At 72.3% G+C, this 56,513-nt stretch carries 54 protein-coding genes (1 of these 54 only partly in view); 26 read left to right on the top strand and 28 right to left on the bottom strand.

Annotated features, from left to right (window positions below):
• Positions 1–224 precede the first annotated feature (224 nt).
• Positions 225–872 (bottom strand): DUF998 domain-containing protein, encoded by a 648-nt coding sequence (locus tag BJ971_RS30675; RefSeq protein ID WP_184996636.1) that lies wholly within the window; start codon positions 870–872, stop codon positions 225–227.
• A 136-nt stretch (positions 873–1,008) separates the two neighbouring features.
• Here BJ971_RS30675 and BJ971_RS30670 point away from each other — a divergent pair, with 136 nt between their 5' ends.
• The 3 genes from BJ971_RS30670 to BJ971_RS30660 all read left to right on the top strand — a co-directional run bounded on the left by BJ971_RS30670 (position 1,009) and on the right by BJ971_RS30660 (position 5,006).
• Positions 1,009–1,332, top strand: a complete 324-nt coding sequence (locus BJ971_RS30670; RefSeq protein ID WP_184996635.1) for a YciI family protein — start codon at positions 1,009–1,011, stop codon at positions 1,330–1,332.
• A gap of 40 nt (positions 1,333–1,372) precedes the next feature.
• Positions 1,373–3,325, top strand: coding sequence for an RNA polymerase sigma factor (locus tag BJ971_RS42350; RefSeq protein WP_307837377.1), 1,953 nt, complete (start codon positions 1,373–1,375; stop codon positions 3,323–3,325).
• 655 nt (positions 3,326–3,980) lie between these two features.
• Positions 3,981–5,006, top strand: coding sequence for an IS110 family RNA-guided transposase (locus tag BJ971_RS30660; protein ID WP_203709251.1), 1,026 nt, complete (start codon positions 3,981–3,983; stop codon positions 5,004–5,006).
• A gap of 387 nt (positions 5,007–5,393) precedes the next feature.
• On the opposite strand, the gene lipA is transcribed toward BJ971_RS30660, so the two are convergent.
• Positions 5,394–6,317, bottom strand: coding sequence for a lipoyl synthase (lipA, locus tag BJ971_RS30655; protein WP_184996634.1), 924 nt, complete (start codon positions 6,315–6,317; stop codon positions 5,394–5,396).
• Positions 6,318–6,671: 354 nt separating this feature from the next.
• Here lipA and aspS point away from each other — a divergent pair, with 354 nt between their 5' ends.
• Positions 6,672–7,937, top strand: a complete 1,266-nt coding sequence (gene aspS, locus BJ971_RS30650; protein WP_184996633.1) for an aspartate--tRNA(Asn) ligase — start codon at positions 6,672–6,674, stop codon at positions 7,935–7,937.
• Between the two features lie 4 nt (positions 7,938–7,941).
• On the opposite strand, the gene BJ971_RS30645 is transcribed toward aspS, so the two are convergent.
• The 6 genes from BJ971_RS30645 to lpdA form a co-directional block, all read right to left on the bottom strand.
• The gene (locus tag BJ971_RS30645; RefSeq protein WP_184996632.1) at positions 7,942–8,106 is read right to left on the bottom strand and encodes a peptide ABC transporter substrate-binding protein; all 165 of its coding nucleotides are present in this window, start codon (positions 8,104–8,106) and stop codon (positions 7,942–7,944) included.
• The gene (lipB, locus tag BJ971_RS30640) at positions 8,103–8,732 is read right to left on the bottom strand and encodes a lipoyl(octanoyl) transferase LipB (protein ID WP_184996631.1); all 630 of its coding nucleotides are present in this window, start codon (positions 8,730–8,732) and stop codon (positions 8,103–8,105) included. Before lipB ends, BJ971_RS30645 begins: the two co-directional genes overlap by 4 nt.
• A complete protein-coding gene (locus tag BJ971_RS30635; RefSeq protein WP_377885450.1) occupies positions 8,729–10,603 on the bottom strand; it encodes a DUF6311 domain-containing protein in 1,875 nt (624 codons plus the stop codon). Before BJ971_RS30635 ends, lipB begins: the two co-directional genes overlap by 4 nt.
• Before the next feature lie 32 nt (positions 10,604–10,635).
• Entirely contained in the window at positions 10,636–11,553 is a 918-nt protein-coding gene (locus BJ971_RS30630; RefSeq protein ID WP_184996630.1) for a TIGR01777 family oxidoreductase, read from the bottom strand.
• Positions 11,554–11,637: 84 nt separating this feature from the next.
• A complete protein-coding gene (sucB, locus tag BJ971_RS30625) occupies positions 11,638–13,413 on the bottom strand; it encodes a 2-oxoglutarate dehydrogenase, E2 component, dihydrolipoamide succinyltransferase (protein ID WP_184996629.1) in 1,776 nt (591 codons plus the stop codon).
• Between the two features lie 47 nt (positions 13,414–13,460).
• The gene (lpdA, locus tag BJ971_RS30620; RefSeq protein WP_184996628.1) at positions 13,461–14,846 is read right to left on the bottom strand and encodes a dihydrolipoyl dehydrogenase; all 1,386 of its coding nucleotides are present in this window, start codon (positions 14,844–14,846) and stop codon (positions 13,461–13,463) included.
• A 103-nt stretch (positions 14,847–14,949) separates the two neighbouring features.
• Here lpdA and BJ971_RS30615 point away from each other — a divergent pair, with 103 nt between their 5' ends.
• Positions 14,950–15,333: a hypothetical protein gene (locus tag BJ971_RS30615; RefSeq protein WP_377885451.1), complete on the top strand. Its 384-nt coding sequence runs from the start codon at positions 14,950–14,952 to the stop codon at positions 15,331–15,333.
• Positions 15,334–15,358: 25 nt separating this feature from the next.
• Here BJ971_RS30615 and BJ971_RS30610 read toward each other — a convergent pair whose 3' ends face one another.
• Positions 15,359–16,909: a leucyl aminopeptidase gene (locus BJ971_RS30610; RefSeq protein WP_184996626.1), complete on the bottom strand. Its 1,551-nt coding sequence runs from the start codon at positions 16,907–16,909 to the stop codon at positions 15,359–15,361.
• A gap of 266 nt (positions 16,910–17,175) precedes the next feature.
• Between BJ971_RS30610 and BJ971_RS30605 the strand changes: the two genes are divergently transcribed.
• Genes BJ971_RS30605 through BJ971_RS30595 form a run of 3 tightly spaced genes read left to right on the top strand, consistent with a single transcriptional unit; the run spans position 17,176 to position 19,336 of the window.
• The gene (locus BJ971_RS30605; RefSeq protein WP_184996625.1) at positions 17,176–17,808 is read left to right on the top strand and encodes a hypothetical protein; all 633 of its coding nucleotides are present in this window, start codon (positions 17,176–17,178) and stop codon (positions 17,806–17,808) included.
• 56 nt (positions 17,809–17,864) lie between these two features.
• Complete coding sequence (gcvT, locus tag BJ971_RS30600) at positions 17,865–18,968, top strand: glycine cleavage system aminomethyltransferase GcvT (protein WP_184996624.1); 1,104 nt, start codon at positions 17,865–17,867, stop codon at positions 18,966–18,968.
• Complete coding sequence (locus BJ971_RS30595; RefSeq protein WP_184996623.1) at positions 18,968–19,336, top strand: MmcQ/YjbR family DNA-binding protein; 369 nt, start codon at positions 18,968–18,970, stop codon at positions 19,334–19,336. The genes gcvT and BJ971_RS30595 overlap by 1 nt, the downstream gene beginning before the upstream one ends.
• Here the strand turns inward: BJ971_RS30595 and cobS are convergent.
• Together cobS and BJ971_RS30585 are read right to left on the bottom strand one after the other, a co-directional pair.
• Positions 19,307–20,029, bottom strand: a complete 723-nt coding sequence (gene cobS, locus BJ971_RS30590; RefSeq protein ID WP_184996622.1) for an adenosylcobinamide-GDP ribazoletransferase — start codon at positions 20,027–20,029, stop codon at positions 19,307–19,309. The two genes, BJ971_RS30595 and cobS, sit on opposite strands and share 30 nt — an antisense overlap.
• Positions 20,022–21,824, bottom strand: coding sequence for a bifunctional adenosylcobinamide kinase/adenosylcobinamide-phosphate guanylyltransferase (locus BJ971_RS30585; RefSeq protein ID WP_184996621.1), 1,803 nt, complete (start codon positions 21,822–21,824; stop codon positions 20,022–20,024). Before BJ971_RS30585 ends, cobS begins: the two co-directional genes overlap by 8 nt.
• Positions 21,825–21,962: 138 nt before the next feature.
• Here BJ971_RS30585 and BJ971_RS30580 point away from each other — a divergent pair, with 138 nt between their 5' ends.
• The gene (locus BJ971_RS30580) at positions 21,963–22,160 is read left to right on the top strand and encodes a hypothetical protein (RefSeq protein ID WP_184996620.1); all 198 of its coding nucleotides are present in this window, start codon (positions 21,963–21,965) and stop codon (positions 22,158–22,160) included.
• Positions 22,161–22,198: 38 nt separating this feature from the next.
• Positions 22,199–22,996, top strand: a complete 798-nt coding sequence (locus BJ971_RS30575) for a site-2 protease family protein (protein ID WP_239087394.1) — start codon at positions 22,199–22,201, stop codon at positions 22,994–22,996.
• Positions 22,997–23,032: 36 nt separating this feature from the next.
• Here the strand turns inward: BJ971_RS30575 and BJ971_RS30570 are convergent, their stop codons facing one another.
• Both BJ971_RS30570 and BJ971_RS42345 read right to left on the bottom strand, forming a co-directional pair.
• Positions 23,033–24,031 carry an aldo/keto reductase family protein gene (locus BJ971_RS30570; protein ID WP_184996618.1) on the bottom strand — a complete coding sequence of 333 codons (999 nt, stop codon included), beginning with the start codon at positions 24,029–24,031 and terminating at the stop codon, positions 23,033–23,035.
• 21 nt (positions 24,032–24,052) lie between these two features.
• Complete coding sequence (locus BJ971_RS42345) at positions 24,053–28,396, bottom strand: WG repeat-containing protein (RefSeq protein WP_184999376.1); 4,344 nt, start codon at positions 28,394–28,396, stop codon at positions 24,053–24,055.
• A 174-nt stretch (positions 28,397–28,570) separates the two neighbouring features.
• Between BJ971_RS42345 and BJ971_RS30560 the strand changes: the two genes are divergently transcribed.
• The 3 genes from BJ971_RS30560 to BJ971_RS30550 are packed head-to-tail and all read left to right on the top strand — an operon-like array spanning position 28,571 to position 31,156.
• A complete protein-coding gene (locus tag BJ971_RS30560) occupies positions 28,571–29,401 on the top strand; it encodes an ABC transporter permease (RefSeq protein WP_377885480.1) in 831 nt (276 codons plus the stop codon).
• Entirely contained in the window at positions 29,394–30,194 is an 801-nt protein-coding gene (locus BJ971_RS30555; protein ID WP_184996616.1) for an ABC transporter permease, read from the top strand. The genes BJ971_RS30560 and BJ971_RS30555 overlap by 8 nt, the downstream gene beginning before the upstream one ends.
• 8 nt (positions 30,195–30,202) lie before the next feature.
• The gene (locus BJ971_RS30550; protein ID WP_184996615.1) at positions 30,203–31,156 is read left to right on the top strand and encodes an ABC transporter ATP-binding protein; all 954 of its coding nucleotides are present in this window, start codon (positions 30,203–30,205) and stop codon (positions 31,154–31,156) included.
• On the opposite strand, the gene BJ971_RS30545 is transcribed toward BJ971_RS30550, so the two are convergent.
• Positions 31,153–31,710 (bottom strand): helix-turn-helix domain-containing protein, encoded by a 558-nt coding sequence (locus BJ971_RS30545; protein WP_184996614.1) that lies wholly within the window; start codon positions 31,708–31,710, stop codon positions 31,153–31,155. The two genes, BJ971_RS30550 and BJ971_RS30545, sit on opposite strands and share 4 nt — an antisense overlap.
• Before the next feature lie 66 nt (positions 31,711–31,776).
• Between BJ971_RS30545 and BJ971_RS30540 the strand changes: the two genes are divergently transcribed.
• Positions 31,777–32,580, top strand: coding sequence for an AzlC family ABC transporter permease (locus BJ971_RS30540; protein ID WP_184996613.1), 804 nt, complete (start codon positions 31,777–31,779; stop codon positions 32,578–32,580).
• On the top strand, positions 32,574–32,882 hold the full coding sequence (locus BJ971_RS30535) for an AzlD domain-containing protein (protein WP_184996612.1): 309 nt from the start codon (positions 32,574–32,576) through the stop codon (positions 32,880–32,882). The genes BJ971_RS30540 and BJ971_RS30535 overlap by 7 nt, the downstream gene beginning before the upstream one ends.
• Positions 32,883–32,896: 14 nt before the next feature.
• On the opposite strand, the gene BJ971_RS30530 is transcribed toward BJ971_RS30535, so the two are convergent.
• The 3 genes from BJ971_RS30530 to nadA form a co-directional block, all read right to left on the bottom strand.
• Entirely contained in the window at positions 32,897–33,532 is a 636-nt protein-coding gene (locus BJ971_RS30530; protein ID WP_184996611.1) for a DUF3043 domain-containing protein, read from the bottom strand.
• An 86-nt stretch (positions 33,533–33,618) separates the two neighbouring features.
• On the bottom strand, positions 33,619–34,974 hold the full coding sequence (gene murA, locus BJ971_RS30525; RefSeq protein ID WP_184996610.1) for a UDP-N-acetylglucosamine 1-carboxyvinyltransferase: 1,356 nt from the start codon (positions 34,972–34,974) through the stop codon (positions 33,619–33,621).
• Positions 34,975–35,189: 215 nt separating this feature from the next.
• Positions 35,190–36,359: a quinolinate synthase NadA gene (nadA, locus tag BJ971_RS30520; protein ID WP_377885453.1), complete on the bottom strand. Its 1,170-nt coding sequence runs from the start codon at positions 36,357–36,359 to the stop codon at positions 35,190–35,192.
• A gap of 54 nt (positions 36,360–36,413) precedes the next feature.
• Between nadA and BJ971_RS30515 the strand changes: the two genes are divergently transcribed.
• From BJ971_RS30515 to BJ971_RS30500, 4 genes are all read left to right on the top strand, one after another.
• A complete protein-coding gene (locus BJ971_RS30515) occupies positions 36,414–37,562 on the top strand; it encodes a glycerate kinase family protein (protein WP_184996608.1) in 1,149 nt (382 codons plus the stop codon).
• Positions 37,563–37,664: 102 nt separating this feature from the next.
• A complete protein-coding gene (gene erpA, locus BJ971_RS30510; protein WP_184996607.1) occupies positions 37,665–38,039 on the top strand; it encodes an iron-sulfur cluster insertion protein ErpA in 375 nt (124 codons plus the stop codon).
• Positions 38,040–38,170: 131 nt separating this feature from the next.
• Entirely contained in the window at positions 38,171–39,154 is a 984-nt protein-coding gene (locus tag BJ971_RS30505) for a carbohydrate kinase family protein (RefSeq protein ID WP_184996606.1), read from the top strand.
• A 6-nt stretch (positions 39,155–39,160) separates the two neighbouring features.
• Positions 39,161–39,673: a P-loop nucleotide/nucleoside kinase family protein gene (locus BJ971_RS30500; protein ID WP_184996605.1), complete on the top strand. Its 513-nt coding sequence runs from the start codon at positions 39,161–39,163 to the stop codon at positions 39,671–39,673.
• On the opposite strand, the gene BJ971_RS30495 is transcribed toward BJ971_RS30500, so the two are convergent.
• Positions 39,649–39,861, bottom strand: a complete 213-nt coding sequence (locus BJ971_RS30495) for a sulfurtransferase TusA family protein (RefSeq protein ID WP_184996604.1) — start codon at positions 39,859–39,861, stop codon at positions 39,649–39,651. The genes BJ971_RS30500 and BJ971_RS30495 overlap by 25 nt on opposite strands.
• On the bottom strand, positions 39,858–41,003 hold the full coding sequence (locus BJ971_RS30490) for a cysteine desulfurase family protein (protein ID WP_184996603.1): 1,146 nt from the start codon (positions 41,001–41,003) through the stop codon (positions 39,858–39,860). The genes BJ971_RS30495 and BJ971_RS30490 overlap by 4 nt, the downstream gene beginning before the upstream one ends.
• A 238-nt stretch (positions 41,004–41,241) precedes the next feature.
• On the opposite strand from BJ971_RS30490, the gene ctaC reads away from it, so the two are divergent.
• Together ctaC and BJ971_RS30480 are read left to right on the top strand one after the other, a co-directional pair.
• On the top strand, positions 41,242–42,108 hold the full coding sequence (gene ctaC, locus BJ971_RS30485; protein ID WP_184996602.1) for an aa3-type cytochrome oxidase subunit II: 867 nt from the start codon (positions 41,242–41,244) through the stop codon (positions 42,106–42,108).
• Positions 42,109–42,117: 9 nt separating this feature from the next.
• Complete coding sequence (locus tag BJ971_RS30480) at positions 42,118–42,549, top strand: cytochrome c oxidase subunit 4 (RefSeq protein ID WP_184996601.1); 432 nt, start codon at positions 42,118–42,120, stop codon at positions 42,547–42,549.
• A gap of 92 nt (positions 42,550–42,641) precedes the next feature.
• Here BJ971_RS30480 and BJ971_RS30475 read toward each other — a convergent pair whose 3' ends face one another.
• The 4 genes from BJ971_RS30475 to BJ971_RS30460 form a co-directional block, all read right to left on the bottom strand.
• A complete protein-coding gene (locus BJ971_RS30475) occupies positions 42,642–42,848 on the bottom strand; it encodes a hypothetical protein (protein WP_184996600.1) in 207 nt (68 codons plus the stop codon).
• 111 nt (positions 42,849–42,959) lie between these two features.
• Positions 42,960–44,024 carry an anthranilate phosphoribosyltransferase gene (trpD, locus tag BJ971_RS30470; RefSeq protein WP_184996599.1) on the bottom strand — a complete coding sequence of 355 codons (1,065 nt, stop codon included), beginning with the start codon at positions 44,022–44,024 and terminating at the stop codon, positions 42,960–42,962.
• 32 nt (positions 44,025–44,056) lie between these two features.
• On the bottom strand, positions 44,057–44,503 hold the full coding sequence (locus BJ971_RS30465; protein ID WP_184996598.1) for a hypothetical protein: 447 nt from the start codon (positions 44,501–44,503) through the stop codon (positions 44,057–44,059).
• 51 nt (positions 44,504–44,554) lie between these two features.
• Positions 44,555–45,520: a cytochrome c oxidase assembly protein gene (locus BJ971_RS30460; protein ID WP_184999192.1), complete on the bottom strand. Its 966-nt coding sequence runs from the start codon at positions 45,518–45,520 to the stop codon at positions 44,555–44,557.
• A 124-nt stretch (positions 45,521–45,644) separates the two neighbouring features.
• Here BJ971_RS30460 and ctaE point away from each other — a divergent pair, with 124 nt between their 5' ends.
• The 4 genes from ctaE to qcrB are packed head-to-tail and all read left to right on the top strand — an operon-like array spanning position 45,645 to position 49,861.
• A complete protein-coding gene (gene ctaE, locus BJ971_RS30455; protein WP_184996597.1) occupies positions 45,645–46,241 on the top strand; it encodes an aa3-type cytochrome oxidase subunit III in 597 nt (198 codons plus the stop codon).
• A gap of 49 nt (positions 46,242–46,290) precedes the next feature.
• Complete coding sequence (gene qcrC, locus BJ971_RS30450) at positions 46,291–47,139, top strand: cytochrome bc1 complex diheme cytochrome c subunit (RefSeq protein WP_184996596.1); 849 nt, start codon at positions 46,291–46,293, stop codon at positions 47,137–47,139.
• Positions 47,136–48,239: a cytochrome bc1 complex Rieske iron-sulfur subunit gene (gene qcrA / locus BJ971_RS30445; RefSeq protein WP_184996595.1), complete on the top strand. Its 1,104-nt coding sequence runs from the start codon at positions 47,136–47,138 to the stop codon at positions 48,237–48,239. The genes qcrC and qcrA overlap by 4 nt, the downstream gene beginning before the upstream one ends.
• A complete protein-coding gene (gene qcrB, locus BJ971_RS30440; protein WP_184996594.1) occupies positions 48,236–49,861 on the top strand; it encodes a cytochrome bc1 complex cytochrome b subunit in 1,626 nt (541 codons plus the stop codon). Before qcrA ends, qcrB begins: the two co-directional genes overlap by 4 nt.
• Positions 49,862–49,923: 62 nt before the next feature.
• Here qcrB and BJ971_RS30435 read toward each other — a convergent pair whose 3' ends face one another.
• From BJ971_RS30435 to BJ971_RS30415, 5 genes are all read right to left on the bottom strand, one after another.
• Positions 49,924–50,211: an Lrp/AsnC family transcriptional regulator gene (locus tag BJ971_RS30435; RefSeq protein WP_106126821.1), complete on the bottom strand. Its 288-nt coding sequence runs from the start codon at positions 50,209–50,211 to the stop codon at positions 49,924–49,926.
• Between the two features lie 69 nt (positions 50,212–50,280).
• The gene (locus BJ971_RS30430; RefSeq protein ID WP_184996593.1) at positions 50,281–51,105 is read right to left on the bottom strand and encodes a nucleotidyltransferase family protein; all 825 of its coding nucleotides are present in this window, start codon (positions 51,103–51,105) and stop codon (positions 50,281–50,283) included.
• Positions 51,102–51,617, bottom strand: a complete 516-nt coding sequence (locus BJ971_RS30425) for an NUDIX domain-containing protein (protein ID WP_184996592.1) — start codon at positions 51,615–51,617, stop codon at positions 51,102–51,104. The genes BJ971_RS30430 and BJ971_RS30425 overlap by 4 nt, the downstream gene beginning before the upstream one ends.
• Positions 51,618–51,648: 31 nt before the next feature.
• Positions 51,649–53,442 (bottom strand): RelA/SpoT family protein, encoded by a 1,794-nt coding sequence (locus tag BJ971_RS30420; protein WP_184996591.1) that lies wholly within the window; start codon positions 53,440–53,442, stop codon positions 51,649–51,651.
• Positions 53,443–53,516: 74 nt separating this feature from the next.
• Entirely contained in the window at positions 53,517–55,316 is a 1,800-nt protein-coding gene (locus tag BJ971_RS30415; protein ID WP_184996590.1) for a DEDD exonuclease domain-containing protein, read from the bottom strand.
• A 104-nt stretch (positions 55,317–55,420) separates the two neighbouring features.
• On the opposite strand from BJ971_RS30415, the gene BJ971_RS30410 reads away from it, so the two are divergent.
• Positions 55,421–56,513, top strand: partial view of an NYN domain-containing protein gene (locus BJ971_RS30410; protein ID WP_184996589.1) — the 5' portion only. It continues 518 nt past the right edge of the window; the window shows 1,093 of its 1,611 coding nt (coding positions 1–1,093); its start codon is at positions 55,421–55,423; the stop codon falls past the right edge of the window.

Genomic DNA, 56,513 nt, shown 5'->3' with positions numbered 1-56,513 from the left:
GTCGAGAGGGTCTGGGGTTGGCGGTGGGCGTGAGTGCGGCAGAAAGGGTTCCGATCGCCGGGGGCGCTGCCGGTGCTCGGCCTGGACCCTCGCGCAGCGTGGGCAGGGGTTCGGCCGTGAGCGGGGCGAGGACGTCGCTGCTGCGGTTGTTGACCCCGCCCCGCGTAAGGGAAAAGGGTTGGGAAGTCGAGGGGTCCTTTTTGATCTGACAGGGGGCGAGGCGGTCACCTGCTGTTTATTGCGAGGGTGGCGGCGACTGCGGAGATCCAGAGGGACGCTGTGATTGCGCCGACGGCCAGCGTGAGGGTGCCGGCTGTTCCGCCGCTCATCGCCCACAGGTTTCCGGCCAGCAGGGCTGTCCCGGCGATGATCGAGGCTGTCGCGGCTCGGGGGTTTCCCGCGCGAGTGAATCGGTGGGCCAGGACGTAGCAGGCCGCGATCGCGGCGGTGAAGGCGAGCGTGCCCGCGGCCATGTGGCCGTAGCTGTGCCAGCTCATGGACGAGGGCATTCCGTATGGCGTGCCGATCGGGAAGCCGTCGGCGGGGTCCATGACGAGTAGGCCGGCGGCGAGCATTCCCACCCCGTATGCGGCGACCAGTCTCGGCAGCCAGCCTCGGGCCAGGGCGCGGTGCAGGCCGACGGCGCCGGCCAGGGTCAGCGCTCCGGCGATCATGAAGTTGGCGATCTGTAGCCAGCCGAGCGTGCCGTTGCTCAGTGCGCTGAGCGGGTGCCGGGTGAGGTCGAAGCCCGCGCGGGTGGCCGCCTGGGCGAGTGCGACGGCCGCCCAGAGCGGGCCGGCGACGGCGAGGCAGGCGAGCAGGGTGCGGGTGCCGGTGGTGGAGGACGCGGTGCGGGTGGCGAGCGTGGTCATTGCGGGCCCTTCTCGAGTTCGTATCCTGCGGTTCTGCCCCTGCGTCGGATTCGGGATGTGACAGGGAATGATGTGATTACCTGTCACATGAGTCGTTCGACGTTGGGGCATGGCAAACACCGAGAACGGAGCACCCATGCGCTTCCTGATGATGTCCAAGCCCACCGACGAGCCCGCCGACGAGAAGCTGTATGCCGAGATGGGCAAGTTCGTCGAGGAGCTGACCGCGGCGGGCATCCTGCTCGCGACCGGCGGTCTTGAGCCCGGCGGCGTTCGGGTCACCTCCGCCGGCGACGAGATCACGGTCATCGACGGGCCGTTCACCGAGGCGAAGGAGGCCGTGGCCGGCTTCGCCCTGGTCGAGGTTCGCTCGCGGGAGGAGGCGATCGAGCTGACCCGGCGCTTCCGGCGGATCGTCGGCGACGGCGAGAGCGTGATCCAGCAGGTCTTCGGGCCATGATCCGGACGACCCGAACCCCCGGCCCGGGAACGGGCCGGGGGTGACGGACATCCACCGCACGATCGACGCGGTCTGGAAGCTCGAGTCGGCCCGGATCATCGCCGGGCTGATGCGGATCGTGCGGGACGTCGGCCTGGCCGAGGAGCTGGCGCAGGACGCGCTGGTCGCCGCCCTTGAGCAGTGGCCGGCCGAGGGTGTTCCGGACAATCCCGGTGCCTGGCTGACGGCGATCGCCAAGCGCCGGGCCGTCGACCACGTCCGCCGCGCCCGGCTGCACGAGCGCAAGGCCGAGGCGTACGCCCGGGAGCACGACCAGCCGCCGGAGCCGGAGCGGGACGACGTCCTGCGCCTGATGTTCATCTCCTGCCACCCGGTGCTGTCCACCGAGTCCCGGGTCGCGCTGACCCTTCGGGTGGTCGGCGGGCTCACCACCAGGGAGATCGCGCGCGCGTTCCTGGTGACCGAGCCGGTCGTCGCCGGGCGGATCGCGGCGGCGAAGCGCGCGCTGGCCGAGGCGGGGGTGCCGTTCGCCCTGCCGGAGGCGGGTGAGCTGGCCGGCCGGCTCTCCTCGGTGCTCGAGGTCGTCTACCTGATCTTCAACGAGGGCTACTCGGCGACCTCCGGCGACGACCTGATCCGCCCCGCGCTCTGCCTCGAGGCGCTCCGGCTCGGCCGGATGCTCGCCGAGCTGGCGCCGGGCCAGGCCGAGGTGCACGGCCTGGTCGCGCTCATGGAGATCCAGTCGTCGCGCGCGGCCGCGCGGACCGGGCCGGACGGCGAGCCGATCCAGCTCCACGACCAGAACCGCGGCCGCTGGGACCAGCTGCTCATCCGGCGCGGCTTCACGGCGCTGCTCCGGGCCCGCGAGATCGGCGGTACGCCGGGACCGTACGTGTTGCAGGCGGCGATCGCGGTGTGTCACGCACAGGCCCGTACGGCCGAGGAGACGGACTGGGTCCAGATCGCCGCCCTCTACGACGCGCTGGCCAGGCTGATGCCGACGCCGATCGTGCGGCTCAACCGGGCGGTGGCGGTCGGCCAGGCCCGCGGCCCGCAGGCAGGCCTTGATCTGGTCGACGCCCTGCGCGGGGACCCGGCGCTGCGGGACTACCACCTGCTGCCGGGTGTGCGGGGTGATCTGCTGCTGCGGCTGGGCCGGGAACCTGAGGCGCGCGCCGAGTTCGAGCGGGCCGCGGCGCTGACCGGCAACGCCGCGGAGAGCGCGTTCCTGCGCCGCCGAGCGGAGCGGATCGCCGTTCCCGAGGCGGTCGCCGTCACGCTGGGTGAGTCGGTTCGCGCCTTCCTGGGCCGCGAGGACCTGGGCGCCGAGACGTTGCGCTCCTACGGGCAGACCCTCGGGCGGCTGAGCCTCGCCCTGGGCGAGCGAGTGCCGCTGGCGTCGGTGACCGGGGAGCAGGTGGCCCTGGCCTGCACGACGCAGTGGGGCGGCACGGCCGCCGGGACCTGGAACCGTCATCTGTCCGCGATCCGCTCGTTCGCCGCCTGGGCTTCGGCGGACGACCTCACGGCGGGCCTGGCCCGGCGCGCCGAGGCCCGCACCCGCGCCGCCGAGCCGATCGGCGCGGGGGAGCTGGACCGGCTCTGGGCGCGCGCGGACCTGCCGCTGCGCGAACGAACCCTGTGGCGCCTGCTGCACGAGTCGGCGGCGGGTATCCGGGCGGTGCTGTCGCTAAACATCGAGGACCTGGACCTCGATGACCGCCGGGCCCGTTCGGGGTCCGCCTGGGTGACCTGGCGGGCCGCAACGGCCGGCCTGCTGGAGACCCTGGTGGCCGGCCGGTCCCAGGGCCCGGTCTTCCTCACCGACCGTCGACCAGGCCCGGCCCGGATGCCCGCCGCCGCCGATCGCTGCCCGGACACCGGCCGCGGCCGCCTCTCGTACGAGCGCGCCGAGTACCTCTTCAAACAGGCCACCACCGACCTGGACCCCACCGGCCGCGGCTACACGCTGCACCGCCTAAAGCCCCGCTAACCCAACCCAGCCCAACCCGCCCCGCGCCTCCCACGTCCGCCCCGCGCCGCACGCCCCGGCCGGCGCCGCCTACATCCCGGCTTGCACTGCACGTCCCGGCTTGCGCCGCCCACGTTCCGACCCGCGCTGCCTACGTCCCGGATTGCGCTGCTCGTCTCGGCTTGCGCCGCCCAGGTTTCGACCCGCGCTGCTCGTCTCAGCTTGCGCCGCCCACGTCTCGGCCCGCGCTGCCCACGTCTCGGCCCGCGCTGCTCGTCTCGGCCCGCGCTGCCTACATCCCGGCTTGCGCTGCTCGTGTCGGCTTGCGCCGCCCACGTCCCGGCCCGCGCTGCTCGTCCCAGCCCGCTCTGCTTACGTCCTGGCCTGCGCTGCGGGTCTGTACAACGAACGGCACCTCTCTGTGTCAAGGCGTCGGCAACAGAGAGGCTTCCAACTTGTTTGATTGGTGGCGGTGATCGCGGTCTGCAGCCATGATCACCGAGGCCGTGGCAGGGGTCGCTCGAGTTACACCTGCCGCCTGTGGGCTGGCTGCCGAACGGCATGCGTCCCGGCCACGGCCGCCGGCGAGAGTGGCTCGAGAGAGGTCTGTGAAACCTGAAGTTGGTCTGCCCTCCTCGCCGGATCCACCCCGTTCCGGCTCTCATGAGGAGACTGCGTGCCCTCCGCACCTGCATTGACGTCGAGCCAAGTGGTCATCGCGATCGATCCGCACAAGGCCTCCTGGACGGCGGTCGTGGTCGACGCCCGCCTGCAGGCCGTGGCTTCGATCCGCGTGCCGGTCAACCGCGATGGCTACCGGCAACTGCGGCGATTCTCCCGCCGCTGGCCGGATGCGAGCTGGGCGATCGAAGGCGCCGCAGGACTCGGCGCCCCGCTGACCACCCGGCTAGCCGCCGACGACGTCCACGTAGTCAACGTGCCCGCCAAGCTCGCCCGGCGGGTCCGGTTGCTGTCCACGGGCCACGGCCGCAAGACCGATGAAGCCGACGCCCTGTCGGTTGGCATCGCCGCACTGACCGCCACCCGCTTGAACACCGCGGTGATCGACGAAGCCCTGGCAGCGCTGCGAGCAGTGACCGAACACCGCGATGACCTGGTCCGCACCCGCACCCAAACCGTCAACCGCCTGCACGTCCTCCTGGCCCATCTCATCGCATCCGGCCTACCACGCAAGCTCACCGCCGAGGCCGCAGCCGCAGCGCTGCGCACCATCCGGCCCCGAACCCTGCTGGCCCGCACCGTGCGAAGGCTGGCAGTCGAACTGCTGGCCGAGCTGCGCCGGCTCGACCGGCGCATCACCGACGCCACCGCCGCCCTCGGCGCCGCGGTCGCCGCCAGCGGCACAACCCTGACCGAGCTACACGGCATCGGTGACGTCATGGCCGCCAAAATCCTTGCCCGGACCGGTCCCGTCAGCCGGTTCCGATCCGAGTCCGCGTTCGCGTCATTCTGCGGCGTGGCGCCGATAGAAGTCTCCTCCGGCGACGTCCAGCGGCATCGCCTCTCGCGAGCTGGCGACCGCCAGCTCAACTACGCGCTGCATGTCATGGCCATGACCCAACCCAGCGACCCACTCCGGGCAGGGACTACTACCAGCGCAAACGAGCCGCCGGGAAGACTCACAAGGAAGCCATGCGCTGCCTCAAGCGGCGGCTCGCCGACGTCGTCTTCCGAACCATGATCAAGGACACGGAAGCCTCTCTGTTGCCGACGCCTTGACACAGAGAGGTGCCGTTCGTTTGACAGTCCCTGCGCTGCTTACGTCCTGGCTTGCGTTGCTGCGGGGTGGGCTGATCGCCGCCGGAGTTCCCGCCCTGCACTGCCGTGAGTGCTGCACGAAGCGTGTGGATCGCCGGGGCCATCACCTCTGCCCCGGCCTCAGGCGCCGCCCGCGTGGGGGGAGTTCGGACCGTGAGCAGGTCGAGGACGCCACTGTTGCGGTTGATGACCCCGCCCTGCGTAAGGGGAGGGTCCGTGAATTGACCCCGCCCTCTGCGTGAGGGAAGCGCCCTCTGGGTGAGGGAAGCGCCCTCTGCGTGAGGGAAGTGGGTCCGTTCGGCTGTGGGTGTTAGCTGCGGGCGGCGAGGGCCTGCTGGTAGAGGCGGCCGGCGCGGTAGGAGGAGCGAACCAGCGGCCCGCTCATCACGCCTGCGAAGCCGATCTCCTCGGCCTCGTCGCGGAGCTCGACGAACTCCTCCGGCTTCACCCAGCGTTCCACCGGGTGGTGGCGCGGGGTCGGACGCAGGTACTGCGTGATCGTGATGAGTTCGCAGCCGGCCTCGTGCAGGTCGCGCAGGGCCTGGGAGACCTCGGTGCGCTCCTCGCCCATGCCGAGGATCAGGTTGCTCTTCGTCACCAGGCCGGCGGCGCGGGCCTGCGTGATTACGTCGAGGGAGCGCTCGTAGCGGAAGCCGGGGCGGATGCGCTTGAAGATGCGGGGGACGGTCTCCACGTTGTGGGCGAGCACCTCGGGTGCCGCGCCGAAGACCTCGGCGAGCTGCTCCGGTTCGGCGTTGAAGTCGGGGATGAGCAACTCGACGCCGCAGCCGGGCTGGAGCTTGTGGATCTGGCGGACCGTCTCCGCGTAGAGCCAGGCGCCGCCGTCGGGGAGGTCGTCGCGGGCCACGCCGGTGACCGTCGCGTATTTCAGGCCCATGGTCGCGACCGATTCGCCGACGCGGCGGGGCTCGTCGGCGTCGAACTCGGCCGGCTTGCCCGTGTCGATCTGGCAGAAGTCGCAGCGGCGGGTGCATTGATCGCCGCCGATCAGGAACGTCGCCTCGCGGTCTTCCCAGCATTCGTAGATGTTGGGGCAGCCGGCCTCCTGGCAGACCGTGTGGAGGCCCTCTTTCTGCACCAAACCACGCATATGCGTGTATTCGGGACCCATCTTGGCTTTGACTTTGATCCACGGCGGCTTGCGCTCGATAGGAGTCTCGGCGTTGCGCGCCTCGATGCGCAGCAGGCGGCGGCCCTCGGGAGCAATAGTCACAAGGCTGAGGTTACGCCGGTGACAAGATCAACCGTTGCAGGGGCGACGAGGCTCACGCGATGGATCCTGTGAGGGCCCTCACGCCACGGCGTAAATTTCGTTTGCGGGCCGATCCGGCGCTGTTAAGGTCGCGGCCACGGTGACGACGGAACCGAGTAACGCCCCGGTCCACCGGCCGAGAGAGCCATCGGCAGCTGTGAAGATGGCCCGGAGCCGGGGCGCGAAGACACTCCCGAGCCGAGTATGACAAGAGGCGCCCAGTAACTCGGGCGCGAAGGTGTGGTGGTACCGCGAGGATCCCGCTCGCCCACGCCTCCCTGGGGCCGCGTTGCAGTCACCGAGGAGGTAAAAGCCATGCAACGCATCCTCTCCACCCAACTGGCCCGGCACGCCGGCGAGACCGTCACGGTCGCCGGCTGGGTTCACCGCCGCCGGCTGCTCAAGTCGGTGGCCTTCCTGATCGTCCGGGACGCCGCCGGGCTCACCCAGGTCGTCGTGACCGAGCCCGAGTTGCGGGCCCGGATCGAGGAGCTGCCTGAGGAGTCGGTCGTCGAGCTGACCGGCACGGTCACCGCGAACGAGGCGGCGCCCGCCGGGGTCGAGCTGACCGGCGCGGAGCTCCGGGTGCTCAGCGCGGTCGGCGTACCGCTCCCCTTCGAGCTGCACCGGCCGGCGCTGACCGCGAGCATGCCCACCCAGCTCGACCATGCCGCGCTCGCGCTGCGGCACCCGGTGCGCGCCGCGGCGCTGCGGGTCGCGGCGGCCGCGTCCGCCGGCTTCCGGGCCGCGCTGGAGGAGCGCCGGTTCGTCGAGATCCACACGCCGAAGATCGTCGCGTCGGCGACGGAGTCCGGCGCGAACGTGTTCGCGCTCGACTACTTCGGCCGGCCCGCCTACCTGGCCCAGTCGCCGCAGTTCTACAAGCAGCTCATGGTCGGGGTCTTCGAGCGGGTCTACGAGGTCGGGCCGGTGTTCCGGGCCGAGCCGCACGACACGGCCCGGCACCTGGCGCAGTACACGTCGCTCGACGCCGAGCTGGGGTTCATCGCCGACCACCGGGACGTGATGGCCGTGCTCACCGACGTCGTCGCGGTCATGACGGCAACGGTCGCCGAGCGGACCGGCGTCGCGGTGCCCGAGGTGCCCGCGGAGATCCCGGCGCTGCACTTCGCGGAGGCGCTGCGGATCGCGGGGGCGCCGGCCGACGAGCCGGACCTGGCGCCGGCGCACGAGCGGGCGCTGGGTGAGTGGGCGCTGCGCGAGCACGGCTCGGAGTTCGTCTTCGTGACCGGGTACCCGATGCGCAAGCGGCCGTTCTACACGCACCCGCAGCCGTCCGACCCGGCCTGGTCGAACAGCTTCGACCTGCTCTTCCGCGGGCTCGAGCTGGTCACCGGCGGGCAGCGGCTGCACCGCTACGAGGACTACCGGGCGGCGCTGGCCGCGCGGGGCGAGACGACGGCGGCCTACGAGGGCTACCTCGACGCCTTCCGGTACGGCATGCCGCCGCACGGCGGCTTCGCCATCGGGCTGGAGCGTTTCGTGGCCCGGCTGACCGGCGTGGGCAACGTCCGCGAGGTCACGGCGTTCCCCCGCGACCTGCACAGAGTGACGCCGTGACGGCTCAGGCGATGACCGCGATGGTCACGCCGACCACGATGATCAGCGGGATGATCGTCGTGCTGATCAGGATCCACCACGCGACGGGGTGGCCGAAGTTCAGCACCAGCCCGCCGCCCTTCTTGGGCACGAAGACCCGCTTGTCGCGCGGGTCGCGGTAGAGGCTCACAGCAGCGTCGGCAGGTGGCGCTCGACGACCGGCATCAGGTCGGCGACCGTCACCTGCCGGCCCAGCTCGGCGGTCAGGGAGGTCACGCCCGCGTCGCGGATGCCGCAGGGCACGAAGCGGTCGAAGTTCGTCAGGTCGCAGTCGGCGTTGACGGCGAAGCCGTGCTGGGTGACGCCGCGGGCCACCCGGATCCCGATGGCCGCGACCTTGCGGTCGGGCCCGCGGTCGTCGGCGCGCACCCAGGCGCCGCTGCGGCCCTCGACCCGCCCGACGGTGACGCCGAAGTCCCCGCACACGTCGATGAGCAGCTGCTCGACGCGGCGCACGTAGGCGACCACGTCGATCGGGTCGGCGAGCTTGACGATCGGGTAGCCGACGAGCTGGCCCGGGCCGTGCCAGGTGATCTTGCCGCCGCGGTCGACGTCGACGACGGGCGTGCCGTCGAGCGGCCGGTCCAGCGGCTCGGTGCGCTTGCCGGCGGTGAAGACGCTGGGGTGCTCGAGCAGCAGGATGGTGTCCGGCTGGGTGCCCGCCACCACGGCCTCGTGCAGCCGGCGCTGCTCGTCCCAGGCCTCGCGGTAGTCGACCAGGCCCGGACGCAGGACCTGCAACGTGGAAGTCGTCACCGCTCCAGCCTATCCCTGGCGACCGGGTCGATCCCCGGGCGGATTCGCCACAGCAGCACGCCGCCGACGTGTTCCGGCTCGCCGAGCAGGTCGGTCGCGGTCATCTCCACCGCGGCCCGGAACAGCGGGCTGTGCGAGCCGGTGATCCGCTCCGGCAGGAAGACGGCCTGGACGTTCCAGTCCGCCAGGTCGGCGCGGGCCTGCGCGCGGTCGTGGTCGTCGAGCGGGGCGACGTAGCCGTACAGGGCCGCGCGGAAGAACAGCCAGTCGGTGTGCCGCTGGGTGGCGCCGATCTGGCCGGTGCCCTCCGGCCCACCGGGCCCGAGGAAGTAGCCGTCGGGGATGCGGAACTGCGCACCGCGCCGGGCCATCGTGTACGCCTGCCAGCGCTGCCCGTCCGCGGTGTCGGTGGTCGCGAACGGCAGGGTGGTCATCGTGCCGCCGTCGGTGACGTAGTCCTTCCAGATCCCGTCGGCGATGAACGGCGGCTCCGGCACCCGCTCGGTGGTGAGCAGCGGGAGCGGGACCAGGGGCACCAGCGCCACCGCGAAGCCGGCCGCCCAGAGCGTGTGCGAGCGCACCGTCTGCGCCGGATCGCTGAGCAGCCGGTCGGCGCTGAGCGCGAGGATGATGCCGACCACGCCGACCACCACGAGGGCGAAACGCCCGGGCAGCGCCGAGTCGAAGAGCGGCAGGTGTTGCAGGGCCGCGTACGGGAGCTTGATGCTCGTCGTGCCGGTGAAGAACTTGAGCTGCGGGCCGAGGGACAGCACCAGGAAGACCGCGCCGACGGTGTAGAGCGCGGCAAGGGTCTCGAACCGGCCCGGCGCCGCGTGCCGGCGCAACGTCACCAGCGACACGACGACCAGGATCAGCAGCGGGAGGCCGAAGTAGGACGTCTCCTCGGTCGGGTTCGGCGCCAGTTCGCTGCCCAGCCCCAGCCAGCCGGCGACCGAGCGGGTCGGATATTCGAAGTAGGCGCCGATGTCCTCGGCGTAGTGCGCCTGGTTGAAGCCGGTGCCGCTGAACGACTGCGGCCCGGCGAAGTGCATGAACAGCGGGTACGCGAGCAGCGCACCGGCGACCACCGCGGTGACGCCGAGCCCGGCGAGCACCGTCGGCAGCGCCCGGCGCGCCTCGGCGCGGCACTCCGGCTGCACCGAGCGGGTGATCAGGAAGAGGCCGCTGGCCAGGGCCGTGAAGAACAGGCCCTCAGCGGCGATGGAGAAGCCGACGGCCACCAGCAGGCCCAGGATGATGCCGTGCCGCAGCCAGCGCCCGCGCTCGGGCAGCTTGAGGACCCACCAGAGCACCAGCGGCGCGACCCAGCCCGCCGTCCAGTTCAGGTGGCCGTTGGCGTGCGAGATGAAGCCGGGCGCGAACCCGCAGAAGAACCCGCCGGCCGCCGCCGCGACCGCGTGCCGGACCAGGTAGCGGCGCAGGAAGAGGTACCAGGCGAACGCCGACCCGGCCAGGTTGAGCGTGAGGATCGCCGCGAAGCTGACCTGTGGCCCGGCCAGCACGGTCAGCGGCGAGAACAGCACGATGAAGACGGTGATGGACGTGTTGGCGGCCAGGTTGACGCCGAGCGGCGCGTTCATCATGTCGGTGAAGAACGGATCGGCGCCGTGCCCCAGCAGGTAGACGCCGTAGCCCAGCAGCCACTCGAAGAAGGCCTGGTCGCCGACGTTCTTGGTGAGCACGTGCCCGGCCGGGTCGCGCCACAGGCCGTTCGTCACCCAGGCCGCGAGGCCCAGCGCGGCGACGGCGACGACCAGGTGCTGGCGCCACGACCGGCGGCCGCCGGCGCGGGTCGTGGAGACGACCGGCGGATCGGCGGACTCTGAGGGGGCTGCGGCGACGACGGACACCAGCCGCAGGTTAGCAAAGCCCGGTTCCCGGCTCAGGCCACGGCGTTCGATTCCCGGTCGATCGCCGCGCGCAGCGCCACCTCGAGGGTCGGCTGGGCGAACACGAAGCCGGTCCGCTGGAGGACACCGGGCAGCACCCGTTGACTGCGCAGCGCCTCGTGCGCGAACTCGCCGAGCGCCACCTGGAGCGCGATACCCGGCACCTGGAGCACGGCCGGGCGGTTCAGCACCCGGCCCAGCACCCGGGTGAACGTGGCGTTGGTCACCGGCTCCGGGCCGACCATGTTGACCGGGCCGGCCAGGTCGTCGCGATCGAGCAGGAAGTCGGTGGCGCTGAGCCAGTCGTTCAGGCCGATCCAGGGCACCCACTGCCGGCCGCCGCCGAGCCGGGCGCCGACGCCCAGCCGGAAGGGCACCATCTGCGGCTTGAGCAGGCCGCCGCGGGAGTCCAGCGGCAGCCCGGTGCGCAGCAGCGCGACCCGGATGCCCGCGTCCTCGGCGGGCCGCACGGCCGCCTCCCAGACCCGGCACACGTCGGCGAGGAAGCCGCTGCCGGCCGGGGAGTCCTCGGTGACCTGGCGGTCCCCGGTGTCGCCGTACCAGCCGACGGCGGAGGACTGGAGCAGGACCCGCGGGCGGTCGGCGGCGGGCAGGCTCCGGACCGTCTGGGCGATCGTGCCGGCCGTGTCCACCCGGCTGCTCCGGATCAGGCCCTTGTAGCGGGCGTTCCAGCGCCGGTCGCCGACGCCCGCGCCGGCCAGGTTGATCACCGCGTCGGCGCCGGCGACGACGGCCGGGTCGAGCTGACCCGCCGACGGCTGCCAGGTCGCCTCACCGGGCTCCTGCGCGGGACGGCGGACGAGCAGGGTGAGGTCGTGGCCGGCGGCGCGCAGCCGGCCGGTGAGCCGGGTGCCGAGAAAACCGGACGCGCCGGCCAGGATGATCCGCATGCTTCCATCATTGCCCGAAGCTGATCCCGGTCAAAACAAAAACAGGGGGCGCTGGGCGCCCCCTGTCTCACGTTCCGTCCCGGATCAGGAGGACAGGCCGAGGTCTCCCTCGAACTGGCCGGCCTCCAGCCGGTCCTTCATCGTCACCAGGAAGCGGGCGGCGTCCGCGCCGTCCACGATCCGGTGGTCGTAGCTGAGCGCCAGGTAGATCATCGAGCGCGGCACGATCAGCTCGCCCAGGTTCGGGTCGTCGACGACCACCGCGCGCTTGACCACCGCGCCGGTGCCGAGGATGCCGACCTGCGGCTGGTTGATGATCGGGGTGTCGAAGAGCGCGCCCCGGCTGCCCGTGTTGGTCAGCGTGAAGGTGCCGCCGGACAGCTCGTCCGGGCTGATCTTGTTGTTGCGGGTGCGCTCCGCGACGTCGGCGATCCGCTTGGCCAGGCCGGCCAGGTTGAGGTCGCCGGCGTCCCGGATGACCGGGACGACCAGGCCCTTCGGGGTGTCCACCGCGATGCCGAGGTGCTCGCCGTCGTGGTAGGTGACCGTGCCGGCCTCCTGGTCGATCGACGAGTTGACCACCGGGTGCTCGCGCAGCGCCTCGACCGCGGCCAGCGCCAGGAACGGCAGGAACGTCAGCTTCGCGCCGTGCTTGGCCTGGAAGGCGACCTTGGCCTTGCCCCGCAGGGTGGCGACCTTGGTGATGTCGACCTCGACCACCGTGGTGAGCTGCGCCGAGACGTGCAGCGACTCCACCATGCGGCGGGCGATCGTCGCGCGGATCCGGGTCAGCTTCTCGGTGCGTCCCCGCAGCGGGCTCGGGGCCGCCTTGGCGGCGGGCGCCGGGGCCTCCTGGCGGGCCGGGGCGGCCTTCGCGGCGGCGGCCTTCTCGGCGGCCTCGATGACGTCCTGCTTGCGGATCCGGCCGCCGACGCCGGTGCCGGTGACCGACGAGAGGTCGACGCCCTTCTCGGCGGCGAGCTTGCGGACCAGCGGCGTCACGTAGCCGGCGTCGCCGGCGCCGTTGGAGCTGACCTTCTCGGCGGCCGGGGCGGCGGCCTGCGCCGGCGCCGGTGCCTCGGGCTCCGGCGCGGGCTTCGACTCGACCAGCGGCGCGGACTGCTGCTGCGGTGCCGGCTTCGGCGCGGGCTTCGGCTCGGCCTTCGGCTCGGGCTTGGCGGCCTGCTGCGGTGCCGGTGCGGCGGGCTTCGGCGCCTCGGCGGGCGCGCTGCCGGCGCTGCCGATGATGGCCAGGTCGGCGCCGACCTCGACGGTCTCGTCCTCGGGGACCTTGATCTCCAGGACGGTGCCGGCGACCGGCGACGGGATCTCGGTGTCGACCTTGTCGGTGGAGACCTCGAGCAGCGGCTCGTCGGCCTCGACCGTGTCACCGACCTGCTTGAGCCAGCGGGTGACGGTGCCCTCGGTGACGCTCTCGCCCAGCGCGGGCATCTTGACGGCGGTGCCCCCGCCGCCGCCCGTCTGCGCGGCGGCCTGCGGCGCCGGTGCCTCCTGCGCGACCGGCTGCTCGGTCGAGGGTGCCTCCTGCGCGGCCGGCTCGGGCTCGGCCTCCTCCTGCGCGGCCGCGGCGGGCGCGGGCGCGGCGGAGTCCTCGTCCTCGCCGTCGCCGGCGATGACCGCGAGCTCGCTGCCGACGTCCGCGGTCTCGTCCTCGGCCACGACGATGCGCGTGAGCACACCGGCGGCCGGCGACGGGATCTCGGTGTCGACCTTGTCAGTGGAGACCTCGAGCAGCGGCTCGTCGGCCTCGACCCGCTCGCCCTCCTGCTTGAGCCAGCGCGTGACGGTGCCCTCGGTGACGCTCTCACCCAGCCGGGGCATGGTGACCGATACCGGCATGTCTCAGAACTCCTTAACCGCTCTAACGGGTCGGATCAGTATCGAAATCAGGCGTGTGCGTGCAGCGGCTTGCCGGCCAGTGCGAGGAACGCCTCACCGAGCGCCTCGTTCTGGGTCGGGTGTGCGTGCACCAGCTGGGCGACCTCTTCCGGGAACGCCTCCCAGTTGTAGATCAGCTGAGCCTCGCCGACGAGCTCGCCCATCCGGGCACCGACCATGTGCACGCCGACGACCGGGCCGTCGTTGACCCGGACCAGCTTCACGAAGCCCTGCGTCTTGAGGATCTGGCTCTTGCCGTTGCCGCCGAGGTTGTAGCTGTACGACGTGACCTTGTCGGCGCCGTACTGCTCCTTGGCCTTGGCCTCGGTCAGGCCGACCGAGGCGACCTCGGGGTCCGAGTAGGTGACGCGGGGGATGCCGTTCTCGTCGATGACGGCCGGGTTCTTGCCCGCGATCTCCTCGGCCACGAAGATGCCCTGCTGGAAGCCGCGGTGCGCCAGCTGGAGGCCGGGCACGATGTCGCCGACCGCGTAGATGTTGCCGACGCCGGTGTGCATGCGCTCGTTGGTGATCACGAAGCCCCGGTCGAGGGTGATGCCCTGCTGCTCGTAGCCCAGGTCGCTGGTGGTCGGGCCGCGGCCGACCGCGACCAGCAGGATCTCGGCCTCGACGCTCTCGCCGCCGGCGAGGTAGGCCTTGACGCCGTTCTCGGTGTACTCGACCTTCTCGAACGGCTTGCCGACCTTGAAGTTGATCTTCCGCTTGCGGAAGGCGCGCTCGACCGCCTTCGAGATCTCCTCGTCCTCGGCGGCGACCAGCCGGGGCAGCGCCTCGAGAATCGTCACGTCGGCGCCGAAGGACTTCCAGACGCTGGCGAACTCGACGCCGATGACGCCGCCGCCGAGCACGATCGCGGAGGCCGGCACCCGGTCGAGGCGCAGGGCGTGCTCGCTGGTCAGCACGCGCTTGCCGTCGACCTCGAGGCCGGGCAGCGAGCGGGAATAGGAGCCGGTGGCGAGGATGATGTTGCGTCCGGTGTAGCGCGCGCCGTCGACCTCGACCGTGTCACGGGAGATCAGCTTGCCGGCGCCCTGGACCATTGTGATGTTCGGCTGCTTCATCAGGCCCTGCAGGCCCTTGTAGAGGCGGCCGACGACACCGTCCTTATAGGCGTTCACACCGGCCATGTCGATGCCGACCAGGTCGGCCTTGATGCCGAACTGCTCGCTCTCGCGGGTCTGGTCGGCGAGCTCGGCCGCGTGCAGCAGGGCCTTTGTCGGAATGCAGCCGCGGTGCAGGCAGGTTCCGCCCAGCTCCGCCTTGTCGATCAGGGCCACCGACAGGTTCAGCTCGGCCGCGCGCAGCGCGGCGGCATAGCCGCCGCTGCCGGCGCCGAGGATCACGATGTCGAAGGTTCCGCCCGGCTGGCTCACGTCTACTCCCGGATCGCGTTCGTCGCCACATGGGTCGCATGGTGGAAACGGTCACAGCTGTCCTGGCCATCTTGTCACTTACCGCGCCTGTCTATGTATCCAGGTGCCCAACGAGAGGGGCGCAGGACGTACCCTTGCGGCAATTGACGGTAAGGAGTGGGGCGTGGCGTGGTTCCGGCGACGCAAGGAGCCGATCCGTGGGGGCGGCCGTCCGGCGGATCGTGCCGATCTTGAGCATCTTGCGGAGTTTGTCCGATCCCGGCGTGGCGTCGAGGGCTACATCGAGCCCCGTACGACGGTGACCGAGACCACCGTGTTGCTCGTGGCACACGACGGCGAGTGGACCCGGCGGCGCGTGGACTCCCCGGAGACCGCCCGGCGCTTCGCGCACCAGCTCGCCATGCCCATCTACGACATCCGGCTGATGGGCTACCCCCAGCGGATGCGCGACTACAACGCACGCCAGAAACGCCGCCCGGCCTCCTGAGAGGGCACGGGCGGCGTTCCGGGGTTCAGCCGTTGGCGGCGATGTCGTCGATCAGGGTCAGCAGGGTGCGCACCGGCACGCCGGTGCCGCCCTTCGTCCAGTAACCGCTGGGCTCGCCCACGTGGTACGAGGGCCCGGCGATGTCGATGTGCGCCCACTCCACGCCGTCCGCCACGAACTCGCGCAGGAACACGCCGCCCTGCAACATGTGCCCGGCCCGGTCCATGCTCGCGTTGACCTGGCTGATGTCGGCGACCTCGGACTCCATGCCCTTGCGCACGTCGTCCGGCAGCGGCATCGGCCAGGCCGGCTCGCCGACCGAGTCGCCGGCCGCCTTGACCCGCTCGCAGGTCTCCGGCGAGCCCATCACGCCGGCGATGCGCTTGCCCAGCGCGACCACCTGGCCACCGGTCAGAGTGGACGTCTCGAAGACGTAGTCGGTGCCGTCGGCGCAGGCGCGGGCGATCGCGTCGGCGAGCACCATGCGGCCCTCGGCGTCGGTGTTGAGCACCTCGACCCGCTTGCCGTTGAACATCGTGATGACGTCGCCCGGCCGGTACGCCGTACCGGAGGGCATGTTCTCCGCCATGGCCAGGTACCCGGTGACCGCGACCGGCGGCCGGAGCGCGGCGACCGCCAGCATCGTGGCGCCGACGGCGGCGGCGCCGGCCATGTCGGACTTCATCTCCCACATGCCCGCGGCCGGCTTGATGCTGATGCCGCCGGTGTCGAAGGTGATGCCCTTGCCGACCAGCGCGACCCGCTTCGGGTTCGCCACGCCCTGCGGGGTGTATGTGAGCTTGACCAGCCGCGGCGGCGCCTCGGAGCCCTGGCCGACCGCGACGATGCCGCCGTAGCCGCCCGCCTTGAGCGCGTCGAAGTCCAGCACCTCGACCTCGAGGCCGGTGCCGTCCGCGGCGGCCGCGACGGCGTCGGCGAAGTCCGGCGGGCGCAGCTTGTTGGGCGCGGTGTTCACCCAGTCCCGGGTCTGCCGCACGACCTTGGAGACCACCTCGGCGCGCTCGACCTCGGCCCGGGCGGCCGAGTCGGCCGCGTCGGGCACGGTCACCTGGAGCGCCTTGACCGGGTCGCGCCGGGTCGGCTGCGGCTTGGTCTTGTAGCCGGCGAACCGGTACGACCCGAGCAGCGCACCCTCGAGGATCGCGCGCAGCACGCCGGGCGCGTCGGTGTCGTCGGGCACCGGCAGCGCCAGCGCGACGGTGGCGCTGCCGGCCAGCGCGCGCACCGCGGCGCCGGTGCCGCGGCGCAGGGTCTCCGTGGCGGGCGCCGAGCCGGTGGGCTCGTCGCCGAGGCCGACGGCGACGATCAGCGGCGCCGCGACCGTGCCGAGCGTGGCGAGCTTGATCACCTCGCCGGCGGTACCGGTCGCGCCGAGCAGGGTCAGCGTCGAGATCAGCTTTCCGTCGAACGCGGCGGCGATGCTCTCCGCGCCGGCGGCCGGCAGGACCGCGCCGCCCTCATCGGGCTGACTGTGCAGCCCGATGACGATCGCGTCGACGGCCAGTTCGGCCGGGTCGCTGTCGACCAGGCTGAGGGTGGGTGCGGGGTGGGTCACTCGGGCTCTCCGCGACGACTGGGGCCGGGAGCTCCCTCGTGGGACGCCCCGACGGGTGTGGTCACCCCGGCGCGGTTCGCGCCGGACGGTGTTGTCCCGCCGATGCTAACCAAGGTTAAGGCTGCGTGATCCTTCCGGCGCCCCCTCGTCGGCCTAATTCGCCTTCACGCCTGCGTCAACCGTCCGCGCACGGAGGGTAATCGGCGTTGCGAGATCATCCACCGGGGCTCACAATCCGGACGGCCCTCACATTTCGAAGGACGGCGATGACCAACCCCGACCCCGTACCGCCCACCGATTCCGGCCCGCCGCCCTGGCAGCCGCCACCCGCACCGCAGGGTTTCCCCCCGCCCAGCTTCGCCCCGGCCCCGCCGCCGCGGCAGAAGAAGTCCTTCCTGCCCTGGCTGATCGCGGGCGGTGTCGCCGTGGTGCTCCTGCTCTGCGGTGGCCTCGGCGTCGCGGTTACCGTCGCGGCCGACCGGATCGAGGCACAGGCGGATAAGCCCCTCTCCGCCTGGGAGGAGGAGCAGGCGCGCCGGGGAGAGCAGGACCCGATTCCCGGCTTCCCCCTGGAGCCGACCGAGGAGGCCGCACCGGCCGTGCCGCCGGTCGCGGCGGACTTCAAGCTCACGCCGAAGATCACCGGCCGGCAGTGCTTCGGCTCGGCCGGCTGCAACATCAAGTTCAAGGTGAAGATGGCCTACACCGGCCCGGCGCTGTCGGAGGACGACACTTGGGCCGTCACCTACGAGGTCTCCGGCGTCGAGGACGGGCCGATGATCGGCACGTTCGAGGTCAGCGGCGAGCGGTACAACGCGGACGAGGAGCTCACCCACACCTCCGGCCCGAAGAAGAAGCTCACGATCAAGGTGACCGACATCGAGCGGGTCGGGTTCTAGTGCGGATCTGCCGGTAGCTGTCGGCGGCGGCCGAGGCCACGGGTAAGTTGCCACTCATGTCTGCCGAGGCCGCCGCCCTGCTCCGTTCGCCCCTGCACGAGCGCCACGTCGCGCTCGGGGCCAAGTTCGCCGCCTTCGGCGGCTGGGAGATGCCGCTCGAGTACGCGGGCGGGGGTGTCCTGCGCGAGCACGCCGCCGTACGCGAGGCCGTCGGCGTCTTCGACGTGTCCCACCTCGGCAAGGCCCGGGTCACCGGTCCGGGCGCCGCGGACTTCGTCAACTCCTGCCTCAGCAACGACCTGGGCCGCATCGCCGCCGGCAAGGCGCAGTACACGCTCTGCTGCGACGACGCCTCCGGTGGCGTGGTCGACGACCTGATCGCGTACCTGATCGGGCCGGACGAGGTCTTCCTGATCCCGAACGCCGCCAACACCGCCGAGGTCGTGCGCCGGCTGGCCGCCGCCGCGCCCGAGGGCATCACCGTCACCGACGAGCACCGCAGCTTCGCCGTCCTCGCGGTGCAGGGCCCGCTGTCGGCCGAGACCGTCACCGGGCTGGGGCTGCCCACCGAGCACGACTACATGTCGTTCAACCCGGCGCGGATCGGCGGCGTCGACCTGATCGTCTGCCGCACCGGCTACACCGGGGAGCACGGCTACGAGCTGGTCGTGCCGTGGGACGACGCCGTCACCGTCTGGGACACGCTCGTCGCGGCCGGCGTCCGCCCGTGCGGGCTCGGCGCGCGCGACACGCTGCGCACCGAGATGGGCTACCCGCTGCACGGCCAGGAGCTCTCCCTGGAGATCACCCCGGTGCAGGCCCGCTCCGGCTGGGCGGTCGGCTGGTCAAAGCCCGCGTTCTGGGGCCGCGACGCGCTGCTCGCCGAGAAGGCGGCCGGCCCGCGGCGGCTGCTGCGCGGCCTCGAGCTCACCGGTCGCGGCATCCCGCGCTGTCACATGCCCGTGTACGCGGGGGAGACGCAGGTCGGCGAGATCACCAGTGGCACCTTTTCGCCGACGAAGAAGGTGGGCATCGCGCTGGCCCTGCTCGACAGCGCCGCCGGGCTCGGCGACGGCGACCTCGTCGAGATCGACATCCGGGGCCGCCGCACCGAGGCGCGGATCGTCAAGCCGCCGTTCGTCGAGACCTCGGTGCGCTGATGCCCGTCACCTGGCAGGAGGTGCGGGAATGGGTCCTCGCGCTGCCCGGCGGCCGCGAGTCCTTCGTGGAGCAGTGGGGCGACTGGACCCTGCGGTACGGCGAGAAGATGTTCGTCGTCGGCGGCCCCGACTACGACACCGTCTCGGTGAAGGCGTCCAAGGAGGAGCAGGCCGAGCTGGTCTCCGGTGCGCCGGAGACGTACTCGCCGGCGCCGTACGTCGGCCGGTACGGCTGGGTGCGGGTGGTGCTCGCCGAGGCCGACGCGGGCGAGCTGCGCCAGGTCGTCACCGAGGCGTGGCGCCGGACCGCGCCGAAGAAGGTAGTCCGGGATTACGACTCAGCCCAGGGCCAGGCCGACCAGGGCTAGCGTCGTGGTCGTCTCGACGCAGGCGCCCAGCACGTCGCCCGTGATGCCGCCGAACCGGCGTACCGCGTGGCGCAGCAGCAGGAACACGACGAGCAGGGCGGCGGCGACGGCGGCCGGACCCTGCCAGGGACGGCCCGGCACCGCGAACACCGCCGCGGCCGCCACCAGGGCCGCGGCCCCGGCGACCACCGGCACCGGCACTGTCGACGCGACGAGCGCGCCGAGGCCCTCCGGGCGCGCGGCGCCGACGCCCCGCCGGCAGGCGACCGTGACGCCGAGCCGCCCGGTCGCGTAGGCCACCACGATCGCCACCGGCCCGACCTCGGTCAGCGCGGCGGCCTGGATCAGCAGGGCCAGGGCGATCGCGGCGACGCCGAACGGCCCGATGTCGGGCTTCTTCATGATCTCGAGGGCCCGCTCGCGGTCGCGGTAGGAGCCGAGGGCGTCGACCGTGTCCGCGAGGCCGTCCAGGTGCAGGCCCCGGGTGAGCAGCGCGCCCGCGGCGACGGTGACCGTCGCGGCGACCGGTCCCTGGCCGAGCAGCACGAAGACGCCGGCCAGCACCGCGCCGAGCAGCGCGCCGACGAGCGGCGCGAGGCTCATCGCGACGGCGGCCGTGCGACGGTCGATCCGGCCGGCCCGGACCGGCAGGACCGTCAGCGTGGTGAGCGCCAGGCGCAGACCGTCAAACAACGGCCGCGCCGGGCTCGGCCTCGTCCGGCTCGAGGCCCGCGTCGCCGTGCCCGGCCAGCAGCGCCGGATGCACCGGCAGCGCGCCGGCGAGGGCGATCGCGGCGCGCAGCAGCGGCAGCGCGGCCAGAGCGTTCGCGCCCTCGCCGAGGTCGAGGCGCAGCTCCATGACCGGGGTCAGGCCCAGCACGTCGGCGCCCTGCCGGACGAGCTGATGGGTGCCCGCGTCGGCGAGCAGGCACCAGTGCCGGGCCTGGCTGGCGATGTCCCGGGCGATCAGCCCGGCCGCGATGCCCAGCGGGCCGTCCACCAGCACCGGCATCCGCCGGGACGCCGCGCCGAGCAGCGCGCCCGTCGCGACGGCCAGGTCGGCGCCGCCGAGCTGGGCCAGGATGTCCTTCGCGCCGCGCGGGTCCTGCCGGATGCGGTGCATGGCGTCGCGCACCGCGGCGCACCGCAGCATCCAGGCGTCGTCGTCGTAGCGGCCGCCGGGCGCCAGCACCCGGGGCAGCAGCGCGACCGGCTCGGCGCCGGTGGTCGCGGCGAGCACGGCCGTCGCGGCGGCCTCCGTCCCGGTGCCGCAGGAGCCGAGGATCAGCACGTCCCGGCCCTCGTCGGCGGCGGCGTCGGCGAGCTCCCAGCCCTGCCGCAGCGCATCGTCGACGGCCTCGGCGTCGAGCACCGGGCCGTCCTCCATGGCGCCCGCCGCCGCGGTGCGCACCACCACGATGTCGGCGCCGGCGGTCGTGGCAAGTGCGGCGAGGGCGCCCTCGCCGGCCTCGGCCTGCGCGGCCCGGCGCTCGGAATCCGGCACGTCGGCGCCCGCGGCCGCGCCGCCGGCGCGCCGGCCGTCGATCAGCAGGACGCGGGCCGGTCCCCACGGGCGCGGCACGGCGCTCGCCTGGGTCGCGGCGGCGAACTCGACCGCCTCGACCAGCGCGCCGAGGCCCGCGCCGGGCAGGTCCACGCGTTCGAGGCGGTCGCGCGCGTCGGGGCCGGCGTCACCGTCCGGCAGGGGCATGTCCATGCCGGGCGCGATGACCACGCCGTCACCGGTGCGGGGGTGCGCCGCGGCGGGCGTCGACGGCGGCGGCGCGGCCGGTGCCATCGCGGCGTGCATCGCCGCCGCGTCGAGCCCCGGCGCCTCAACGACGACCGTCTGCCGCGGCGCGGGCGGGGCCGTCACCGGCGTGTCCGCCCGCTCCGCCGCGCCGTTCTCGGCCTCCAGGTCCGTGGTGATCCCCGGCGCGTCCGGCCCGGACTTCAGCCACGTCGGGCGGCCCGCCACCACGAACGCCACCCGGTCGCACGCGCCGGCGAGCTCCTGGTTGGCCGTGCCGAGCGCGTCCGCGAACGCCCGCCCGACCGGCGTGGCCGGCACCAGCGACAGGCCGACCTCCGGGCTGACCAGCACCACGCGGGCGGCGCACGCCCGGACCGCGTCGGCGAGCGCGGTCACCGTCGCCAGGTCGTCGTTCGGCTGCCGGGCCGGGTCGAGCAGCGCCGCGACCCAGCCGCCCAGGTCGTCAACGAGCAGGGTGTCGTCGGGCTTGGCCTCGGCGAGCACGGCGGTCAGGCCCGCGGGGTCCGCGCCGGTCTCCTCGGTGGTCCAGGACTGCGGCCGGCGGCGCTGATGCGCCTCGATCCGGGCGCGCCACTCCGGGTCGTCCTCGCCGCCGACGGCCGTCGCGACATAGCGGACCGACGCGGCACCCGCGACCAGCGCCTCGGCGAACGCGGACTTGCCGGACCGGATCCCGCCGAGTACCAGGATCGAACGCCACCCGTCAGCAGACATGCCCCGTACTTTAGGGCGGGGCGCCACGATCATGGGGGCCGACCCGGCCCCGGCGGGGCCCGGGCGTTCCGGGTGCACCGGCGGGCACACCGTAGGGTGGCCACAGGACCTTAGTTCGACACCTGAGGAGGCGGCGGAATGCCGTGGAGTTGGCGGTACGAGGGCGTCGACGGGCAGCCGGTGGCCGGCCCTGCCGAGTCGTTCAGCAGCCAGGCGGACGCCGAGTCATGGATCGGCCAGGCATGGCGTGAGCTCGCGGCCGCCGGAGTCACCCAGGTCACCCTCGTCGAGGACGACCGGGTCGACTACCAGATGAGTCTGCTGCCGACCGAGTGAACTACCAGGTCTCGCGGGGCTCCCCGAAGAGCGCCTTCGTGCCGAGTCCCGTCTTCGTCGGGATTCTCGCCATCACGGGGGTCACCGGCTGGATGACCTGGACCGCGTACGGCAACCCGCGGGTCGACGTCTTCCTGCTGGTCATCTCCGGCTGGATTCTCTCGCTCTGCCTGCACGAGTACGCGCACGCGATCGTCGCGTACTTCTCCGGCGACCGGGGCGTCGCGGACCGGGGCTACCTGCGGCTCGACCCGCTCAAGTACACGCACCCGGTGCTGTCGATCGTGCTGCCGCTGGTCGCGGTGGTGCTGGGCGGCATCGGCCTGCCCGGCGGCGCGGTCTGGGTCGACCACGCGCACATCCGGAGCAGGGTCAAGCAGTCGCTGATCAGCGCGGCCGGCCCGGCGACGAACGTGGTGTTCGCGCTGCTGCTGGCGGTGCCGTTCGCGCTCGGCGCGGGCGACGACGTGGTGCTCATGCGGGACGGCTCCGGCGGGGTCGTGGTCGGCGGCAGCCACGGCGACTTCTGGGTCGCCCTGGGTGCGCTCGCGTTCCTCCAGGTCACGGCGAGCCTGCTCAACCTGGTGCCGATGCCGGGCCTGGACGGTGGCAACATCCTCCAGCCGTGGCTGAGCGAGCCGTACCAGCGGGCATACAACATGTTCGCCCCGTACGGCTTCATGCTGCTCTTCGTGCTGCTCTGGCAGTCGCGGATCAACCAGTTGTTCTTCGCGGTGGTCGGCTGGTTCGCGAGCCTGATCGGCATACCGGACGTGCAGGGGATCGGGCTGGGCGAGGTCGGGCTCTTCTACATGCGGTTCTGGTCGTCCCTGTGACCCCGGCGCACCCCTGAGGGTGCGCCGGGTGCACTGTCAGGGACGCTTCGCCGGACTGACCGTCTGCGCCGGGTCGCGCTCGATGACACCGGAGAGCGCCTCGTCGATCGCCTTCATCAGGTCGTCCTCGAGCCGCACGCCGGCCGCCTTGGCGTTGTCGTAGACCTGCTCCGGGCGCGACGCGCCGATGATCGCCGCGGAGACGTTGGGGTTCTGCAACACCCAGGCCACCGCGAGCTGGGCCATCGACAGGCCCGCCTGCTCGGCGAGCGGCTTGAGCCGCTGCACGGCGGTGAGCACCTCATCGCTGAGCCAGCGCGAGATGAAGTCGGCACCCGACTTGTCGTCGGTGGCCCGCGAGCCGGCCGGCGGCTGCTTGCCCGGCTCGTACTTGCCGGTCAGCACGCCCTGCGCGATCGGCGACCAGACGATCTGGCCGACGCCGAGCTCGATCGAGGTCGGCACCACCTCGGGCTCGATGACCCGCCACAACGCCGAGTACTGCGGCTGGCTGGAGACGAGCTGGATCTTCAGGTCCCGGGCCAGCTCCCAGCCGGCCCGGATCTCGGTGGCGGACCACTCGGAGACCCCGATGTAGTGGGCCTTGCCGGAGTGCACGACGTCGGCGAACGCCTGCATGGTCTCCTCGAGCGGCGTCGCGTAGTCGTAGCGGTGCGCCTGGTACAGGTCGACGTAGTCGAGCTGCAACCGGCGCAGCGAGCCGTTGATCGACTCCATGATGTGCTTGCGGGACAGCCCGCGGTCGTTGGGCCCCGGGCCGGTCGGCCAGTAGACCTTGGTGAAGATCTCGAGACCCTCGCGGCGCTCGCCCTTGAGCGCGCGGCCGAGGACCTCCTCCGCGCGGGTGCCCGCGTAGACGTCCGCGGTGTCGAATGTGGTGATGCCCACGTCGAGGGCCGCCTTGACGCACTTGGCGGCGGCCTCCTCCTCGACCTGGGAGCCGTGGGTGATCCAGTTGCCGTAAGCGATCTCGCTGACCATGAGGCCGGAACGGCCGAGGTGACGGAACTCCATGTCCCGGACCCTACCCGGCCCTTACAGAACCGGCCGGGTGTCGGTGAGCAGTCGTTCTATCTCGTCCGCCACATCGGCGACCCGGGAATGCACGACGTCGACGATCATGTCGCCGCGCCGGTCGAGCGCGCCCCACCGGCCCTCGCGGTCGCCGATGATGAACGCCACCGGGTGGATCACCATCCGCGGGTGCACCGGCGCCACCAGGAACTGCCCGGTCCGGTCCACCACGCCGAGCCGGTCACCGGCGTCGACGACGGCCAGGCCGTCCGCGGTGAAGCCCTCCACCGGGCCGCCGGCGATCAGCTCGGTCGCGAAGCGCCGGAACTTCGGCTGCACCACGATCCGGCCGTGCCGGTCGATGGCGCCCCAGCCGCCGCGCCGCACCGCGGCCAGACCCTGCCGGAACGGCCGCACGTCGTCGAAGCCGCCGGGCACGATGACCCGGTTGTGCCAGTCGACGGCGAACCAGCCGCCGTCCGGGTCGCGCGACACCCAGGCCAGGCCGTCCCCGAACGGGCCGGCCTGCACGTACCCGCTGGAGGCGTCGATCAGCAGCGTGCCGGTCTCGTCGATCAGCTCCCAGGCGTCGTTGCCGGGCCGGCGTACCCAGGCGGCACCCTCGTGGAACGGCTGCGCGTCGGCGTACCGCTCGGCGATGACGACGTCGCCGTTGGCGTCGGCGTACCCCTGCCAGCCCGACTCGTAGTCGACCGCCGGGTGCGGCGGCCGGCTCTGCTGGAGGATCTCCTCGCGCGAGCGCGGATAGGGACCCCAGCCGGCCTCCTGCACCCGCGCCATGACGGCGTCGAGGGCGATCTCGGTGCGGGCGATCAGGTCCGGGTCATCGGCACGGCGCAGCTCGACCGCGGCCTCGAAATGATTGCAGGCCTCCAGGTAGCGGCCCTGCTCGTAGCAGCACTTGCCGGCCTGCACGTGCATCTCGGCCCGCAGCCGGTCGGGCAGCTCGACGGAGTTGGCCTCCTCGAACAGCCGGTCGGCCTCGGCGAAGTCGCCACGCCACTGCTGCACGTGCGCGAGCCGGGCCTGCACGATCGCGGTCCGCCGCAGCTCGCCGGTCGCCTCGGCGTGCCGCAGCGCCTCCCGGCCGTCGGCGAGGGCCAGGCCGAGGTCGCCGAGCACGCGGGAGACCACGGCGCGCAGGCTGAGCAGGCGGGCGCGGATGGTGTCGCGCTCGGCGTATTCGAGCTTGTCGCTGAGCCGGTCCCGCACGTCCAGGAGCCGGTCCGGGTCGCCGATCACCTCACGCAGGGTGAGCGGATCAAACTTCCAGGGGTACGTGGCCAGCACCTGCTCGGGGTCGGCGCGGCGGCGCACGGGCTCGAGTTCGGGCTCGGGCGGCGGGGCGACCGAGAGCGCCGGAAGCTGCATGCTCGGTGCCGCTATCGCGTCGTCGCCGGTGGTCGCCTCGGCGGGCGTGTCCTCCGCGACGGCCTCGTCGCCCGCCTCGGCCTGGTCCGGACCGGGTTCGGCGGATTCGTCCGTGGCAGTGGCGGGCTCGCTCGTGGCCTGGACGGGCTCGCTTGTGGTCTGGACGGGCTCGCTCGAGGTCTGGACGGGCTCGCTCGAGGTCTGGACGGGCTCGCTCGAGGTCTGGACGGGCTCGTCAGCGAACGGGCCGGCGGCGGCGGGCGCGGCCGAGACGGGTTCGGCCGGGGTCGGGGCGGGTTCGTCGGTGGCCGGTTCGTCGTCGGCTTCCGGCTCGTCGGCGGTCGGCTCGCTCTGGAGGGTCTCGGCCGTGCTTGGGGGCGTCTCGTCGGCCGGTTCGTCGGCGGTGGGCTCGACCACCGCGGGTTCCACAATGGTCGCGTCGGCCGTCGAAGGCTCGGCTTCGACCGGTTCCTCGGCGAGCAGGTCGAGCGGTTCGTCGACGGTGGACTGAGGCGCCGCGGGTTCGTCGGCGGCTTCCTCGACGACGACGGCCTCGACCGCCGGGGCATCGACTTCGGTGGCCTCGACCTTCGCGGAGGAGTCCTCCGGGGCGATCGGTCCGCCGGGGAGCGCCGCCTCGGGCGCGTCCGCGTCGGCGTGCTCCTCCGGGGCCGCCGGCTCGGCGGGCGTTTCGATGTCGGTCGCCGGCTCGGCGGGCGCCTCGACGTCGGCCACCGGCTCGGTCTCCGGACCGTCGCCGGTCTCGACCGGTGCCGGTTCGACGGCGGGCGGGGCGCTCTCCGTGGTCGCGAGGTCGGCGGGCACGGCCTTCGGCTCCTCGGTCTCCGCCGGGGCGACCAGGTCGGTCTCGGCGGGTGGCGAGAACCAGTCCGGCTTCGGGGGCTCGTCGCCGGCGGGCGCCGGGTCGTCCGCGGGCGTCTCGTCCGCGGCCGCGACGTGGTCGGCCGGCGCGCCACTGATCGGGGCGTCCGTCGTCGCGGCGACCGGCTCCGGCGCGGGTTCGGGCTCGGTGCTGGTCGCGCCGAGGCCGCTCAGCGAGAGGAGCCAGCCGAGGCCGTGCGGCTCGTCGGCGGCCGTCTCCGGCGCCTCGGCGGCCGGTTCGGCGCTCGCCGGAGCCGCGTTCCAGCCGTCCGGTGCGGTGCTCGCCGGGACCGGGCTCGTCGCGCTGGGCGCGGTCAGATCGGACACGGCCGCGCCGGCCGCCGGATCCTCGCCGGTGAACCAGCTCGACGCCGGGGCGGGCGCCGCCGGGGCGGGTGTCGGCGGGGCGGGCGAGACCGGTGCCGGCGTCGCCGCCGGGGCGGGCGTCGGCGGGGCGGGCGAGACCGGTGTCGGCGTCGCCGCCGGAACCGGAGTCGCCGTGACGGGCGGCGCGGGCGGAGCGCTGGCCGGCGAGACGGGCACGGGCGGGACGCCGGCGCCGTACGACGGCCGCGGCGCCGGCCGCTCGTCCGGCGCGTGACGCGGCTGCGGCTCGTAGGGGTGCGCCGGCGGGGCCGGGCGGTAGTGGGCGGGCTGGGCCGACGTCGGCCGGACCACCGGCGGCGGCGCCTGCTGCCGCGAAACCACCGGCGGCACTGGGTCCGGACCGGACCGCACCGGCGGCATGGACCCGGGCTGCGCGGAAACGGGGCGGACCGGTGCCGCGGGCGGCGCGGAGTAGGCCGCGGGAGCCAACGGCGCGGGCGGCGCGGAGTGCGCGGGCGGCGCGGAGTGCGCGGGCGGCGCGGAGTGCGCGGGCGGTGCCGAGTGCACCGGCGGTGCCGAGTGCGTGGCCGGCGGGGGTGCGTAGGCGGCCGGGCGCGCCGCGGGTGGCGGGGTCCGCGGCTGCTGCGGTTCGACCGGCGGGATCGCGCGCAGCGGCGCGGCGAAGCGCGGGTCCGTCGGCGGTTCCGCGCTGTGCCGGGAGGCACGCCTCGGCTGCGGCTCGGCCGCCGGCGGCGCGGAGCGGGGCCCGAGCGGCGTGGCGGGCCGGGGGTCGACCGGCGGCGCCCACGATGGGTCCGGCGGCGTCGGCCGCGGTGCCTGATAGGGCGCGACCGGCGTCGCCTGCCCCGGACCCTGATAGGCCGGAGTGTCGTGGCTGACCGGCCGGGCCGGCTGGTAGGCCGGCGAGGAGACCGGTCGCGCTCCGTAACGCTGGTCGTCCTGTGCCGCCGGGCGGGGCGCGGGCCGCGATTCCGGACCGGGCCGCGGCGCGGCCTGCGGTTCCGCGCCGGGCCGGGTGCCCGGGCGCTGGTCCTGCTGCTGGCGCGGTCCGGCGTGGCGGGGGTCGGCGAATCGCGGATCCGCCTCGGGCCTCGGCGCGCCGGGCCGGGCGTCGTGCGGCGGCGACTGCGGGTACCGCGGGTCGGCGCCCTGCGGAGGCCGGGTGTCCTGGAACCGCGGGTCCTGCGGTGGCTGCTGCTGCGCGGGCCCCGGGCGGGCGGTGCCGTACATCGGCGGGGCCGACTGCGGGCGCTCCGCCATCGGCCTCGGGTGGCGGTGCTCGGCGTCGGGCAGCCGCTCGGGCAGCGGCACCGGGCGGTTCCACGACGGCCCCGGCCGCGACGCCTGCTGAGCCTGCGGTGACGCGGGTCCGGCCACGTACGGCGTACGCGGTGCGGAGGTGGGTTGATCCGGGCCGGACCAGGACGGCGGCGGCAGGGGCGGGCGGCCGACGGAGGCGCGGCCCGCGGCGGGCGAGATCGGCCGGGCCGGCGACGGCCCGCCGGAGGACGGTGCCGGCGGCCCGGAGGCCTGCGCGATCTGGCGGAAGTCGGCGTCCCACTGCGATGCGGCCTCGGCCGCCCGTGACGCGTCGTAGACGGGGTGGTGCACGGCGCGGCGGCGGCCCGGGTCGCCGGGGTAGCGCTGCCCGGGCAGCGGCTCCCATTCCCAGGTGATCTCGTACACCCAGGCCGGCTCGTCGTCCCACCGGTTCGCACCGGAATGCGAGCTCCAACCGTTCATCGGGCAGCCTTCTGGGCGCCGGATGTCTGGCTACGCTCCGTCACGACGAAAATCCACCTTGTCGGAAATTGCTCGGTGGCAGGGCGGGGCACCGGGTACAGTCGCCCGGCTCCGCTGCGGGGGTTGTGAGAGGAGATTAACGGCGTGGACGGGCTCGACGCCAGGGTGCCTCAGATCTCTCCACGCCGTCCGTTCCGGGATACCTGCACTACTTTCGGCGCTCTCTCATGGTCGGGTTTCCGGAGGTACGCCACCTACCGGCAGGCGACGATAGCCGGATCGTTCACCAACATCGTCTTCGGGTTCCTCCGTTGTTACGTCCTGCTCGCCGTTGCGGCGGGCGCGGTGGGCGGGACGCCCGCAGGTTACCGCCCGGACCAACTGGCCACTTTCGTCTGGGTCGGGCAGGGGTTGCTCACCGTAGTTTCACTCTGGGGCTGGACAGAGTTGTCCGACCGGATCCGAACGGGTGAGGTGACCGCGGATCTGTTGCGCCCGATCCATCCGGTGACCGGCTACCTCGCCCCCGACCTGGGTCGTGCCCTGCACGGCATGGTCTTCCGGTTCGTGCCGCCGCTCGTCGTCGGCCTGATCTTCTTCGACCTCTACCTGCCGGGCCGCTGGTTCACCGTGCCGCTGTTCGGGCTCTCGGTGCTGCTCGCCGTCGTGGGCAGCCTGGGCCTGCGGTTCCTGGTCAACGCCACCGCGTACTGGCTGCACGACGCCCGGGGGCCGATCATGCTGTGGACGCTCGCCGCGGGCGTGCTCGCCGGCCTCTACTTCCCGCTGCGCTTCCTGCCCGGTTGGCTGGCCGTAACGTTGTGGGTCGCCACGCCGTTTCCAGGTTTGATGCAGACGCCGCTCGACGTGCTCGTCGAGCGGGATCCGGTGCCTCTGCAGTTCGGGCTCGTCGGGTTGCAGGCGGTCTGGGCCGCGCTGCTGCTCGCGCTCTGCGTGCTGGTGCAGCGCCGCGCCGAGCGCCGGCTGGTGGCGCAGGGTGGCTGAGCTGCGGGCGTACGCCGCGCTGCTGGGCGGGCAGTGGCGCTCCGTCACCTCGTACCGGGCGTCGTTCGCCGTGGAGATGGTGACCAACATCGGGGGTACGGCGCTCGACGTGTTCGCGGTCGTGGTGATCTTCCAGGCCACGACGACCGTCGCCGGCTTCTCCCTGCCCGAGGGCGTGCTGATCGTCAGCCTGTCGTCCTGCGCGTTCGCCCTCGCCGACTTCGCCGTCGGCAACATCGACCGGCTCAAGACCTACGTGCGCACCGGCACGATGGACGCGGTCCTGGTCCGGCCGCTGAGCGCGCTGGTCCAGCTGATCCTGATGGATCTGCCGGTGCGCAAGGCCCTGCGGCTGCCGTTCAGCTTCGCGGTGCTCGCCGTCGCGCTGCGGATCAACCACGTGGACTGGACACCGGCGCGGGTGGCGCTGCTGGTGGTGGCGCCGCTGGCCGGCGCGGTCTTCTTCTCCTCGATCTTCGTGCTCAGCGCCAGCCTGGCGTTCTGGTGGGTCGACTCCGGCGAGGTCGGCAGCGCGTTCACCTACGGCGGGCGGGACTTCACCGCGTACCCGACGCCGGTGTACTCGGGGTGGTTCCGGGCCGTCTTCGCGTACGGGCTGGGGTTCGGATTCGTGGCGTACCAGCCGGCGCTGGCGCTGCTGGGCCGGGCCGACCCGCTCGGGCTGCCGACCTGGGCGGGTTTCGCCTCCCCGGTGGTCGCGCTGCTCGCCGCCGGGCTCGCCGCGGCCGTCTGGCGCACCGGCATCCGGCACTACCGCAGCACCGGATCGTGAGGGGGAACATGGCCGTCATCGAGATGCGTGAGCTGCGCAAGGACTTCGTCGTGCGGGTCAAGGCGGGCCGGGTACGCCGGGAGAAACGCACCGTCGCCGCCGTCGACGGCATCGACCTGCGCATCGAGCGCGGCGAGATGGTCGGCTACATCGGCCCCAACGGCGCGGGCAAGTCGACGACGCTGAAGATGCTGACCGGCGTGCTCACCCCGTCCTCGGGCGACGTGTCGGTCTGCGGGCTGCGGCCGGTGCCGCAGCGCACGCGGCTGGCGCTGCGCATCGGGGTGGTCTTCGGGCAGCGTTCTCAGCTCTGGTGGGATCTGCCGCTGCGCGAGTCGTTCCGCCTGCTCCGGCACATCTACCGGGTGCCGGCGGTCGAGCACGCGGACCGGCTGCGCCGCTGCGTGGCGCTGCTGGACCTGGACGGCTTCCTGGACACGCCGGTCCGGCAGCTCTCCCTGGGCCAGCGGATGCGCGGCGAGCTCACCGCGGCGCTGCTGCACGGGCCGGAGGTGCTGTTCCTGGACGAGCCGACGATCGGGCTGGACGTGGTGAGCAAGCAGGCGGTCCGCTCGTTCCTGGCCGAGCTGGGCGCCGCCGGCGACGTCACGCTGGTGCTGACCACGCACGACCTGGCCGACATCGAGCGGCTCTGCCGGCGGCTGGTGGTCATCGACCACGGCCGGGTCGTGCACGACGGCACGATCGAGGCCCTGCACGCCCGGTACGGCTCCCGCCGCCGCCTCGTCGCGGACCTGGACGCGCCGCTGCCGCCGGGCTTCACGGTCGAGGGCGCGACGCTCGTCTCGCTGGAGGCGGACGGCCACCGGGCGTCGTTCGACCTGGTGGCCGACACCGCGGGGCCGGTGGTCGGCCGGCTGGCGGCGCTGTCCTCGCTGCGGGATCTGTCCCTTGTCGAACCGGACATCGAGGACGTGGTGGCCCGCCTGTACGCGTCCTAACGGTGCTCCATCACGAGTACCGCCCAGGTGCCGGGTTCGAGGGCCTCGTAGCGGTGCGGGATGTCGCCGGGGAAGGTCACGTAGTCGCCCGGCCCGAGGTCGATCTCCTCGCCCTCCGGGCCGGTCCGCAGCCGCCCGGCCGCGACGACCAGGTGCTCGATGCTGCCGGCCAGGTGCGCGTCGGCCTGCCGCGAGGCGCCCGGCTCGAGCTCCATCACGTACAGGTCGCGGCGGGCGTGCGTGCTGCCGGCGGCGAGCAGGGTGGCGAAGAAGTCGGCGTGGTCCGACTGGAGCCGCGGACCCTCGCCGGCCCGGACCACCCGGATCAGCGGCTCGGGCGGCTCGACCAGGCGGCTGAACGGCACGCCCAGCGCGACCCCGAGCGACCACAGCGTCTCCACGCTGGGGTTGCCGGTGCCGGACTCCAGCTGGGAGAGCGTCGACTTGGCCAGGCCCGCCCGCCGGGCCAGCTCGGCCAGGGAGATGCCGACGCGCTCGCGCTCGCGGCGCAGTGCCGCGGCGATGGTGGCCAGCGGGGGAGCGGGCTGCGACATGTTCACTCCGTCGATCGAGTCGTTCGGTTTGACGAACGGTACGCCTGTCGTCCATTATTTTGAACCATGCGTACGCCAAGTCGAACACCGGATCGGGCCCTGCTGCGGGACGCCGCCGCGATCGCGGCGGCGATGGTCGCGGTTGGCGCGTCGTTCGGGGCCATCACGATCGCGTACGGGCTGCCGGCCTGGGTCCCGTTCCTGATGTCGACGGCGGTGTTCGCGGGCGGCGCGCAGTTCCTCGCGGTGGGGCTGATCGCGGCGGGCAACCCGCTCGCCGCCGTCCTCGCGGGCCTGCTGCTGAACGCCCGCCACCTGCCGTTCGGCCTGGCGGTGTCGGCCACCGTCGGCCCACGCCTACGTGACCGGCTGATCGGCAGCCACCTGATGACCGACGAGGTGGTGGCGTTCACGCTCGCCGAGCAGGACCCGGCCCGGCGCCGCCGCACGTACTGGCTGATCGGCGGCACGCTGTTCACGTCGTGGAACCTCGGCACCGCGCTGGGCGTCTGGCTCGGCGGTGCGGCGGGCGACCCGGCGTCGCTCGGCCTGGACGCGGCGTTCCCGGCGGGGCTGATCGCGCTGATCCTGCCGTCGCTGCGCGACCGCGACACCCGGGTGGCGGCGCTGGCCGGCGCGGCGGTGGCGGTGGCGCTGACACCGGTGCTGCCGGCGGGGCTGCCCGTGCTGTGCGCGCTGCTGGGCCTCGGCGCGGTGTTCCTACCGCGCCGCCGCGCCGTGCCTGCGCAGGCCGGGGCGGCCGGGCTGCCCGGCGAGGCTGAGCTGCCCGGGGAGGCTGAGCTGCCCGGGGAGGCTGGGCTGCCTGGGCAGGCCGGGCGGCGCGTCGAGACCGAGGAGGCGTCGTGCTGATCGCCGCGATCCTGACCCTGGCCGTTGGCACCTACACGATGCGGCTCAGCGGCGTCCTGCTGCGCGACCGGCTCGAACTCTCCGACCACCTCCAGCGCCTGCTCCCGATGGCGGCGGCCTCGCTGCTGGCGGCGCTGGCGGCGACGGCGGCCCTGACGGAGGGTGCGGCGTTCGCGGGCATCGCCCGCCCGGCGGGGGTCGCCGCCGGGGCGCTGCTCGCCTGGCGCCGCGCGCCGTTCGTCGTGGTGGTGCTCGCCGCCGCGGCAACGGCCGCGCTGCTGCGCCTCGCCGGCGTGGAGTGACCGGCGCGCGCGGATCAGATCTTGGCGCCCAGCTCCACCTGAGGCTTCGGCACGCGCATGCGGCGGAACGTCAGCCCGCGCATGATGCCGTAGAGGTAGAGCGAGCCCATCCGCTGTGTGGAGTCCGGGAAGCGGGTCGAGACCAGGCTCTTGACCTTGCGGGAGATCAGCACGCTGTCGACGACCACCGCGATGGCCAGGATCGCCCAGAGCAGGTTGGCGCCGAGCCGGACCTGCTGCGGCATGGCCGCGGTCGAGCCGACGAAGACGACGATCGCGCCGGCGAAGAACCAGGTGCCCGCCGTGCGCTTGGAGTCGACGATGTTGCGGACCAGCGCGCGCTCCGGGCCGCGGTCGCGGGCCAGCAGGTAGCGCTCGTCACCGGCCCGCATGCCGGCCGAGGCCTCGGCGCGCTCCACCTTCTGGCGCTCGCGCATCTGCTTGTAGGCCTCGCGCCGGTTGGCCGGGGCCGCCGCCGTGTCGTGCCGTCGCTGGGCGCTGGTGCGCTTCGGCGTGGCGACGCCCAGCTCCTTCTTCGAAGGGGTGTAGGCCTTGGGCTTGGACGCGGCCGACTGCTCGGACTCGGAGGTCACCGTGGCGGTGGCGTCGGAGACGAGGTCGGCGGACTTTCGGCGAAACAGCGAGGGCACCTCAGCAGAGTAGCCAAGAGCCCCGACAAAGCCGAAACCGCGCCGACGTTTGTCGGCGCGGTTCCGGTGAGAAGCAGACGAAAGGACTAGATCCGTTCGACGAGCGCGCCGAGGGCGGCGAGCTTGCCCTCGAAGTCCTCGTAGCCGCGGTTGATCAGATCGACCCCGTAGACCCGGGAGGTGCCCTCGGCCGCCAGCGCCGCGATCAGGTGGCTGAAGCCGGCCCGCAGGTCCGGGATCACCAGGTCGGCGGCGTGCAGCTTGCTCGGGCCCGCGATGACCGCGGAGTGCTTGAAGTTGCGCCGGCCGAAGCGGCACGGGGTGCCGCCGAGGCAGTCGCGGTAGACCTGGATCGTGGCGCCCATGGTGTTCAGCGCCTCGGTGTAGCCAAGCCGCTGCTCGTACACGGTCTCGTGCATGATCGACAGGCCGCGGGCCTGCGTCAGCGCGACCACCAGCGGCTGCTGCCAGTCGGTCATGAAGCCGGGGTGCACGTCCGTCTCCAGCGCGACGGCGTTGAGCTCGCCGCCCGGGTGCCAGAACTTGATGCCGCCCTCGACGCCGGTCACGCCGGTGCGGGCCACCCGGGCGTCGGTGATCTCGAACTCGCCGCCGATCGAGCGGAAGACGTTCAGGAACGTCATCATGTCGGCCTGCTGCGCGCCGAGCACCTCGATCTCGCCGCGGGTGGCGAGCGCGGCCGCCGCCCAGCTCGCGGCCTCGATCCGGTCCGGGATCGGCTTGTGGTTGTAGCCGTGCAGCTTCGGCACGCCGAGGATCTCGATGACCCGGTCGGTGTGCACGGTGATGATGGCGCCCATCTTCTGGAGCACGCAGATCAGGTCCATGATCTCCGGCTCGATGGCCGCGTTGCGCAGCTCGGTGACGCCCTCGGCGCGCACCGCCGTGAGCAGCACCTGCTCGGTGGCGCCCACGCTCGGGTACGGCAGCTCGAGCTTGGTGCCGTGCAGCCCGTTCGGCGCGGTGAGGTGCATGCCCTCGGGCGTCTTGTCCACGACGGCGCCGAACTGGCGCAGCGCCTGGATGTGGAAGTCGATCGGGCGCGGCCCGATGTGGCAGCCGCCCAGATCCGGGATGAACGCGTGGCCGAGCCGGTGCAGCAGCGGGCCGCAGAACAGGATCGGGATCCGGCTCGAGCCGGCGTGCACGTTGATCTCGTCGCTGCTGGCGCTCTCCACGTTCGTGGGGTCCATGACGAGCTCGCCGTCGTCGGCGCCGTCGCTGACCTTGACGCCGTGCAGCCCGAGCAGGCCGCGGACGACCTCCACGTCCCGGATGCGCGGCACGTCGAAGAGCCGGCTCGGCGACTCGCCCAGCAGGGCGGCCACCATGGCCTTGGAAACCAGGTTCTTGGCGCCACGGACCCGGATCTGCCCGTGCAGCGGCGCTCCGCCGTGTACGGCCAGGACGTCGTCGGTCAACGCAACCTCCAGAGGCGGGCGAGTGACACGCCCGATGCGGATAGGGACGCAGCCGACGGTGGGGGACCAGCGGCTGCCGCCCGGGCAGCATAGCCCTGAGTGACCAGTGCAGAAATCGCGACAACGCCTAGGACGGCACGAATTGCTGATGATTAAGGCAACAGAAAGGTACAGGCGTGCGCACGGCTCATCGCCGATTACGCAGAGTTAGTTTGTTACGGGAGGGCGAGCATCTGGTCGAGGGCCGACCGGGCGTGCTTCGCGGTGTCGGCGTCGACGGTGATCTGGTTCGGCACCCGGCCCGCCACGAGCTCTTCGAGCGCCCACACGAGGTGCGGGAGATCGATGCGGTTCATGGTGGAGCAGTAGCACACCGTCCGGTCGAGGAACATGATCTGTTTGTCCGGATGTGCGAGCGCCATTCGGCGTACGAGATTGAGTTCGGTGCCGATTGCCCAGGCCGAACCGGCAGGAGCCGCTTCGAGGGCCTTGATGATGTATTCGGTGGAGCCCACCTCGTCGGCGGCGCGCACGACCTCGTGCTTGCACTCGGGGTGCACCAGCACGCGGACGCCGGGCACCCGCTCGCGGACCTCGCGGACGCTGTCGATGGTGAAGCGGCCGTGCACCGAGCAGTGCCCGCGCCAGAGGATCATCTTGGCGTCGCGCAGCTGCTCGGGGGTGAGCCCGCCGTGCGGCTTGTGCGGGTCGTAGAGCACGCAGTCGTCGAGGTCGAAGCCCATCTCCCGGACCGCCGTGTTGCGGCCGAGGTGCTGGTCGGGCAGGAAGAAGACCTTCTGGCCCCGCTCGAAGGCCCAGGTCAGTGCGCGCTCGGCGTTGGAGGAGGTGCAGACGACGCCGTTGTTGCGCCCGACGAAGCCCTTGATGTCGGCCGAGGAGTTCATGTAGGTCACCGGGACCACGTCGCCCACGATGCCCAGGTCGGTGAACTCGTCCCAGGCCGCCTCGACCTGGCCGAGCACGGCCATGTCCGCCATCGAGCAGCCCGCCGCGAGGTCGGGCAGCACGACGCGCTGGTCGGGACCGGTGAGGATGTCCGCGCTCTCGGCCATGAAGTGCACGCCGCAGAAGACGATGAACTCCGCCTCCGGCCGGGCCGCGGCCTCGCGGGCCAGCTTGAACGAGTCGCCCGTGACGTCGGCGAACTGGATGACCTCGTCGCGCTGGTAGTGGTGGCCGAGCACGAAGACCCGGTCGCCGAGCGCGGCCTTGGCCGCGGTGGCGCGGGCGACGAGATCGGGGTCGCTCGGCGCCGGCAGCTCGCCGGGGCAGTCGACGCCGCGCTCGCTGGCGGGGTCGGTGCCGCGGCCGAGGAGCAGCAGCGCCGTTGCGGTGTTTCCGGGTTCGGTCCAGGTCGACGTCACGGCAACCATGTTTCCATACCGTTGCCGCGCCGTCGGGGGTCGAAAGGGTGTCCTATGGCACTCGGCCGCGGCGGCCCGTACCGTCTCAGCGTGCGCGTACTGATCTGCCCGGACAAGTTCGCCGGCACGCTGTCGGCCGCCGAGGCCGCCGCCGCCGTCGCCGCGGGCTGGCACGAGACGGCGCCGGGCGACGAGACGGTGCTGCGCCCGCTCTCCGACGGCGGGCCGGGATTCGTCGAGGTGCTCGCCGCCGCGCTCGACGGCCGACGGCTGCCGGTCACGATCGTCGACCCACTCGGCCGCCCGGCGACCGGCGAGGTCCTGCTGGCCGGCACCACGGCATACGTGGAGAGCGCGCAGGCCTGCGGCCTGCACCTGCTGACCCCGGCGGAGCGCGACGTCAACGCCGCCACCTCGTACGGCCTGGGCCTGCTGCTCGCCGCGGCGGTCGAGGCCGGCGCCGCGGAGATCGTGGTGGGGCTGGGCGGCTCGGCGGTCAACGACGCCGGCGCCGGGATGCTCGCCGCGCTCGGCGCGGCCCCGGTCGACGAGAGCGGCTACGCCCTGCCGTACGGCGGCGCGCCGCTGATCACCGCGGCCAGGCTCGGCGGCCGGCCCCGGCTGCGCCAGGTGCGCCTGGTGGCCGCGACCGACGTCGACAACCCGCTGACCGGGCTGCACGGCGCCAGCAACGTCTACGGACCGCAGAAGGGCGCCACCAGGGAGGACGTGCTCCGGCTCGACGCCGCGCTCGATCACTTCGCGGGCGTACTGGAGCGGGCCTTGGACGTCCGGGATCTCCGCACGCTGCCCGGCGGGGGCGCGGCCGGCGGGATCGGCGCCGCCCTGCTCGCCCTCGGCGCCCGGGTGACCTCCGGCATCGCCCTGGTCACCACCCTGATCGGCCTCGAGGCCCAGCTCGACGCCGCCGACCTGGTGATCACCGGCGAGGGGTCCTTCGACCATCAGTCGCTGCGCGGCAAGGTGGCGGCCGGCATCGCGGGCGGTGCCCGCGACCGGGGCCTGCCGTGCGTGGTCGTCGCGGGGCGTAACGAGACCGGCCACCGCGAGGCGGCCGCCGCCGGCGTGACCGAGACATACGCCCTCGTGGATCATTTCGGCTCCGAGGAGCGTGCGCTGGCCGAGCCCGCCCGGGGCCTGCGCGAGATCGGCGCGAGGCTCGCCCGGCAATGGAGCCGCTGAGCAGGTGTTAGACATCTCGGCCAGAGCGATTGGGAATACACCCGAACAGGGTTAGCGTTGGCCGGTACGGCACATACCCGGACCGGCAGGGAGAACCGCAACGTGACCACTGAAGCGCACACCGAGTCGACCGAGGCCACCACGGCCGCGCCGACCGGCGTCATTTTGACCGACGTCGCGGCTGTCAAGGTCAAGGCCCTCATCGAGCAGGAAGGTCGCGACGACCTGCGCCTGCGCATCGCCGTGCAGCCCGGCGGCTGCTCGGGCCTGCGTTACCAGCTCTTCTTCGACGAGCGGTCGCTGGACGGCGACGTCGTCGCCGACTTCGACGGCGTCGAGGTGGTCGTCGACCGGATGAGCGCGCCGTACCTGGCGGGTGCCACGATCGACTTCGCCGACCGCATCGACGCGCAGGGTTTCACGATCGACAACCCGAACGCGCAGAACTCGTGCGCCTGCGGCGACTCGTTCCACTGATTGTCACCGACAGGGCCGGACCCGGTTACGGGGCCGGCCCTGTCGCATGTCCGCCAGATGACGCGCGGATGTCGTCCGAGCCGGGTGCCGGTAGGCTCACCCGGTAATCGCACCCGACCTCGAGGGCCGACATGAAGATCGCCGTTACCGGCTCGATCGCCACAGACCACCTGATGCACTTCCCCGGCAGGTTCGCCGAACAGCTCATCGCCGATCAGCTGCACAAGGTCTCGCTCTCCTTCCTGGTCGACGACCTGGTCGTGCGGCGCGGCGGCGTGGCGTCGAACATCGCCTACGGGATGGGCAAGCTCGGCCTCAGCCCGATCCTGGTCGGGGCGGTCGGCGCGGACTTCGCCGACTACCGGTCCTGGCTCGAGCGCCACGGCGTCGACTGCGACTCTGTGCACGTCAGTGAGATCGCGCACACGGCACGCTTCGTCTGCACCACCGACGACGACCTCAACCAGATCGCGTCGTTCTACGCCGGCGCGATGAGCGAGGCCCGCAACATCGAGCTCGCGCCGGTCGCCGCGCGCGCCGGCGGGCTCGACCTGGTGCTGGTCAGCGCCAACGACCCGGCCGCCATGATCCGCCACTCGCAGGAGTGCCGGGCCCGCGGCTACTCGTTCGCCGCCGACCCGTCGCAGCAGCTCGCCCGCATGGACGGCAGCGACGTGATGACGCTGATCAGCGGCGCGGACTACCTGATGACGAACGACTACGAGCGCTCGCTGCTGGAGACCAAGGCCGGTCTGACCGGCGAGCAGGTCCTCGAGCAGGTCAAGATCCGGGTCACCACGCTGGGCAAGGACGGCGTCGAGATCACCGGCCGCGACATCGAGCGCATCCACGTGCCGGTCGCCCGCGACGTCATCCCCGAGGACCCGACCGGCGTCGGCGACGGCTTCCGGGCCGGCTTCTTCGCCGCCCTGGGCTGGGGCGTCGGCCTCGAGCGTGCCGCGCAGGTCGGTTCGCTGGTCGCGGCCCTGGTCCTCGAGACCGTCGGCCCGCAGGAATACGACGTGAAGCCGGACTTCTTCCTGAAGCGCCTCGCCGACTCCTACGGCGACGCGGCGGCCGCGGAGATCCAGCCGCACCTGCCGGCCGCGGTCTAGCCCCCGATGGTCCTCGCCGTCTTCGCCGGTCTGCCGGGAGTGGGAAAGAGCACACTCGCCCAGCAGGTGGGGGCGGTTCTGCCGGCCACGGTGCTCGCGGTCGACACCGTCGACTTCACGATGCAGGCCTACGACGTCACCGAGCCCCGTCCCGGCCATGCCGCGTACGGGGTGGTGGCGGCGCTGGCCGAGACCCAGCTCAGGATGGGTCACCACGTGATCATCGACGCGGTCAACCCGGTGAAGGCGGCCCGGCAGCTCTGGACCGAGCTCGCGGAGCACCTCGGCGTCCCGCTCCGGGTCGTCGAGGTGGTCTGCGGCGACGACGCCGAGCACCGCCGCCGGGTCGAGGCCCGCTACGCGGCCCGCGCACACGACGGCATCCCCGACTGGGTGCGGGTGCTGGAGCGCCAGTCCGAGTACGAGCCCTATCCCGGACCCCGGCTGGTCGTGGACACGTTCCTGGCCGACAAGCCGGTGGAACCGGTCGTCGACTACCTGACCCTGCGCACCTCGTAGGCGTCCGGCTCCGGGCTGCCCAGGTAGTCGTGGCCCTTCATCCGGCACCAGGCCGGGATGTCGTTGGCCGCCGCCGGGTCGTCCGCCAGCACCCGGATCACCGCGCCGACCTCGACGGACGGCATCCGCTTCGCGAGGTCGATGATCGGCAGCGGGCAGCGCCGGCCGCGGGAGTCCACCTCGATCACATCCCCGCCTCCTTCCGGATCCCGGCGACCACCCCGGGGAGCACCGCCAGGAAGCGGTCGACGTCGTCCTCGGTGGTGTCCCGGTGCAGCGACACCCGCACGTTGCCGTGGCTGAGCACGCCCATCGCCTCCAGCACGTGACTGGGCCGCAGCGTCGAGGCCGTGCACGACGAGCCCGAGGAGACCGCGAAGCCGTGCCGGTCCAGCGCGTGCAGCAGCGCCTCGCCGTCGACGTACAGACAGGAGAAGGTGACCAGGTGCGGCAGCCGATCGACGGGGTCGCCGACCACCTCCACATCGGGCACGGTCGCGGCGACGGTCGCCCTGATCTTCTCTACCAGCCCGGAAAGCCGCGCGGCCTGGTCGCGCGCCTCGGCCAGCACGGCCCGCAGGGACGCCGCGGCCGCGACGACGGCCGGCAGATCGAGCGCGCCGACCGGCCGCGGCCGGTGATGATCATCACCCGGGTACGGCGAGCGCCATCTCACACCCTTGCGCACCACGAGTACGCCGACGCCCGGCGGGCCGCCCCACTTGTGCGCGCTGGCCGTCAGCAGCGACCAGCCCGGCGGCACCGGGTGGCGCCCGATCGACTGTGCGGCGTCGACGTAGAGCGGTACCCCGGCGTCCGCGCAGGCCCGCGCCGCGTCCGCGACGGGCTGCGCGGTGCCGACCTCGTGACTGGCGCTGATCAGGGCGGCGAGCGCCACCCCGGGCACCGCGACCGCGGCGCGCCAGGCGTCCAGGTCGATCCGCCCGAGGATGTCGACGCCGACCGGCACGGCCTCGCCCAGCGCCGCGGCGTGCAGCACCGCGGAGTGCTCGACGGCCGAATGCACGAGCGTGCGGCCCGCCCGCGCGCGTCCCGCGAGCCCGCCCAGCACCGCGGCGTGTGCCGCGGCGGTGCCGGAGGAGAGGAACGTGAGCTCGTCCGGGCGTACGCCGAGGCACTCGGCGACGGTGGCCTGCGCCGCCTCCCGCAGCTGTTGGGCACGCCGGCCCGCGGCGTAGAGCCGGTCGGGGTCGGCCCAGCCGTCCTCGAGGGCGGCGAGCAGAGCCTGCCTGGCCACGGGGTGCAGGGGTGCCGCGGTCGCCGCGTCGAGGTAGGTAGGCGCACCGGCATGAACAGCCCTGAATTCCATCTTCAGGACGGTATCGTCCACATGATCAGTGGTTGCGCGGGTACCTCGATGATCGGACCCCCGGTAAACGGGTGGCCGGGCCAGGTCGAGTAGTGTGCGACCGTCGGTGACACCTTGCCGCCGGTGTCCGGATTTCGCACCGGGCGGTGCTCTAGGGAGGCAGGAGCAGGTGGTCTCAAGGAGTTCGGTCGCACGGCCGCGCGTCGTACGGCTAGCCGGGCTCGGTGTCGGTGGTGCCATGCTGCTGGCCCTGCTGTCGGGCTGTTCGTTGACCGGGATCGGAAGCGCTTTCGACGGCTTCGGATGGCCGCAGGGCGGCATCACCCCGCAGGCGCACAGGATGTATGACCTGTGGATCGCCTCGGTGATCGCGGCGCTGGTCGTCGGGTTCTTCGTCTGGGGCCTGATCTTCTGGTGCATCGTGCGGTACCGCAAGCGCGGCGACACCCTGCCCGTGCAGACCCGGTTCAACATGCCGTTGGAGATCCTCTACACGGTCACGCCGGTGCTGATCGTCGCGGTGCTCTTCTACTACACGGCGATCGTGCAGACCGACGTCGACAGGCTGTCGGCCAAGCCGGACATCACCGTCGAGGTCGTCGGGTTCAAGTGGAACTGGCAGTTCAACTACCGGAACGCGCCCGGCATCGAGGCGAAGACGGTGGCGTCGACGCTCGGCTCGACCGACGTCATCCCGCTGCTGGTGCTGCCCGTCGGCAAGAAGATCCGCTTCGAGGAGACCAGCAAGGACGTCATCCACTCGTTCTGGGTGCCGGAGATGCTCTTCAAGCGTGACGTGTTCCCGGGCAACGTGCGCAACGTCTTCGAGGTGACCCTCGACAAGGAGGGCCGCTACATCGGCCGCTGCGCCGAGCTCTGCGGCACCTACCACGCCTTCATGCAGTTCGAGCTCGTGGTGGTCTCGCCGGAGCGTTACGACCGGTTCCTTGCCGCCAAGGTGGCCGGCGCCTCCACCGAGGAGGCCATGGGAGTCATCGGCTTCGTCGGCGACGAGCGCTTCGCCATCAGGACGTCGCCGATCGACACCCGCCGGCACGGCAAGTCCTGGTACCAAGACGACGCACCCGCAGCGGTAGGGAAGTAGGGACCCGAGTTGAAGACCGAATACAAGATCTTCGCCGGCGTCGCCGTCTTCCTCTTCGGCGCGGCCGCCGTCTACGGCGTGTGGACGCACGGCGTGAGCCCGACCCACGATGTGGAGTGGATCGGCTTCGTCGCCCTGATCCTCTCCGGCCTGCTCTGCGCGATGTGCGGCGGCTTCTTCTGGTTCGTCGCCCGCCGCATCGACCTGCGCCCCGAGGACCGCGAGGACGGCGAGATCGCGGAGGGCGCCGGCGAGATCGGCTTCTTCAGCCCGGGCAGCTACTGGCCGTTCGGCATCGCGCTGGCGGCCGCGATCACCGGCATGGGCCTGGTGTACTGGATGTGGTGGCTGATCCTGGTTGGCCTGATCATGGTGATCTTCGGTGCCTGCGGCATGCTGTTCGAGTACTACTCGGGCACCCGGCACCCGGCCGAGCACTGACCGGCTGAGACAGTCACGAACGGCCCGCCTCCTCGAGGAGGCGGGCCGTTGCTGTTGTGTGTGGTCGCGGCCGGTGGCCGCGGGATGGTGGGTCAGGCAGCGCGGCGTTGCTGCGGTGCCACCCGGGATCCGCCCGCGGACAACAGCACGCGGATGGTGACCGGTGCCAGGATCTCCGCGGCGCCGCACCGGGTGCAGATGAGCTCCGGGCAGTCTTTTTCGTGGCCGTCGGCGCAGGGCGGTGTCTCGAATGGCATTTCGGTGTCGCACATGACGCAACGCAGTTCGCGTTCTCCCACGGGTGGCTCCTCTTCGCCGGAAGGTGGATATACCCGAATGTCACTAAAACGTTGTCATGTTGGGGGAGCCGGTGCGGGAACCCCGCCCGGCGTGTCAGAAAAAAATTGAGATCAGACCGATTCCGCGGCCTTGGCCGCTCGTGCGGCACCGACCCAGCGGTCCAGCAGCGTCGTCGCCGCGCCCGAATCCACCGTCTCCGCGGCCCGGGCGATGCCGGCGCGCATGGTGTCGGCGAACCCGCCCGGGAAGCCGGCGTGGGCCGCGAACGCCGCGGCCGCGTTGACCAGGACGGCGTCGCGGACCGGGCCCGGCTCGCCGGCGAACACCCGCAGCGCCGCGCCGGCGTTGAACGCCGCGTCGCCGCCGCGCAGGTCGCCCACCTTGCTGCGAGGCAGGCCGAGGTCGACGGCGTCCACCACGGATTCGGTCACCGTGCCCTCGCGGACCAGCCACACCCGGGTGGGTGCCGCCGTGGTGAACTCGTCAAGGCCGTCCTCGCCGCGCATCACCAGCGCCGAGTCGCCCCGGGCCGCGAACACCTCGGCCATCACCGGCGCCATCCGCTGGTCGAAGCAGCCCACCGCCGCCGCGCGGGGCCGGGCCGGGTTGGTCAGCGGGCCCAGCACGTTGAAGAACGTCGGGTGGCCCAGCTCGCGCCGGGTCACCGCGGCGTGCCGCATGCCCGGGTGGTAGCGGGCCGCGAAGCAGAAGCCGATCCCGGCCTCGGCGACCGTGCTCGCGACGCCCTGCGGGCCGAGGTCGAGCGGGATGCCGAAGAACTCGAGCAGGTCGGCGGTGCCGCAGGCCGAGGAGGCGGCCCGGTTGCCGTGCTTGACCACGGTCACACCGGCGGCGGCCACGACGATGGCGGCCATCGTGGAGATGTTGACGGTGTGTGCCCGGTCGCCGCCGGTGCCGACCACGTCGATCGCGTCCGCGCGCACGGTCTCCGGCAGGTCGACGGGCGTCGCGTTGGCCAGCATCGCCTCGACCAGGCCGGCCAGCTCGGTCGGCGTCTCGCCCTTGGCCCGCAGTGCGATGGCGAAGCCGGCGACCTGCACCGGTGTGGCGTTGCCGGCCATGATCTCGCCCATGGCCCAGGCGGTGTCCTGCGCCGACAACTCCTCGGCCCGCAGCAGGGCGCTCAGCAGGTTCGGCCAGGTACGTGCGCCCATGGTGGGCACTCCTTCGGGGGGAGAGGGGTGTGTCAGCCCAGCTTGCCCATGGTGCCCAGCGGGATCACGCCGTTGCGGCGGCCACGGAGCATGCCGGCGATGGTCTGACCGGTGGTCACCGGGTCGAGCGGGTGCACCAGGGTCGCGTCGACCTGTGCGAAGGCGGCCAGCCAGCGGTCGGCCGCGCGGGCGATCACCACGCAGGTCGGCGGCGGGTCCGCGTATTCGTCCTTGGTCTGGCGGGCGATGCCCAGGCCGCCGGCCGGTGCCGCCTCGCCGTCGAGGACCATCAGGTCGACCTCGAAGGTGTCCAGCAGGTTCCGGCACTCCTCCCAGGTGGAGGCCTCCACGAACTCCACGGCGAGGTCTGCGGCGGGGCGGACGCCGATCGCCAGCCTGATCCGGTCACGGACCGCGGGATCGTCGCTGTACAGCAGGACCGTGTACTCGTCCGGCTGCGGCTTGTTGTCGTCGCTCATGTGTGCCCCGGTTCCCACGCTCGTAGGTGCGCGCTGATCGTACCGAACCGGCTATTCGGTGTCCGGCTGTGGTCGTACCGGCGCGGTCTGGTTTGTGATCTTGGTCGCGCCCGCCGCGTCCGCCCGCTCGGCCGCCTCGGCGCGGTCCAGGGCGCGGTCGATCCGTTTCGCCTCACGCTCGGACTGCCTGATCCACTGCATGACCAGGATGCCGAGCATCGTGACGCTGACGATCTCGCCGCCGGCCCACAGGATCCCGCCGGCCACGACCTGATCGTTCCACGGGTCCGACCAGGTCAGGCCGAGGTTCGGGTACCAGTCGCCGCCGAGCAGGGTCCGGCTCTGCATGATGGTCAGGCCCAGCACCGTGTGGAACGGCACGGACAGCACCATGAGCAGGGCACGGGCCGGGTACGGCCAGCGGTTCGGCAGCGGGTCCAGGCCGAGCAGCGGCCAGAAGAACAGGCAGCCCACGACGATGAAGTGCACGTGGACGAACTCGTGCAGCCAGGCGTGCTCGAGGGTGGCTCGGTAGAGCCCGGTGAAGTAGAGGACGAACGGGTTCGCGATGAACAGCCCGAACGCGACCAGCGGGAACGTCAGCACCCCGACGAAGCGGCTGTGCAGCACCCGCAGCAGCGCCTTGCGGTTGGCGGTGGGCAGCGTGCGCAGGGCGAGGGTCACCGGCGCGCCGAGGGCCAGGAAGATCGGACCCACCATGGACAGCACCATGTGCTGGACCATGTGCACGCTGAGCAGGGTTGTGTCGTACGCCTCGATGCCGGTCACCGACACCGCCGCGATCGAGCCCAGCCCGCCGCCGACGAACGCGACGGTGCGCCCCGGCGGCCAGTGGTCGCCGCGCCGCCGCATGCGGTGCACGCCGTACAGGTAAACGGCGGCCGCGACGAGCAGGAAGAGCGCGATGAGGCTGGTCAGCCGGATCTGGGTGAAGATCTCGCCGACGCTGAAAGGCGGGGGGAGAGTATCCCCGCCGGCGAGCGCGGGCGTGGGCATTTCGACGTGCTGCACCACCTGAGGCTAGGCCTATCAGGGTGATCGCCGGATCACGGGGCGGTGACACGTGCCGGATTGGGCCCCCCGCGACATGTTGCAGTGATCGCGGGGCAATAATGAGCCCGTGACAGCGGCAGCCATCGACAAGAGCCGGATCCACTCGCTGACCCGACCCAACATGGTCAGCGTGGGGACCATCGTGTGGCTCTCCAGCGAACTCATGTTCTTCGCGGCATTGTTCGCCATGTACTTCTCGATCCGCGCGGCGGACTACAGCATGTGGGAGAAGCACACCGAGGTTCTCAACATCCCGTACGCGACGACCTTCACGGTCATCCTGGTGCTCTCCTCGGTCACCTGCCAGCTCGGCGTCTTCGCGGCGGAGAAGGGTGACGTGTTCGCGCTGCGGCGCTGGTTCACCCTCACCTTCGTCATGGGCCTGATCTTCGTGCTCGGCCAGGCGAACGAGTACCGCAACCTCGTGCACGAGGGCATCAAGCTCAACGGCGACGGTTACGGCTCGATGTTCTACCTGACGACCGGGTTCCACGGTCTGCACGTCACGGGCGGTCTGATCGCCTTCATCGTCTACATGATCCGCACCACCATGGGTCGGTTCACGCCGGCGCAGGCGACCTCGGCGATCGTCGTGTCGTACTACTGGCACTTCGTCGACATCGTGTGGATCGCACTGTTTGCCATGATCTATTGGCTGCAGTAGCCGCCCGTCCGTGAGAGTTTCAAGGTCAAAACCCAGAGGGACAAAACCCATGACTTCTGACACCCCCGCCGGACGGCGTTTCCGGGTGTTCAACCGGCGGCGGTCCGCGCCGAGCCGGGCGCGTCGGCGCCTCGGCGCCGCGGCCCGCATGCTAGCCGCCCTCGCGCTGGCCGGCGGCGTTTACACCGCATTCGCCCCGGGCGCGTTCGCCGAGGACACGCGGCAGCTCTCCGCCTCGGCGCAGGAGGGCAAGGCGCTCTTCGACACCAGCTGCATCAGCTGCCATGGCCGCAATGCCGAGGGTGTGGTCGGCCGCGGACCGAGCCTGATCGGCGTCGGCTCGGCCTCCGTCGAGTTCCAGGTCGGCACCGGCCGCATGCCGATGGCCCGCCAGGAGGCGCAGGCCGAGCAGAAGCAGCCGGCGTTCGACAAGGCACAGACCAAGCAGCTCGGCCAGTACATCCAGGAGCTGGGCGGCGGCCCGCAGCTCCCCGGCGGCCCGCTGACGGTGGACCTGAAGGACAACCCCGAGGCGCTGGCCGCGGGCGGCGCGCTGTTCCGGCTCAACTGCACGTCCTGCCACGGCTTCGGCGGCGGCGGCGGTGCGCTCTCGTCCGGCAAGTTCGCGCCCGGCCTGCACGACGCGACCGAGGAGGAGATCTACGCGGCGATGCTGACCGGCCCGCAGAACATGCCGGTGTTCGGCGACAACGAACTGACGCCGGACGAGAAGCGGGAGATCATCACGTACATCAAGCTGCAGCTGCAGCAGGAGAAGGACCCGGGCGGCCTGTTCAACCTCGGCCGGTACGGCCCGGTCACCGAGGGCCTGGCGATCTTCATCGTCGGCATCACGATCCTGGTCTTCGCGGCGCTGTGGATTGCGGGGAAGTCATGAGCGTTGTGAAGGACGGGGCGCACGGCCCCGGCACCGAGCCGGTCGACGTCAACGACCCGCGGCTGTCCCGGTTCGACATCGTCCGCGAGGGCGCCCGGCGCGACGACATCGAGATCGTCACGTACGAGTCGCAGTTCCCGGGCCCGAACTCCAAGGCGGAGAAGCGCGTCGTTCGCAACATCGCGCTGCTGTTCCTGCTCTGCGGCGCGGGCGCGCTGGTCTTCCTCGGCTTCTACATCTTCTGGCCGTGGGAGTTCGAGCTCGGCCACGCGCGGAGCGACTACTACACCCCGATCCTGGGCATCTCGCTCGGCGTCTCGCTGCTGGCGCTCGGCTTCGCGATCCTGGCCTGGGCCAAGAAGCTGCTGCCGCACGAGGTCTCGATCCAGGACCGGCACAACCAGCCGTCCAGCGACGAGGACCGCCTGATCACCGGGCAGACCATCGCGTACCTGGGCGAGGAGATGGGCGTTCAGCGGCGCCCGCTGCTCAAGGGCGCGATCGGCCTCGGCCTCGCGCCGCTCGGCCTGGTCGCGGCCGCGCCGCTGGTCGGCGGCCTGATCGAGAACCCGCACAAGGACGCGCAGCCGAGCCTGTTCCACACCGGGTTCGACCCGGTGCCGAACGACGGCGAGCTGGTGCGGCTCACCCGCGCCGACGGCACCCCGATCCGGCCCGAGGACGTCAGCGTCGGCGGCCAGCTCACGGTGTTCCCCGGCATTCCGCACGGCGCCACCAACCAGTACGCGGACTCGCCGACCCTGCTCATCCACCTGCGGGCGGAGGACGCGGCGCAGGCCCGGGCGGCGAGTGACGGCGATGCGACGAACGACGGCTCGATGTGGGGCAACTTCATCGCGTACTCGAAGATCTGCACCCACGCCGGCTGCCCGGCCAGCCTGTACGAGCAGCAGACCAACCGGCTGCTCTGCCCGTGCCACCAGTCGCAGTTCCTGATCACCGACAATGCGCGCCCGATCTTCGGTCCGGCCAGCCGTCGTCTGCCACAGCTGCCCATCGAGCTAGACGATGAGGGGTTCTTCGTGGCAGCGTCGGACTACAAGGAAACCGTCGGGCCGGACTTCTGGGAGCGGCCGTGAAGCGTCGAAAGCTTGACCTGGCTCAGGTCCCCGCAGCCGTCGGCAAGGGGCTCGACGACCGTTACAAGGCGGCCACGCCGCTGCGCGGCCTGCTGAACAAGGTATTCCCTGACCACTGGTCGTTCCTTCTGGGCGAAATCGCCCTGTTCTCGTTCATCGTCCTGTTGCTGACCGGTGTCTTCCTGACCCTCTTCTTCGACCCGACGATGACCGAGGTCGTCTACGACGGCGCCTACCCGGCGCTGCGCGGCGTGGAGATGTCCGGTGCGTACGCGTCGTCGCTGCACCTGTCGTTCGAGGTGCGCGGCGGTCTGTTCATGCGCCAGATGCACCACTGGGCGGCGCTGCTGTTCATGGCGTCGATCGTCGTGCACATGGCCCGCATCTTCTTCACCGGCGCGTTCCGCAAGCCGCGCGAGGCGAACTGGGCGATCGGCGTCGCGCTGTTCCTGCTCGGCTTCCTCGCCGGCTTCACCGGCTACTCGCTGCCGGACGACGGCCTCTCCGGCACCGGCCTGCGGATCGCCTCGGCGATCATGCTGTCCATCCCGGTCATCGGCACCTGGCTCTCGGCGTCCGTCTTCGGCGGCGAGTTCCCGGGCGAGTTCATCATCGGCCGCTTCTACATCGCGCACGTGCTGCTCATCCCGGGCGGCCTGCTCGCGCTGATCAGCGTGCACCTGGGCCTGGTCTTCGCGCAGAAGCACACCCAGTGGCCCGGCCCCGGCCGGACCAACGACAACGTCGTGGGCGAGCGCATGTTCCCGCGGTACGCGCTCAAGCAGGGCGGCTTCTTCATGGCCGTCTTCGGCGTGATCGCGCTGATGGCCGGCATGTTCCAGATCAACCCGATCTGGCTGTTCGGACCGTACCGGGCGTCCGAGGTCTCCTCGGCGAGCCAGCCCGACTGGTACGTCATGTTCATGGACGGCCTGGTGCGACTGATGCCGGCCTGGCAGATCGACATCCCGATCGGCGACGGCTACGTGATCCCGCCGCTGTTCTGGCCGGCGGTCGTCGGCCTGGGCGCGCTGACCACGGTTCCGATGTTCTACCCCTTCATCGAGGCGCGGCGCCTGAAGGACAAGAGCATCCATCACCTGCTCCAGCGTCCCCGGGACAACCCGGAGCGCACCGGCCTCGGCGCGATGGCGTTTACGTTCTTCATCGTCGCGACCCTGTCCGGCGGCAACGACGTGATCGCCGACAAGTTCAACATCAGCCTGAACGCGATGACCTGGGCCGGCCGCATCGGCCTGGTGATCCTGCCGCCGCTGGCGTACTTCATCTCGGCCCGGATCTGCCTGGGTCTGCAACAGCACGACCGTGAGGTCCTGGCACACGGCACGGAGACGGGCATCATCAAGCGCCTGCCCGACGGCCGGTTCGTGGAGGTGCACCAGCCGCTCGGCCCGGTGGACGACCACGGCCACCCGCTGCCGCTGGACTACGCGGGCTGGGTCATCCCGAAGAAGATGAACCGCCTGGGCGCCCTGGCGCCGGCGGTGAAGGGCTTCTTCTACCCGGTGGAGAAGCCGGCCGAGGCGCCGGTCTCGCCGGGGATGCCGCCGGTGACCGCGCGCGAGGAGCGCGAGGAGATCACCTCGGGTCAGCAGCAGTAGCGAACGCACGACGAAGGGGGCCCCTCGGGGCCCCCTTTTTCGCATCCTGGCGGTGGGGACGCTCAGTCGGCGTCGGGCAGGCCGATCGCGAACGCGTCCTCGAGGTCGTGCTTCGAGTAGGCGCGGAAGGCGATGTGCGACTCGGTGTTGAGCACGCCGGGCGTCTTGGAGATCCGGCCCGCGATGACCTCGGCGATGTCATCGAAGCGCGGAACGCGCACGATGGCGATCAGGTCGACGTTTCCGGCGACCGAATAGACCTCGCTCACGCCGGGCAGCGCGGCGAGCGCCTCCGCGACCTCCGGAATCGAGTCGGTGGCGCAGTCGATGTGCACGATCGCGGTGTTCACGCGGTCTCCTCGGCTATGAGGGCGGATGATTCGCTTCATGCTATCCACGCGCAGGCAGGGCGGTGCGGGTCAGGCGGTGACCGTCAGGCCGCTCCCGGCCCGGATCGCGCCCGTGAGGGACTCGTGCGACGCCACCGTCGCGCCCGGCCAGATCACGCAGTCGGTCACCGAGCCGTGCACCCGCGCGCCCGCGCCGACCACCGACCGCTCCGCCCGCCCGTCGACCGTTGCCGACGGGTCGCTCAGGCCGGCCGCGGCGTGCAGGTTCGCCCGCAGGTAGTCCGCCGGCGTGCCGGTGTCGATGTACGCGCCGTCGTAGGTGACCAGCTCCAGGTCGCCGGCCGCCTCCGCCGGGCGCCAGACCGTGCGTACGAGGTCGGCGGGCCGGTCCGCCAGGACGTGCAGGTAGCTCCAGGGGATCAGGGAGAAACCGGCGAAGCGCTGCCCGCTGAAGCCGCCCGTCGCGCCCGGCGGCAGGGGCCGGGTGAGCATGCGCACGGTCCGGCCGGTCCAGCCGTCGAGCAGGGCCGCGATGTCCTTGCCGGGCTCGCGGTGCGGGTCGGACAGGTAGGCGTCCGCGTTGCCGACCAGGGCGCCGCGGCCGTCGATCCAGGGAAGCAGGCGGCCGACGCCACCCGAGGTGCCCAGCGGGCCGTCCGGCTCCACCGAGAGGTGTGCCCGGTCGCCGACGTGCGTGACCACCTGGTCGGCCAGGTAGGCCGCGTTGACCGCCACGTCGGACGGGCCGGTGAGGCCGAGGCCGGCGATCCGGGCGAGCGCCCGGTCCAGCAGGGCCACGTTGCCCACCGGGCAGAGCGCCTTGGGGAGCAGCTCGGTGAGCGGGCGCAGCCGCCGGCCCTCCCCGGCGGCGAGCACCACGGCGCAGATGCTCACGAGGCCTGCTGCACGGCCAGCGGGCCCAAGCCGTAGACACCCAGCAGGAGCGCCGTGTTCGGGGTCAATGGCGGCAGGTCGTCCAGGTGGAACCAGTCCGCCTCCAGGACCTCGCCGCCGTCCACCACCAGCGGGGTCGTCGACGCCGGCACCTCGGCCAGGAAGACGGTGTCCACCCAGCCCTTGGGGTGGATGATCGCGTTCGGGACCGCCGGGGTCAGTGCGTCCGGGTCGAGCAGCACGCCGGACTCCTCGGCGAGCTCGCGGGCCGCGCCGACGGCCGGGGCCTCGGCCTTCTTGAGCAGGCCGGCCGGCAGGCCCCAGCGCCGTCCCGGCGGCTGGCGCAGCAGGAGCAGGCGGCCGGGCTCGGCGGCCTCGGAATCGCGGACGATGGTCACCGCGCCGACCAGGTATTTGGGGACGATCAGGCGCACGAGGCGACGGCGCACGGGGTGCGGCAGCCGGTAGAACGTCTGGTACGCGACGCCACGCAACCGCCGAGGGAGTTTCACACCGCAAGGCTAGCGGCTTGGCGCACCGGTCTCAGTCCGGGTGGTCCACCAGGGCGATGAGCTGCTCGACCACCTGGTCGGGCTCCAGATTGCGCTCGGTCACCGCGACCAGCATGGTCTCCAGGTCGGGGTAGCCCAGCTCCTCGGCGAGGCGGCGCAGCGGCACCTCGCTCGCCAGGCCGCGGTCGTGCTTGCGCAGCGTCAGGCCGATCGTCGCGCGGCCCAGGCGTACCTTGTCGACGATGCTGATGCCGGGTGCGTTCTCCTCCGCGAAGAAGCGGTTGATCTGCATCTGGGCCTGCGTCGACTTGACGAAGCCGAGCCACTCCTTGCGCGGTCCCCGCGGCGCGGCACCCGGCTCGACGTCGACGTGGCCGTCGGTCTCGGTGAAGATCTCCACCACGTCGCCGTCGCGCAGCGGGGAGCTCAGCGGCGCGAGGCGGCCGTTGATCGTCGCGGCGAGGGTCCCGTCGCCCTTGTCGGCGCTCAGCTCGTAGGCCAGGTCGACCGGGGTCGAGCCGGCCGGCAGGTCGTAGGTGTTGCCGTGCGCGAACACCTGGATCTGGCCCTCGGCGAGGTCGCAGCGCAGCGACGCGAGGAACTGGCCGGCGTCGGTGGTGTCCTGCTCCCAGTCGAGCACCCGCTTGAGCCAGGTGAGCTGGTCGGCGCCCGGTGTCTCGGCCGCCTCGGCGGACTTGGGGTAGCGGTAGCCGGTCGCCACGCCGTATTCCGCGCAGCGGTGCATCGAGACCGTCCTGATGAGCACCTCCACCAGGCGGCCGTCGGGCCCGGTGACGGTGGTGTGCAGGGAGCGGTAGAGGTTGTTCTTCGGGGAGGCGATGAAGTCCTTGAACCGGCCGGCCACGGGGCGCCACTGGCCGTGGATCGCGCCGAGCGCGGCGTAACAGTCGGTCTCGGGGCCGTCGACGATCACCGCGATGCGGGGCAGGTCGAGCGGCACCGGGTGGCCGCCCGCGACCGTGTCCTTCCAGATCGAGTAGTAGTGCCGGGGCCGGGGTGCCACCTTGGCGTCCACCCGGGAGCGGCGCAGCGCCGTCGACGCCTTCGTCTTGACATCCTCGAGGTACTCGGACCAGCCCGGGCGGTTCTTCACATGCTCGTCGATGCGGGCGTAGGAGTCCGGCTCCAGGTGGTAGAGCACCACGTCGTCGAGGTCGCGCTTGAGTGCCTGGATGCCGAGGCGGTCGCAGAGCGGCACCAGCACGTCGAGGGTGGCCGTGGCGATGCGGGCCCGGGAGGCGGGTGAGCGGGCGTCGAGCGTGCGCATGTTGTGCAGGCGGTCGGCCAGCTTGATCACCAGGACCCGGACGTCCTTGCCGGCGGCGACGATCATCTTGCGGATCGTCTCGGCCTCGGCGACCTTGCCGTAGAACGCCTTGTCGAACTTGGTCACGCCGTCGACCAGGTGCGTCACCTCGGGGCCGAAGTCGCCGTGCAGCGTCTCCAGCGTGTAGCTGGTGTCCTCGACCGTGTCGTGCAGCAGCGCCGCGACCAGCGTCGTCGTGTCCATGCCCAGCTCGGCGCAGATCTGCGCGACCGCGAGCGGGTGGGTGATGTAGGGGTCGCCGCTCTTGCGGAACTGTCCCCGGTGCATGTTCTCCGCGACGGCGTAGCTGCGGCGCAGCACGCCCGCGTCGGCGGAGGGATGGATGTGACGGTGGGTGCGGGTGAGGGTGGTGACTGGATCGTCCTCGTTGCCCTGAAAGCTGAGGAACGAGCGCAACCGGCGGGAGAGCGGGATATCGCCGGGAGTGGAGGGCAGGGCGCGTCCAAGGGCGGCGCCGTGGCCGGCGTCGACGTCCACTCGGACACCCCCTCACCGATCGACCGTGACCACGCACGGATCCCACCGATTTTCACGGCTTCGTGCGCCGTGCCCTACAGCCTAAGCGAGCGAGCGTCATCCGAATGGCCAGTTACCGATGAGCGAACGGACGAGTCTCTTATCGACGCCGCCGCCTCGGCCCTGGTGAGCAGGGTAGTGAACCGCGCTGCGCCACGAGCCGGTGACACCCAGTCGCCAGAAGTTTCCACCAGCCGGGTGTCGGGTCGCTCCAGCCAGGCGAGAATCCGCTCCGTCTCCTCGGCCGACGCCGCCGGCACCGGGCCCGGTCCGGGTAGGACCGTCTCGGCCGTGGCGCGCGCCATGTCGAGCGTCGGACGCGGGTGCAGCCGGGGCGGCGACGTCGCCGCGGCGGCCAGCCGCCCGTGCCGCACCACGATGATCTCCCATCCGTATGCGTCGTTGCGCCGGGCGGCGACCAGCTCGCCCAGGCTGGTCAGCGCGCCCAGCCGTTGCATGCGGACGGTGGCGCGCAACAGCGCCACGAGCCGGGATCTGATCACCGCCGCCTCCTCGTAGCGCTGCCGCTGCGACAGCGCCTCTATCCGGGCCAGCAGGGCGTCGACCAGCGGCTGCGGGTCGCCGTAGGTCGCCGTGCGAAAGGGCAGGGCGGCCCGCGCGCCGTATTCCTCCGGGGTGATCTCGTGCTCGCAGGGCGCCGGGCATCTGCCCAGCTCGGCCAGCGCGCACGCCGGCGTGATCGTCTTCGTCGAGAGCTTGTGGGTGCACTGGCGCAGGGGCACGGCGTCGTAGACCCCGGCCGCGGCCAGCTCGGCCGTGCGGCGCGAGGAGAACGGGCCGAGATAGGCCGCGTCGTCGTCGGCCAGCTGGCGGACCACCGACAGCCGCGGGAACACCTCCGCGGTCAGCTTCAGCCAGACCACCCGGTCCGGGTATTTCGACCTGCGGTTGTAGGGCGGGGCGTGCGCCGCGATCAGCCGCAGCTCGCGCACCTCGGCCTCGAGGGAGTGCGCGCACTCGACGGCCTCCACCCGGGTCGCGGCGCCGATCATCTCCGACATCCGGGCCCGCTTCTCGCTCGCCGTGAAGTAGCTGCGCACCCGGGTGGCGATGTCGACCGACGTGCCGACATAGAGCGGGCGCTCGTCAGCGGCACGGAACACGTAGACGCCCGGGACGTGCGGGAGGTTGTCGGCGAGGTGGCGCTGGCGGCGCTGGGTCGGCGTGACCGCCTTGGCGAACTCGATCGCGTCGCCCAGGGTGTGGACCTTGAAGCTGCCCAGCCGCTCGATCAGGCCGTGCAGCACGTCGACGGTGGCCCGGGCGTCGTCGAGGGCCCGGTGGGTCGGCTGGACGGCCGCGCGGAAGAACTGCGCGAGCGTGCCGAGCTTGCGGTTGGGCACCTCGTCGCGGGTCAGCGCCCGTCGGGCCAGCGCCGCGGTGTCCAGCACCCGCAGCTGCGGCCAGGTGTGGCCGTGCCGGGCGCAGGCCGCCTTGAGGAAGCCGACGTCGTAGGGCGCATTGTGCGCGACGAGCACCGCTCCTCGCAGGAATTCCAGCAGGCTGGGCAGCACCGCCTCGATCGGCGGCGCCGGCGCGAGCATCGCCTCGGTGATGCCGGTCAGCACCGTGATGAACGGCGGCACGCGCTCACCGGGGTTGACCAGGGTGCCGAGCACACCCAGCTCCTCGCCCGCGCGGACCTTGACCGCACCGATCTCGGTGATGCCGCCGCCGTCGGGTGCGCCGCCCGTCGTCTCCAGGTCGAGGACCACGAACGTCGTGTCTCGCAGGGACAGCGCCGCCGGGTCGACGGAGCCGTCGGCGCTCAGGAGGGTGTCCAGAGTGCCCTGCACGTATGCGGGTTGTGCCACGACGGGCAATTTAAAGAGGGGGTATGACAAACTTCAGGGCGGCGGGGGAAAAGATCATTTGCTACCGCAAGCTTTTCCGCAGCCCACGGTGGGAGAATAGAGAAATGCCCGCGCCGTCGCCCTCCGACGACCGCCCCATCGAGGAGGCGGTACCCGCGGACGACCCTGCCCGCGCCGGGGGACCCGACAACGATCCCGATTCCGCCCGCGTACTCGATATCGATTCCGGCCTCACCGCTTCAGCGGAGGCCGATCCAGATCCCGGTCCGGCGCCCACCGCGGCGGAGACCGATCCCGGTCCCGGTCCGCTGCCCTCCGTGGCGGAGGTCGATCCCGATTCCGGTCCGCTGCCCTCCGTGGCGGAGACCGTGCTCGATCTTGATGCTGCCCTCGCCGCGGCGGCGGAGGCCGCGCCGGAGCCCACGCTGCCCGAGCCCGTGCGGCAGCGGATCACCGCGCTGACCGCCGCCGCGCTGCCCGGCCTGCCCGCCGACGAGATTCCGGTGCCGTTGCGGCGGGTCGCCCGGTTCGCCCCGAATCGCCGGGCCCGGTTGGGCGGGCCGGCGATCGCCGCCCAGCTCGCCGCGGACCCGCTGTTCCGTCAGCGCGTCAGCGGTCGCATCGTGAGCGAGGCCGGCGACCTGGGCGCGGCGGTCGCGGGCGGCCTCGCGCCGGCGGCGGCCGACCCGGTGGAGGTCGCCGCGCTGGCCTATCTGGTCAGGCCGGACGGCTGGCGGGACCTGATCGAGGCGGTCGGCGAGTCGGTGCGTGCCGACGCCGACAGCGCCGCGGTCGCGGGCCAGGTCCGCGAGGCCGAGCAGCGGGCGGCCCGCGCCGAGCACGATCGGGCGGTCGCCAGGGTCGAGGCCGACAAGCTCCGCGACGAGCTGGCCCGGGTCCGCGAGGAACTGGGCCAGATCCGCGAGGAGGCACGGACCGCGTCCCGCGCGCTGCGCGAGACGCAGGCGGCGCACAAGCGCGCCGCCGACCTGCTGGCCACCGAGAAGGGCCGCGCGGCGAAGGTCACCGCGGACCACGACGCGGAGCTGCGCCGGCTGCGCACCCGGCTGGCGGAGGCGGAGTCGGCGGCCGCCTCCGGCAAGCAGAGCGCCAAAGACGCCCGGTCCGCCGACGACGCCCGCCTCTGGCTGCTGCTCGAGACGATCGGGCAGGCCGCCTCCGGCCTGCGCCGGGAGC

Source organism: Amorphoplanes digitatis (genome assembly GCF_014205335.1).
GTDB classification, from domain to species: domain Bacteria; phylum Actinomycetota; class Actinomycetes; order Mycobacteriales; family Micromonosporaceae; genus Actinoplanes; species Actinoplanes digitatus.
The sequence above is the reverse complement of the archived record's forward strand: the minus strand, read 5'-3'. Positions and strand labels throughout refer to the sequence as shown.

Coding starts and splice junctions, on each gene's coding strand:
- BJ971_RS30675 (WP_184996636.1), bottom strand. CDS start 872: ATGACCACGCTCGCCACCCGCACCGCGTCCTCCACCACCGGCACCCGC.
- BJ971_RS30670 (WP_184996635.1), top strand. CDS start 1,009: ATGCGCTTCCTGATGATGTCCAAGCCCACCGACGAGCCCGCCGACGAG.
- aspS (WP_184996633.1), top strand. CDS start 6,672: ATGCAACGCATCCTCTCCACCCAACTGGCCCGGCACGCCGGCGAGACC.
- BJ971_RS30630 (WP_184996630.1), bottom strand. CDS start 11,553: ATGCGGATCATCCTGGCCGGCGCGTCCGGTTTTCTCGGCACCCGGCTC.
- sucB (WP_184996629.1), bottom strand. CDS start 13,413: ATGCCGGTATCGGTCACCATGCCCCGGCTGGGTGAGAGCGTCACCGAG.
- BJ971_RS30605 (WP_184996625.1), top strand. CDS start 17,176: ATGACCAACCCCGACCCCGTACCGCCCACCGATTCCGGCCCGCCGCCC.
- gcvT (WP_184996624.1), top strand. CDS start 17,865: ATGTCTGCCGAGGCCGCCGCCCTGCTCCGTTCGCCCCTGCACGAGCGC.
- BJ971_RS30595 (WP_184996623.1), top strand. CDS start 18,968: ATGCCCGTCACCTGGCAGGAGGTGCGGGAATGGGTCCTCGCGCTGCCC.
- BJ971_RS30585 (WP_184996621.1), bottom strand. CDS start 21,824: ATGTCTGCTGACGGGTGGCGTTCGATCCTGGTACTCGGCGGGATCCGG.
- BJ971_RS30580 (WP_184996620.1), top strand. CDS start 21,963: ATGCCGTGGAGTTGGCGGTACGAGGGCGTCGACGGGCAGCCGGTGGCC.
- BJ971_RS30570 (WP_184996618.1), bottom strand. CDS start 24,031: ATGGAGTTCCGTCACCTCGGCCGTTCCGGCCTCATGGTCAGCGAGATC.
- BJ971_RS42345 (WP_184999376.1), bottom strand. CDS start 28,396: ATGAACGGTTGGAGCTCGCATTCCGGTGCGAACCGGTGGGACGACGAG.
- BJ971_RS30550 (WP_184996615.1), top strand. CDS start 30,203: ATGGCCGTCATCGAGATGCGTGAGCTGCGCAAGGACTTCGTCGTGCGG.
- BJ971_RS30545 (WP_184996614.1), bottom strand. CDS start 31,710: ATGTCGCAGCCCGCTCCCCCGCTGGCCACCATCGCCGCGGCACTGCGC.
- BJ971_RS30540 (WP_184996613.1), top strand. CDS start 31,777: ATGCGTACGCCAAGTCGAACACCGGATCGGGCCCTGCTGCGGGACGCC.
- BJ971_RS30515 (WP_184996608.1), top strand. CDS start 36,414: ATGGCACTCGGCCGCGGCGGCCCGTACCGTCTCAGCGTGCGCGTACTG.
- BJ971_RS30505 (WP_184996606.1), top strand. CDS start 38,171: ATGAAGATCGCCGTTACCGGCTCGATCGCCACAGACCACCTGATGCAC.
- BJ971_RS30500 (WP_184996605.1), top strand. CDS start 39,161: ATGGTCCTCGCCGTCTTCGCCGGTCTGCCGGGAGTGGGAAAGAGCACA.
- BJ971_RS30490 (WP_184996603.1), bottom strand. CDS start 41,003: ATGGAATTCAGGGCTGTTCATGCCGGTGCGCCTACCTACCTCGACGCG.
- ctaC (WP_184996602.1), top strand. CDS start 41,242: ATGCTGCTGGCCCTGCTGTCGGGCTGTTCGTTGACCGGGATCGGAAGC.
- trpD (WP_184996599.1), bottom strand. CDS start 44,024: ATGGGCGCACGTACCTGGCCGAACCTGCTGAGCGCCCTGCTGCGGGCC.
- BJ971_RS30465 (WP_184996598.1), bottom strand. CDS start 44,503: ATGAGCGACGACAACAAGCCGCAGCCGGACGAGTACACGGTCCTGCTG.
- BJ971_RS30460 (WP_184999192.1), bottom strand. CDS start 45,520: ATGCCCACGCCCGCGCTCGCCGGCGGGGATACTCTCCCCCCGCCTTTC.
- qcrC (WP_184996596.1), top strand. CDS start 46,291: ATGACTTCTGACACCCCCGCCGGACGGCGTTTCCGGGTGTTCAACCGG.
- qcrA (WP_184996595.1), top strand. CDS start 47,136: ATGAGCGTTGTGAAGGACGGGGCGCACGGCCCCGGCACCGAGCCGGTC.